This window comes from Schlesneria paludicola DSM 18645 (genome assembly GCF_000255655.1).
GTDB classification, from domain to species: Bacteria; Planctomycetota; Planctomycetia; order Planctomycetales; family Planctomycetaceae; genus Schlesneria; species Schlesneria paludicola.
The window spans coordinates 1,223,354-1,281,024 of the sequence record NZ_JH636435.1 but is presented as its reverse complement, the minus strand read 5'-3'; the positions used below and the strand labels follow the sequence as shown (position 1 = coordinate 1,281,024).

Genomic DNA, 57,671 nt, shown 5'->3' with positions numbered 1-57,671 from the left:
TGGAACACGATCCTCGCGACGATGCTGAAGGTTCGCGAATCGTGCGGTTGGAATGCCTGAAAAGCCATTCGAATATGAAAATTCGCTCGTACCAGCATTCTGATGAATCTCAAGTCGTCGATCTTTGGCAGCGGTGCGGGTTACTGCGGCCGTGGAACGATCCATATAAGGATATCCAGCGGAAGCTGGCGATTGCTCCCGATCAGTTTTTGGTCGGTGTGGATGAGGAGAAGGTGATTGCCGCCGCGATGATTGGGTACGACGGTCATCGCGGATGGATTTACTATCTCGCGGTTTCGCCAGATGTGCAGCGGCAAGGCTTGGGACGCGTCCTGATGGACGAGGCAGAGCGACGTTTGCGTGTTTTGGGCTGTCCCAAGATCAATTTGCAGGTTCGTACCTCAAACACGCAGGTGATCGACTTCTACCGCAGTCTGGGATTTGTTGAGGATGCGGTGCTGAGTTTTGGGAAGCGGTTGGAGCGCGACGAGCCTGACGCCCAGTGACAGGCTCGATTGGCTGCGACGTGGATCACTTGGGTTCCAGTGATGGACCGTCTGCGATCGTGTAATCCAGTGGATCGATTGTGACCTCACGGATTCGACCATTCCGTTCGACGCGGATGGCATAGGGACCAGGCTCGTTAAGGACCCGGCCACGTAGTTCTTCCGATGATGCGAGTGGTTGCCCGCCGAGTTCCATGATCACGTCGCCCGACGCGACTCCCGCTCGGTCTGCCGGGGAGTCGGAAACCACGTGTGTGACCACCACGCAGCCAGGCAATGCCGGATCGTCGATCCAGCCCGCACCCAGGCGCACGGGCGAACCCGACAGCGTTGCCGTCAATTCGATCGGTTCACGCACGCCTGGTCGCTCGACGACGATGGCCACCGGGTTGCGAACCACTTGAATCGCGGTTTTGAATTGTTCGAAGGTTCCGCGTTTCCAGGGGCCCAGCCTGATGACTCGATCGCCAATTCGTAAACCCGCCTGCGCCGCAGCAGAATCAGGGCTGATCTGAGAAATCTCGACGATGTCCTGTTTCGCCTGTTGGGTGTTCCAGTTGACGCCCAATCGCACCGGTGGATTGACCAACGCGACCGGCGTCATCCATTTGGGTGGCGACTCGCCCGGGGCCTCGGTACGGAACTTCGGAAATTCGGGTCGACTGGCGGCGTCGAGTACGACGCGATACACAAACTCGGTGAGGTGCTGCAGTCCTTCCAGATTGATCTTTTCAGGGTCGTCGCTGGGGCGGTGGTAATCGTGGTGCTTATCTGTATCAAGGTGAACAATCGGAATTCCCGCGCTGTAGAACGGATAGTGATCGCTGTCGGCAATCACGCGTGGCTGGTAAGCGAGAAATAGCTCGTTGGTGACATTGTGTGATGCCAGCAAGGCGCGTAGTCCCGGGGCGGATCTCCAGCCTGCAGTGACGATTTTTCCTTCGCGCAGACGTCCCAGCATGTCAATGTTGAAGGCGAATCGGACGTCCTGAAGTGGGACCGTCGGGTGTGCGACCCAGTGTTTCGATCCCAGCAAACCTGCCTCTTCGCCATCCCAGAATGCAAACAAAATTGATCGCGCGGGAGTCGTATCGAGTGATGAGAACGCCTTAATCAGTTGCAGCAGGGCCGAGGTGCCGCTCGCATTGTCATCGGCGCCATTGTGGATTTGACCGATCGGCCCCTGGCTGTTGGTCGCATTGCCATACCCGACGTGATCATAGTGCGCGCCGATGACGATGACCTCGCGTTTTAGACGCTCGTCGGACCCTGGAAGAAGCACTAAGAGGTTGTGGTATTCACGTCCGAATTCCTGAACTTGCTCGATCGGTAGCTTAGATTGTCCGCGAATTGCTTTGAGTTCGGATCGTAAGTACGCCAGTGCTGCGTGGCCACCGCGTGAGCCGGCTTCACGGCCTTCAAGTGCGTCGCTGGCCAACGTCGAGACGTGTCGCTTCAGGTCGCCGCGATTGATCATCGACAGGCCGCGTCGAAGTGATGAGGCGTCGTCCGCAGAGACGCTCCATCGCGATTCGGAACTGAACACCAAAAGAAGCACGCATGTTGTTCTGGCAATGGAGCCGCAACTCTTCACATCGGTCCTCTCTGCTTCCAGTCTTTTTGAACATCTCGCCGAGTTCGGGTGACCATCAGGGATCTGATGATGCGTGCATTCTTCTGATATCCACAAAAATTGGAATCGGACTATCCGCAATCATTGTTCGCGTACACGTGGATTGTGGCGATTGGTGCGTAGGACTTCGGTATCCGTGTTCCTGCTTCGGTCGTTCCTGAACCCCCGCATTGGGAATTCGTGCGTTGATTCTGCTGACCAGCAAGGTGACTTGAGATTTCTCGGCGCGCAATGGATCCGGCGAGGCGTTACCAAGCGGGACAGCCTGTTGAAGTGAGGGGGGCAGGCACTTTGGCGCTCAAGATGTCATGTCGGTTTTTAATCTGGCCGGTGCCAGTCCCCCCTACTTCATCAGGCTGGGGAGCTTGGTACCGAGGAAATCCAAACCACAAACGGCGTTATTTCAAAGGCGGGAGCTTGGGAATGGGGGCGAATGAGGGCCTTGAGGAAATGGAAGTGAAAAATTTGCGCCAGAATTGGATAAAAATTTCGTGATTGCTTCGAATTCTGCGATTGTCGTGCTGCGAGAGGGTATGTCGCTAACGTCTTAGTGGCACTTTTTGCCGGAGTTGGTGTTGACGCGATCTTCCTTTTCTGAAAAAAGACGCCTCGATCTCGCAGTCGCGTTCGCGGCTTTTTCCTATCGGTAATGAGGCAACTCCGGTGTCTAATGTACTTCTGAGCGTGTTCGCGCTGATGATCAGCGGCCTGCCAGAAAGCGACGAGGTTCGCCCAGAGCCGCGTCTGGCTGTTTCTGCCGTTTTTCAAAATGAATCTGACATTCCCGTCGTTCCGTTGGTCGAACGGCCGCGTTGGTTGGCGGCGTCGACGGCGGATACACGGATCATTCGCGGGCAGACACCCGGCACTTACCAGACGCCGCCAATGAACGCGCCGGGTGGATATGATCCATTCCAAACCGGTGTGGACCCTGTCATGCCGTATCTCAACGAGAATCCTTCCCCCATTGTTTCGGGGATCAACGGGCCCCAGCCACAGCGTCTGGGCTTCACGCCGTTTTTTGACATGACTGTCATTCTGCCGTCGACGGCCAAGTCGCCCGGCAGTGGCCATTTGTCTGTCCAAGAGTATGACGGGGCGCTGCGGCATGTTTCGATGTTGGGGCCCGATTGGGTCTTTACCAACACGGCTCAGGGCGGTGTCCGCCTGTGGGATGGCCCCAATACTCCGAGCCTGCCTGGTTCGGTCTACCGTGCGGGTTGGGACTTTATGCTGTCGTCCCCCCAATTCGGAGCGTGGAGTCTGCAGGCCGATTTTAATCCGTCGATCAACTCTGACTTCCAGGAAAGCATTGGTCGGGAAGCGTTTAACTTGGACGGTAATATCACGGCCTTTTATCAAGTGTCACGTCAGTTGATGCTGGTTTTGGGGGTTCAATACTGGGATCGCGTCGACAACATCATCATCCCCAATGCCGGGGTGGTCTGGAATCCAACGGATCGACTTGAGTTACGTTTGCTGTTTCCCAAGTCACGTGCAAGCTATTTCCTGGGCAATTTTGGGAATGCGGCGCACTGGCTTTATGCGACTGGCGAATATCATGTCGAGTCGTATCAAATCGGGGTGCCAGGTGTGAGTGGCCGCGAGCAGGTTCAAATGAGTGACTGGCGTGTTGCGCTGGGGTTGCGAAGTGACCATGTGTGGTATGACAAATACGTCGAAGTCGGTTACGTCTTCGGTCGCGAAGTTCAGTATTTGCGGTCGCAGCCTGATTTTAATCTCGGTGACGGTATCATGATTCGCGCCGGCGTGCGGTTCTAGTGGCACAGCCACTCTGTCCCAGGACTTCTCTCCCAAGTTCCTGTGACCCCGCCGGGGTGGAATCAAGCTGAGATGAAGGGCACGTGATGGCTCGGTGGCCTGATAATTGGAAATCGAATCTGATCGGATTTCTGATTGTCTTTGTACTGTTTCCGGTACTGTGCCTGTTCGCATGGTGGTGGCTGAGCTGATCTGCGGCTTGGTCGGCGGATCACGCCGTTCGTGGTGACTTGAGTCTCGATTCGAGCGTTACCGCAAAAACTTTGTGAAATGCTGGCTTACGCTTTGCATCGCCACGACCGACTGCTATTCTACGGGGCCCGGGACCTTCACTATTTCCCGGCTCAATCGATCGCGAGAATTGATGCGACAATGACTGTCGCTCTTAAATTTAAGAGAGGTTTTAAGTTATGGCGAAGAATACCCGCAAAGTGAACAAGGCCAACCACGGTACCCGTCCTGCCAGCTCGAAGGCTCGCAAGGCTCGTCGACGCAAGTTGGGCGTCTGATTCGACGTGAGCTGGGCAAAAGCTGAGTCACGGGTTGATTCAAACATTCCCCTGTGAATCTGCGCTCGGTGTTATCGAAATTGTCGGACATGCAAATCACGAAACAAGGCGGGAGCGATCCCGCCTTGTTTCGTTTCCGCGATGCCGTTGTGGATGCAACATAGGCTCATGTCACCGCGGTGATGGCTTTGATGTTGGACGGTAGAGCGGGCTTCATCGAGTCGTTGGCGAGCCGACGCTATGTCGACTTCAGCCGATTTGTTCTCCTCACTTTTCCTCGTCATCGAGAGAGTGTGCGAGGAGCCCCCGCCACTTTCCAGCGCGTCATCGAATGAGATCGCAAAGAGGCGTCACCAAGCAGGAGCTTGGTAACGAGTAAATTTTCGACTCCGTCTTGCGCGAGTTTTTTTTGAACGCGGAAAGAGGGTTCCCTCTTGTTCAAGTTGAATCGACAATCTTCTTAACCTGCGCGGCGTTCTTCCACGGCGCCGGTTGAGGGGTGTCGCGATGGCAGGTAGATCGGTTTCACACCGCGTTTCTCGAACAATTGTGCGTAGTGCAAATGGCTTGTGAAAACGAGTAGTTGCTGGCCGTCGCTGGTGAAGTCGAGCAGTGTTTCGACGGCGGCGTCCGAGCGATCGACGTCGAAGTTCACGGTGACGTCGTCTAGAACCATTGGCAGATCGACGTTGTTCTTGGCAAACGCTTTGACCATCGCCAGGCGGATCGAGAGAAACAATTGCTCACGCGTTCCGCCGCTGAGGCGCTCGGCGGGCTGCGAATCGTTCTTGTTGTCATCGACGAACAGTTGTTTCCGGCCGAGCGGCGTCCAGAGGTGGTGATACTTGCCGAGCGTGAGTTTTTGCAAGAATGGAATGGCGGCGGCGAGCATTTCGGGTTGGTTTGCCTGTTCGAACTGGGCCGCGACATCCTGGATGGCATCTTCCGCGAGCGATGCAGAGAACCAGGTGTGCCACGCCGTCTTCAAGTCGTGTTCAACGTTGGCGAGCTCGCGCCTGACGCGTGTGCCACGGCGATCGTTCTCAAGTTGCTTCAGTTCCTGCTTGATCGTGCCGAGTTGTTCGAATGTTTGCTGGAGCAGATGTTCGAGTTCTTCGTGTTCACGATTGAATTGCTTCACAAGTCCGGCAGCGTCTTTCGGGTTGTAACGCAGCAGGTCGTCTTCGACGAACGAGATGTCCGGCTGTGAACTGACGATTTGTTCCAGTTCGCGGGTGGTCAATTCGAGTAGCGATTCGACCTGGTTACGACGTTCCATCAGCTCAAGACGATGATCCAGTTGCGACCGCTGCGAGACGCCGGCGAGAGTCAGCAAGTGCAGGTGTTCTTTGCGCAGTCCATCCATTTTCCGCATCCATTCTGCGGCTTCGCGGCGGTGCAGTACAGACTGTTTGCGAAGCTGTTTGCGTTCGTTCAGCAGTTCGCGCGCGGTACGCAATTCCTGTTCCCACAGGTCAACGACTTCCGAGGGAGTTTGATAGTTGAGTTTTGGTCGGTGCATTCGATGTCCGAGGCTCTCGACCTGGTTGCGGAACCGATCGAAGGAGAGGCGGACGTCGCGCGACTGTTCAAGCAGCGCCAGGTGCTTTCGCCGTCGGTCGCGCGCCGCGATGACGCGCTTCCAGTGTGCAAATGCCGTTTCGACATCGACGGTTTCGTCAAAGCCGAGGTGCGCGAGCATCTGGCACCAGTTTTTGCGTGCGTTTCCAAGCTCCCGCTGTTGCAGTTGAAGCTGGCCTCGATAGGCACTCAAGCGTCGGCGTATCTGCAGCACATCCACAAATTCTCGCTGCACGCGTTCCAGATTGGCCGTCCTTCTCGCGGATTCGGCGAGCAAGTCGCCACTGGCGAGATCATCGGCGGTCAAGTTTTGGCCCCACCATTCACGCATCCCGGTCTGATCGATGTACGCCTGGACTTGTGAAAGGATCGTCCAGCGGTCGGATTCGAAATTTCGTCGTTGTTCACGTAGGCGTGCCACCTGCTCCTGCAGGTTGCGTTCGAAGTGGTTTCGAAACGCCCAAGCCGTTCCGCCGGCAAAGACCGAGAGCAGGATGAAGATCAAACCGACCAGCCATCCGGTGTAAACGGCGGCATAGATCCCCGCGATGCACAGTCCAAATCCGGCGATGGTGAACCAAGCGAGAATTCCGAAGATCCAGTCTGGAATTCCATTCCGATCGTTGAGTCGTTCGAGTTGTTCGTCAATTCCGATAGTTTGTTGTTCGAGCTGTGATGCGCGTGAGTGCCAGCGTCCCAGTTCGACCAATTGGCCAAGCCGTTCTTGGGCGATCTTGATCGATTCATTCAGTGATTCGACGGGAACACCTTGAGACTGCAGCTCGGTTCGCAATGACAGTTCGGTGTCGCGAATCTTGATGTTCGCTTTGCGATAGCGGCGTTGCATCCGTCGTGTCTTGGTATGCACCGCTTGGTACGACCGCGCCGCCTGTACGAATCGTGCATGCGATTCGGGTGAGTCCTGCACAGAGTCCAGTCGTGACAGCGACCACTGCGGCCCCAGCGCGACCAGGTGGTCGTTCAATTCGTGCTGCACGGCATTGGCTTGGCGATCGAGTTCGTAAACACGCGGCTCGATATCCTTCGTGAGCGCCCGTTGTTCGACGACGATCTGCACGGCGCCCGAGAATCGGCGAATCTCGGGATCGATTCGAATCGACGCCAATCGGTGGTTAATGTGCGAGATTTCCGACAGCAGCACCTCGCGGGCTTGTGTGGCCGAGTCGATGTCGCGTTCAAGCCGTTCGATGCGCGCCACGCCGTCCGAAGGGAAATCACTGAAGTCGGGCAGCGTATTCAGTTCACGTCGGAATTCGCGGCAGCGCGCCCAGGGAGGGTGGACTTTCTCGAGATGGCTGAAGCCGCGGAGGTTGGATTGCAGTTCTCCCTGGCGTGCACGTTGCTTGATGATCCGATCATCGAGTTCCGTTTTCTTCCGCAGCAGATCACGGTAGCGGTCGCGCTGTCGGGTGACGCTCGCGGATTGACGCAGCAGCTCTTCATGTCGCTTCATCAACGCGGGAATCAGCGCGTGCCCGCTGTTTGAAAGCAGGTGGTGCAGTTCACCATTCGCGCGGTTGGGCAGTTCCATCAAGACGCGGCCCTGGGGACCAAGAGTCATGCCGTAGAGATGGTTACCGACTTGATCGGCAGTCAGCGTGGCAAACTGTTGAAGTTCGGGCAGTCCGACGGCGAAGACGGACTCGAAGAGTTTTTCGTCAGTGGAGGCGAGTAGTTCTTCCATGAAAGTCGTCGTCGACTCGCCCGAGGGCACGCCGTTGACGGAAAGGACGCCCGGATCTTCGCCGTAGCCAGAGCGTCGAATCTCGAACTCGCGGCCGCGATGTTCGACGCGCAGAAGGCCCGACTGTGATTCTCGACGTGACTTCTTCTTATTAGGAAGCAGTTGATCGTCGGGCGGGAAACCGTACAGGACGCCACGGATAAACCTGAGCAGGGTCGTCTTGCCGGCTTCGTTCGGGCCGTAAAAGACCGTCAACCCCTCCCGGTTCAGTGGTTGCCGGTAGTTTTGCCAGACGCCGAATCGTTCGATCTCAATCCCGGTGATCCGCATCGGGATGTCCCTCCTTGCTGCACAACGCCGCTCGTCGATGATGCATAGATCGCGGGCACCGTCGTTCACGGTGCTCCGAATCAACCTTGTTGCCGTTACTTATTTCTTCCCGATCGTTGCGAACCACTTCCAGCCGAGTTGTTGCGCACGTTCTGTGACCTGCTGTGGCTGAAGCGATTCACTCCATTGTTCCCAACGTCCCGAATTCACAAGATCACCGACACGTGCCTCGGCAATCCATTTCGCAAAATCGGCCTGTTTTGAAGGGGCTCGACGTTCCAGTGCCAGCAGATATTCGGTGAGGACTTCTCGGTGGGCGGGCTCGATCAACGTCAAGTCAGGCTCGAGCGCACTCACTCGATGCACATACCGCAGACCATCGGGTTGATCGCTGAGCTCTGTGAGTGCTTCTCCCAGCTCCTTTGCCGCGGTGTCCGACTCCCAGCCGTTGGCTTCGCCCGATGTTCGGTCAAGTTTCCAGTCGATGATCCGGACCAGTTCGCCGTGGAAATTGGGCAAACGCTCCAATTGGCCGAGCATCCGTTCGAGCAGTGCTTCGCGATCTTTGACATGGTCGATTGGCTGAACGATTGTTTCCCAGCGAACCGGTGCCACGGGAATTTTCGTCAGTTTCGTTTTTCGTGCCGAATCCACTTCCAACAGTGTTACGCCGCGTGCTCCGGTTTCCGAGCGATCGAGTCCCTGTGGTGCGGACTGCATATGAGCGTGTCCGTCGGTTAATGGCAGAGAATCGGCGTTCGTTCCCTCGTGGCAAACGACCCAGTCGAGTGCGGCGAAGCGGTTCTGCTTTGATTTGCGAGCATCCTTTGGTCCGCCGGCCGAGCCTGACAACAGCATCCCGACGACGAAGGGGCGATTGCCTTTCGACGTGGTACGGCCGCCCAGAATGTTCGCGAGTTCCTCGGGTTCGATCGAGGTCGTGGCCGTTACGGGGAAGAGTGTTGCGAGCAGGTGACCGTGGCTCGTCAGGTCGACCGGTGGATCGGTGACATCGGTGAAAAGCGTGACGTTGTCGGGCAATCGAGGTAGATCAAGCCACGCGGCGTCCGGATCCATTTCGCCCGGAGTGATAAAGACGGGAATATTGTGATCGGCGAGTCGTGAGAACCCCTCGCGCATCGCGACTTCTGCGGCGAGGCTGGCGAAGCTGGCGTCGAATGTGTTGCCCGTGATCAAGACGCCATCGACGTCTTTTTCAATTGCGATCGTGACGATCCGTTCAAACGCGGTCAGCGTGGCCGCGTCAAGAATGTCGCGAATCTCGTCGTTTTGGAGGCCCGCTCCGCGGAGAGGGCAGTCCAGTTGAAGGTTTGCAGCATGGAGCAAACGAAACGACTTCGCAGACATCGCGGCATCCCTTCCGATAAGTCTAAGATCCAGTCTCGATCCGAACCATTCCCTCAATGATGGTTGCGTGCCTTTGGCATCGGCAGGAACGGCCGGATTTCAGTCCGTACGACCGCACCGTCCCTGCGCGGATCACCTGGAGTGTACTGTCAGTACATCTTTCGGAAAACCCCGAAAGGCCCCAAATCAGCGGCTTCGACGGTAAATCGAACATCGAACCCATGGTTCGACGAGGCTTCGATCATTGGGCTCACTCTTCGGTGGGTGTGGGCTCTACTGCTGGCAACTCTTCGAATGCGGCTGGTTTCTCTTCTAAGTAGTGCAGGTACAGCGATTCGACTTTGGCGCGAGCCCAAGGGGTTCGCCGCAGGAAGTGCAGGCTTGATTTGAGGCTCGGATGGTATGTGAAGCAGCGAACCGGGATCGATTGGCTCAGAGTTTCCCAGCCATACTGTTCGACGAGTTGTTCGAGCATGGCGGCGAGTGTGACGCCGTGTAGCGGATTCTTTGGGTGTGGGGGAGTCATGTCTTCGGTCCAGATTGCTTGCGATCGAGCTGCCAAGTCTGCTGAATCCTAAACGACTCGACAAAACGCTGCAATTTGTTCGGGTCGCTGAACGAAACTCTACCAGAAATGCGGATTGAACCGCCGATACTGATTCTATCGCTCGCGGACTCGGATGCGGCTGAATTGCGAAGGGAGTCGGTTATGAACCGCCGTTTGTTTCTCTATGAAGTGGTTGGTTCTGGATTCGCCTTGGCGTCGCTGGCTGGGGCGGTACTCGCGGATCTCCCTCGTATGGCCACCACGGCAGCAGCCAAGGTGAAGTGGCAGCCGAACTTGAAAACGGCTCAGAAGCTGGCGGTTCAGCATGATAAGCCGATCATGATCGTGTTCGGGGCGACGTGGTGTGGGCCGTGCCGCCGCTTCGACAACGAAACACTCGGCGATAAGCAGACCGTGGCGATGATCGAGAGCGAGTTCATTCCCGTGCATCTCGATTTTGATAAAGATCGCAAGATCGCTCAAATTCTTGAAGTTGAACGTGTTCCGTCGATTATTGTGCTCACGCCAGACGCCGATTTGCTGATGCGTTCCGTCGGTTTTTCCGACCCTCGCGAGTTTCAGTCCAAGCTGACAACAGCTCTCGAAAAGCGTGCCGCGGTTCAGCAGGCGCGTGCTACTGCAACAACGCGCTGATTTTCGTGCGTCACGCGACTGTCTCGGTCTTTTTGATCGAGTCGTCGCACCGAATTTCCTTTCTGGCTACCGTTGCGTTTGCGACGTGTGGTGAACGGATTCAGGCCAACTCGCTCTTTGTGCCGAGCATGGTGGGTTCGTGCCAATCTCGACGACAACGGCGCCCTCATACTCTTATTAACGTTGTTGGCTCTTTGCAGTCCAGCCGTCGAGCATTCTTGGATTAGTGGACGCACTGGCGGTAATCAGCCGGTCGGTATCACTGACATGACGTTTTGTGTATTGTGGCTCGGCGCATCGCGGCGGCGGCCGGCGCTTGGGTTGTGTTCGAAGGCACGAGCCACGAATCCGACGGCTTGCCCTTCTCAAAATCAACTGTTCAATTCTGGTGACCGTCGGTGGATTGTTGGCAGGCAATTCAATCCTGCTGTAATCAGCTTGTTGTTGAATTCAACTAGGGCCGTACTTATTGTGTGAAAGTCATGATGCGACGACGAAAAACGCGCGGGGGCAAGTGGCACTTCAAACCTGAGTTGACACGTTGATGAACTCGTCGCTCGCAGGCCCACGTGCCTGCGGGCGATGCTCGTGAATCTGTCTGGCGTGAATCTATCAGGACAGAGTGGCTGTGCCACGACGCTTGTTTTCGTCGGCCTCAAATGACAATCCCGTTCAACTCTCAAATATCTGTTGGGGGCAGCGTCGTGGAAGTCAATCTGCGGTCAATGGTTGGTAAGCTCAATGACACCTGTCGCCGCGCACTGGAAAGCGCCGCGGGGTTATGTCTCTCACGAACGAACTACACGGTTGAAGTCGAACACTGGCTGCAAAAGCTGTTGGAGATTCAGAATTCCGATCTGACGAAGATTTTCAAGCACTACAACATCGATCAAGGCCGTCTCGACGCCGCCCTGACCCGCGCCATTGACGGTTTTAAGACCGGGAATGCTCGCTCACCTGCGTTGTCTCCGTTGCTGGTGGATCTGGTTCGTGATGCCTGGATCTATGCCTCGGTCGAACAGAGCGAACCCGCAGTTCGCAGTGGCCACATCTTGCTTGCTGCGTTGACCAATTCCAAAGTCAGCCAGTCGTTTCTCACCAGCGTGCGTGAACTAGCAAGTCTGGCGCCTGATGCGCTAGCTCGTGAAATGCGAGAAGTCACGGCAGGGTCGACGGAAGACGCTCCGCTCTCTCGTCCTGCGGCGGGAACGGGTGGGCCGGAGCTGCGTCCCGGAGGTGGCAAGACTCCGGCGCTCGATCAATACACGGTCGATCTGACGGAACGATCGCGAAGCGGTGCGCTCGACAACGTTTCAGGTCGCGATTCCGAGATTCGCCAATTGATCGACATTCTGATGCGGCGTCGGCAAAACAATCCGATTCTGACAGGTGAGGCGGGGGTTGGAAAAACGGCTGTCGTGGAAGGGTTTGCACAACGAATCGCCGCGGGCGACGTTCCTCCACCCCTTCAAAACGTGGCCGTTCGCGTGCTCGATCTGGGGCTGTTGCAAGCGGGGGCTGGCGTTAAAGGGGAATTCGAAAATCGCTTGAAGTCGGTCATTCAAGAAGTCAAGGCGTCGGCCCAACCCATCATTCTATTTATCGACGAAGCACACACCCTGATCGGTGCGGGTGGACAGGCCGGGCAGAACGATGCCGCGAATCTGCTGAAGCCGGCGCTTGCGCGGGGTGAGCTTCGGACGATCTGTGCGACGACCTGGTCCGAGTACAAACAGTACTTCGAGAAAGATGCGGCGCTCACACGACGATTCCAGGTCGTGAAGGTCGAAGAGCCTTCCGAGCATCAGGCCGAGATCATGTTGCATGGTCTCGTGAATATGCTCGAGAACCATCATAATTTGCGAATTCTGGACGAAGCGATTGCCGGGGCCGTCCGGTTGTCGCACCGTTACATCACGGGACGGCAGCTTCCCGACAAAGCCGTCAGTCTGCTCGATACGGCGGCGGCCCGTGTCGCCGTAGGTCACTCGGCGATTCCGGCACCGATTGAGGATCTGAAGCGGCAGATTGAACAAATCACCTTGAAGGTGGATGTTCTGACGCGTGAAGCGGCCGCTGGCGCGAACCATGCTGTGAGAATCGGTGAATTGACCGAACAGCGGACGAACGCTCAGGCGGAACTGGTCGAACTCGAAAAACGCTGGTCAACCGAACGGGATTGTGTCACCAAGATCTGTGAAATTCGCGATCGCCTTTCAGGGCAGTCGTCGACCAAGAAAAAGGATGATCAACCGAAGGTCGCCCCCCCTGCTCCACCGACCGAAGCGGAAGCGACAAAGCTGCGCGAAGAGCTCAATGTCCTGCAGGCAGAGCTGAAGCAGATTCAGGGGGAACTTCCGCTGGTTCAACCCTGCGTCAACTTCCAGGCTGTGGCTGAAGTGGTTTCGGGATGGACGGGGATTCCCGTTGGAAAAATGCTGACGGACGAAATTCGAATGGTGTCGACCTTGCATGAGCGGATGACCGAACGTGTTATCGGTCAGAATCATGCTTTGCACTCCATCAGCCGTCGCATCCAGACGGCCCGCGCGAATCTGACTGACCCACGCCGCCCGATTGGCGTGTTCTTGCTGGTCGGGCCGAGCGGCGTCGGAAAGACCGAAACCGCGATGACGCTCGCAGAGATGCTGTACGGTGGTGAAAAGAACATGGTCGTCATCAATATGACCGAGTTCCAGCAGTCGCACACGACTTCTTCATTAATCGGGTCGGCACCAGGGCTTGTCGGCTATGGAAAAGGGGGCAAGCTCACCGAAGCCGTCCGACGTCGGCCCTATTGTGTCGTGCTGCTGGATGAGATCGAGAAAGCCCACGACGATGTGCTGGAATTGTTCTATCAGGTCTTTGATAAAGGTGTGCTGGAAGACGCCGAGGGACGCGAGATCGACTTCAAAAACACGATCATCCTGTGCACTTCGAATGTGGGATCTGATCTGATTCAGTCGCTCTGTGCTGATCCCGAAACGCGACCTGATCCCGAGAAGCTGGGCGAGCAGTTACGGCCCAAGCTGTTGGAACGCTTCAAGCCGGCATTCCTTGGGCGTATGACTGTGGTGCCGTACTATTCGCTGGGCGATGAAGTCTTGCGAAACATTATCGATTTGCAGCTCAAGCGAATTGGGCAGCGATTGATTGAAAACCATCGCGCGAAGCTTGTGTTCACGTCCGAAGTTGTCGACCGAATCCTCGGCCGCTGCCGGGAAACGGAAACGGGGGCCCGAAATGTTGACCACATTTTGACCGGGACCGTGTTGCCAGACATTTCCCGCGAATTGCTCGCTCGAATGGCCGAGGAAAAAGCGATCTCGCAAGTCGAAATCCAGCTCAGCGATACGGGTGGTTTCAATTATCGATTCGATTAGTCGCTGGTGATCGTCCGTGTGGATGCTGACACGAATACTCGCTTCGTCCTAGCCGTCTGTTGAAGTAACGGGGACTGGCTCCGGCCAGATATTGAAAACGCCATGACATCGTGAACGCCAATGTGCCTGCCCCCTTACTTCAACAGACTGCTGGGCATGTTCATCTGCGTCTCGGCAGTTTTGTATAGGATTCGGCCACGAATGAATTGTCCTGGCCTAGTCTTCGGTTTGTCTGATTCTGTCGGAAATCGTTGGCGAGCGAGTGTCGTCGTGATTTGTTCAGGTTCGTCGAGTACGGCATGTCCGACGTTGCTCATGCCGTGTCGCCAGAGTTTGCTTTGGGACGCGGTACTCTTGTTCAGAGCGATCCTAAATCAAGGGGCGTGAAGAATTCCGGCAAGAATCACGCAACAGTCGGGCGATTGACGCGATAATCAGGTCGGGGATGTGGTTGGATCGCAACACGAAATTCGTGGTGATGTTTCGCGAACGTCCCGATTTCAACTTCAGATATCCGATTTCGAGCTAAGACGAGGGTGCGAAGATGTCCGCTAAGTATACAGACAAGAATCGCCTCCTCAGCTTCAAAGCCGATGGAAAAACCGACTTCCTGTTTCCGACAAAGTTCTCTGCGACCGAGCTAATGTCCGGCCTGTTCTCGGTTCGAGTCGAACTGATGGTCGATGTGGAGAAGGCGGATCAGGTTCAAGGCGATCAATTGCTCGGCAAACGTATGACACTGAAAGCGTCTCTAGGTCGCGATTATGACAAGGGCCCCTATCGCTATTTTGACGGAGTCTGCAGCCGGTTCGCCTCTGTGGAAAAGGATGATCGATTCGCACACTTTGAAGTGGAGCTTGTTCCCTGGATGTGGCTGCTGACCAAGCGGTCTGATTTCCGCATCTATCAGGACCTGAATATTCCCGACATCCTCGATTCGGTCTTCGGGGATTTGCAGAAAGACTTCTCAGACTTCAAGTACGAAATCCGTGCCAATCGAGGGCAGTACAAGAAGATCGATTACTGTGTTCAATTTCGCGAATCGCAATTCAGTTTTGTCTCGCGTCTGATGGAACAAGATGGGATTTACTACTACTTCGAGCACACCGACTCCGGGCACAAGTTGATTATTGACGATTCGCCGACGGCAGGTGGAGATGTGCCGAATCAGGCGGAAGTGTCGTACATCAAAGAAAGCGGTCCGGGTGAGTTTAAAGACGACAACATCACGACCTGGCGTGAAGATCGTGTCATCCATTCCGGTAAGTTCTCGGTACGTGACTACCACAGTCAGCTCGCCCAAAACAAAATCGAGATCTCGGGTGTCGCGGCCAAGACGAGTATCGCCAAAAACGACAAATTAGAGGTCTACAACTGGCAGGGCGGTTCGGCACTGCGTTACAACAAGACTGATCAGCGGCTGGACGAAGTGAACTCTGTCGGTTCCACATTGACGAACATTCGCGCGCAGCAATCGGAAGTCACGCATCATACGTTTTCGGGAACGGGCTGTTGCCGCGGTTTTGTTCCCGGTTATCGCTTCAGTCTCAAGCACGCTTCGGGCAAAAAGTACCTGCTTGTCGAAATTCAGCATCAGGGCGTTCAGGACCCGAGCTATGAAACCGGCCAAGACGAGCAGGTTCCTTACACGAACGCGTTTACCAGCATCTCGTCTGACCTGCAGTTTCGCCCTCAACGTGTCACACCAAAGCCCGTTGTTGAAGGGCTGGAGTCGGCAAAGGTCGTAGGTAAATCGGGTGAAGAAATCTGGATCGACAAGTACGGTCGCGTGCGTGTCCAATTCTTCTGGGATCGCAAGGGAGAGAGCAACGAAAAGAGCACCTGCTGGGTGCGCGTCGCACAATTGTCTGCCGGGAAACGCTGGGGAGCTTCATTCTGGCCGCGCGTCGGTCAGGAAGTTCTCGTGGCGTTCGTGGAAGGTGATCCCGATCAACCGGTGATTGTCGGATCTGTCTACAACAATCAGCAAATGCCGCCTTACCTTGGCGATGGTCCGGACGACAAGCACAAGGTCGATCCTGATATCAGCGGGATCAAAACCAATTCCACCAAAGGCGGCAACGGATATAACGAGCTGCGATTCTGTGATACGAAAGACAAGGAGCAAGTCTTCATCCATGCCGAAAAGGACATGGATGTCCGCGTGAAGAACGAACGCCGCGAAACGACGATTGCTGATCACGTTGTGATTGTTGGCGATCCGAGTAATTCTGAATCAGGTTCGTACAAACAACGCGTTCATCGAAATCACTCGACTTTGGTCATGAAGGATAAGTTTGAGAAAGTCGAAGGAAACGTCCATATTGCGGTTGGAGAAGGAAGCAATTCTGATGGCGGCAAGTATCAGCATTCCGTCGAGAAGGACAGCCTTGAATATGTCGGTGGCAACAAGCACGTCGCCGTAAAGGGGAGTCGCAGTGAATCTGTGACTGGACAGTACTCTCTGACTTTGGGGCAACTGGACGCGAAGATTGATCAAGGCGCCGCGCTCGAGGCGACAACATCGCTACACTTGAAGGCGATGACGATTGTGATTGAGGCAGATCTACAACTGTCGCTCAAAGTCGGGGGGAATTTTGTCGACCTTTCCCCTGCGGGCGTGGCAATTAACGGGATGCCGATGGTTATGATCAATAGCGGCGGGGCCGCTGGCGCGGGGCCGGGAGCTCAACCTGCAACTGCTGAGGCGGCCGACGGTTTAAAGACGCCACCAGACAGCTATTTTCATAAAGCGGATGATTCCAAGACGGGAACCAAATCGTGCGATTAGTTTGGCCGAGCCAGGTGTCTTACGGAGGATCTTAGCAGCCTGTTGAAGTCAGGGGGCAGACACCTTGGCATGCACGGTGTCATGGCGTTTTTTAATCTGATCGGAGCCAGTCGTCGCTACTTCAACTGGCTGCTAGAGTCGGTCGACCGTCAGGTGGATCATGTTTTCAACTTAAGAGTCGACGTTATGCCCGAGTCTCAGCTTCGCATGGAAGTCGTTAGCGGTTCATTGAAGGGCCAATCGGCAATTCTGCATGATCATGGTTCAATGATCGTCGGGCGGTTGCCTGAATGTGGGATCTCGGTCTCGCAGGATATGACCGTCTCACGGCAACATTTTCGTGTTGAATATGACGCTCCTGTCTGCACGTTGACACATTTGAGTCAGACCGGTGAAACTCTGGTCAATGGTTCTTCGGTCACGAGCGCAGAATTGCGTGCGGGCGACGAAATTGCCTTTGGAGCAGGAAATACGATTCGGGTCTTTGTCGACTATGGACGCGATCCGATCGCCGCACCCACCGCGCCGCATTCGTCCGACTCATCCCGCTCTCCTGCCGCGAACGGCTTTACGGCACTGAAGGCAAGTTGTGGTTGGAACATGTACGAAAGTGTGGCGGATCGGCCTGGCTTTCGTGAACTTCTGCAGATTCTTGATCGCAATCAGCGCATCGGTGCCATTATCGATTTCCGTCGGATCGAGCAACCTGTACCTGATGACCTCGTTGATGCGGCGTACCTATTCCCCTGGATTCAAGCGCCGATGCGGGATCAAATGTCGCCGATTTTGATTTCAATCCCTGACAATCCGGCCGTTTTGGAAATGATCGGCGATCATGTTGGAAAGGATGGCGTCGTCTGCTTCGGTTCATCGTTCAAGCGAACGGATGTGATTGAACATTGGAAGACCGCAATCGGTGTCGTCAACGACCAGCCTGGGACGGCGATGACAGCTTACCACTGGCCCAGTCTTCTCAACGCGATTCTCACCTGTCAGCTTCCCGAAAATGTCGGTTCGTTTTTGGGCGGGTTCAATTGGATATTTATCGAATCGCCCAAGTCGCCAGGTCAGTGGCGACTATTTGCCAAGGACGATCTGGCGCCGGAGCTGACAAAAGCCGGGTTGGTCGCAATGCTCGCCCCTGTCAAAACGAAGTAATCACACAAGGTTCGCAGGAGTTTGATCATGCCCCCCGCAGCTCGAATCATGGATATGCATGTCTGCCCCATGCAGACCCCCGCTGTGGTTCCGATTCCGCATGTCGGTGGACCAATCTCGGTAGGCTATCCGATGGCCATGATTGAGTTCATGCCTGCCGCGCGCGTCGGTGACATGCTGGTCTGCGTGGGGCCGCCGGATGTCATTGCCATGGGGTCGTTCACCGTGATGATCGGAGGGCAACCTGCCGCTCGGATGGGAGATATGACCGTTCATGGCGGATCGATTGTGATGGGAAGCCCGACGGTGCAAATTGGGTAATCGGAATGGTTAGGCGGATTGCAGATGAGAATCTGCTCCATCCAAAATTCTGCCCCAGCCGTCAGATTCGCATGGAGCGGATTTTGGACGTTCGTTCAGGTAACATCGCATTGCGAATGCCTGTGAATGACGTCCCGAAGGACATGATCAACTATCGCCCCGCAAAGAATCGAACATGAGCCGCGGCAAACCACCCACACGTGACTGGCGAGCTCAACCACCGACACAGTCCGTCTACGCACGTGAATGGCGAAGTGGCGGAAAAGGAACGGCCTCACAATTCTCTCGCAAGTTCAAATTGCGGATGGTCGGGCTGTCGCTGGTGGCCCTGCTCGCGCTAATCGTGGTGCTATTTCTCGTGCCGTTTACGGGATCGCTTCCCAAGAGCCAAATTGTCACTTACGGAATCAGTGCTTATGACGCGCCGGTTCCCGTCAATCCGTTTGCCGAGCAAGATGGCAACGCGTTCGGTGAATTGAGTGAGGTCAATTCCAAATACTTCTTTCCCCTTCGCAAGGGGGATTTGAATGCGACTCAGATCCTTGAGTCCTGGAGGAAAGAGTGTAGCTCGGATGACATTGCACGACAGCATCTGATTGTGTTTTGCACCGTTCATGCCATTGTGCAATCGACGGGTGAAGTGAAACTGATGGCGATTGATGCCACACCCGAAACACGGGACCGGATGGTCCCCCTGCAGGATTTGATTGCCATCCTGCAACAAAGCAAGGCCAAGCGTGTTTTGCTACTACTCGATACCGCACGATTGGAATCGAACTGGCGATTGGGGATTCTATGCAACGATGTGGCGGAACTGATTGCCAGCCAGTGGCCGGCACAAAGTCGTGATCGTCTGCAATCGAAGTCGGATAAGGTTGACCGGGAGCCAGCCAAAGGCGAGAAGCTGACGATTCTGCTCGCGGCGGGCCCGGGGCAACGAAGCTGGGCCAAGGGTGGCGAGTCGTCGTTTGCCAGGGTCGTCATTGATGGTCTGGCGGGCGAGGCGGATGGCTGGATCGAGGACGATGGTCGTGCTCAACTTGGTGGCATTCGCAACAAACGCGTCAGTCTGCTGGAGTTGACTGCCTACTCACGCAAGCGGATTGAGGAGTTCAGTCACCAGCGATACGGGGTGCTACAGACGATTCAGTTACTTGGGAGTGTTTCGGATTTCGATATCGCAGGCCTGACCGAAGCTTCAAAGGCTATTGCGAATGCAACGGCCCTGGCAAAAACCAAAGATAAAAAGAAGGCCGCGCTGGCCGCAGCAAACGAGGCCGTCCAGGCGACCGAAGAAAAAGCCAAGACATCGGAACAGGTGGAAATCACCTGGGATGAGAAGAGCGAAAAGCAATTCGAACAGTTGTGGATCGAACGGGACGCGTGGCGTGACGAGAGAGGAACGGAGCGTCCCATCGCGAGGCGACGTGCGCCACTCCTATGGCGCCGCTTCCAGGCGACGTTGGCCCGGGCCGATTCGCTGAAACAAGGAGGTCAGCAACGGCATGCCCTTGGTGCACTCGACGCCGCGGCGGCGGCAGCCAAACGACTCAATGAACAGTCGTCGGCGGTGGCAGGTTTGAACTGGCAGAAATCAGAAGTCCAACTTCTGTCGCGGTGGGGATTCGCATTTGAATTCAGTCGACCATCGGATCTGGCGATCGCAGCGGCCGGGAAATCGCTACAGGCAGATCCGGCCGCAGGAAATACTGAGAAGCCCAATTCTTCTGAGGGAGAGACCGTCTCTGCTGCGAGTCCGACCGAAATTGATCCGATCGCGGCCCGGCTTTGGCTTGTTCAGGAACTACAGCGTGATCCGATGACCGAGAAAGACCTGACGCGGTTGCGTCAATTGGTCGAACGGTTGCCGGCGACTCCTGATGCGCTGCTATTGCGAGACGTGCTGGCACTCAAGGCGAACGAGATCACGATGGTCGCGAATGAGCTGTTGCCACAGTTCTTCGCAAATTGGGATCAACTTCGTCGTCTGGCGGTTCGATTTCCGGAAGCCTGGCCGATGACGGAAGGTGACGTTCGCGCGGGCGTCCGTGCTCAGCATGCGGCGGAACGCTGGTTGTTTGCCCCGGGCTTGACGCGTCCCGACGTGAAGGTCTGGCTTCAAAAGGCCACGGAAGCGATCAGTCGGGCTGAAGAATCGGCTATTCGATACGGAGAGGCCGTTGGCATCTGGAGCGATCTGCTGTCAGAGTTGCCTGCAATTGCAGAATGGGTGGCGGCGCGTGCCAACGACGATGGGAAGCGTGACCTATCCTGGTTGGTTCTTTGGGCGCGTGATGCTCAAGAGACGGGGGCTTGGGATTTGGCGGCACTGTTAAAATCTTGGCCCGAACGCCCCTACGATCCGAAAGACGTGGAGCGGAAACTGCTGTCCCTTTTCATTGATGCACAGCGACTGAAAGCTGCGCTGTTCGCGCCGGCAGGAGAGACACTGACATCAGAAGAATTCAATAAACTGGTTCGCGACGCCAGGACGAATCGAGCGGATTTCTGGCAAGACGTGCAGTCAAAGCATTCGCGTGCCGAGATCGCCAATTCCACGACCGCGCAGTGGCGTGAATCTTACCGATTGCTTGAGCAAGGGTGGATTCCTTTCCCGGTTCGTGACCGCCAGAAAGAATTCCAGGCGAAGCTTGATGACGCCTTTGTTGCGGTTCGAGACAAATCAAAAGCAAATCCCACGATCGGTGAATTATTGCCAACCCCGTCGACGACAACAGGGCCGGTCTGGCAGGGATTTTGGGCGGTAAATTCGATGCAGCTCTTATCGGAGCCAACGGCCGACTGCGTGGAACTTTGCAAGACCTGGGGCCGCTTAGTGATGGCATCGCCGCTGCCTGGACTGACTCCAAGTCACCCCGACGTGTCCGCAGCGACCTTGCGGCAGGCGCGTGCCGGGCTAGGAGACTTGATCCGTGAGCAATGGACACGGTTGCCCACTCTAAAGCAGGATCTGCCATCGATCTACCTGATCGCAGCCAAGGCGAATCCGTTTCGTGAACCGGAGCGTGATCAAGACCCAGACGATTTCATTCGCAACGAGCGTCAACGCCAATTTGCCGCCTGGTTGGACTTGTTCGCGGATCAGTGGCGTGGTCACGCCGATGACACGATCCGTCCGAATGCGACGAAATACTTCGAATTGGCTCGCGATGCCGCAAACCTGTCTCGCGCCCTTGATCGTCGCCGTGATGCCAATGATTTGGTTACCAAACCCAAAACTCCCGTCTCGCCGCGTCTTCCACTGCTCAGTCATTTGGCGTTCGATGCGAACCGGCAGAGCCGCCTGGAACTACCGGCCGTTGCATCGGTTGCCGGGGACAAGAGTCCGAATATTGTTCTTGCCGGAAGCGGAGTCCGACTTGTTGAAGGGAAGCAATCGTCGACGCTGGAGAAAGGGCTGACGCGCCCCATGCAGCCCGATGCGCCCAGTGCGTTTTCACTCAGTTTGAACACGTCGGTCGACGTGCCGCAGCAATTGCTGGTCGTGTTGGCTGATCCTATCGACAACTACCCTTACGACTTTCGCCTTGTCCAACTGAATCCGCCTTTCGACGAAAAGCAGTGGAAGATTGAGTTCACAGAGGCAAAATCGAAAAACGCTCTGGAATGGGAGCCGCTCGCTCGTTCAATCGGGGTGAAGGCATTCTTGTGTCCATCAACCAATGTCGGACTACGGGCGGAACTCGTCCGATCTGACAAGGATCTGACGACGGCGGCCAAGATCAAGGTCTTTCGTTTGCTTGATTCGACGCGGACACCTGAACGTGAGGTCCTGATCGAAAACATCGATCTTCCCCTGAAGCCTGGGCAAGTCAGGACCCCATTGGCATTTGATTTTCCTGAACCACCCAAAGATAAGCCCCCTGGCAACGACGCAACTTCGGCTGGATTGAATGTTGATATTGGATTTGGGCTTGTGTTTCAGATCGTTCCAGAGGGCCAGCACCCGCTGGAATATGTGATTCGGCCGACGTTCTATTCCGCGCTGAATTTCATCAATGAGCCCAAGCCCGTGATTGAGGATGACCGATTGACGTTGTTCATTCAACGTCCCGCAGTTGTCAAAGAGGGGTTGCTTCCGAAGTCGATCGGCGTCGAACTGCATGTTCCAGAGGTGTTCCTGGAATCATTGACTGGGTATACGCTGAAAGGCGCGGTTCAGGCCGGTCAGTCGGCGACGCTGGCGTTTTCGCTGCCGAAGAATTGGAGCGACCTGGCTCGCGATCACCAATTGGAATTATCGCTCGACGTTGCAGGGCTGCCACATGCCTATGTCTGGCGGATTGAGTCATCGGGACTTGTTGTCCCGATCTCTGGAAATCCCCCGCATCTGGGCGTTCGGTTTCGAATGCCTCCGCCCGAAGGAAAAGATCCACCGCGGCTCAAGCCGATTCTCAAAAAGGGCAAAGATCCCTTGGACCTGTTACTGCAATTGAACGCTGCAGAATTGGACCGCTACGAGGCCGTTGACGGCTGGACTGTCAAGTACACCGTCAGTCGTGAAACACCGACAGGATTCGAGAAAACACCCTTAGGAAAATCTTGGCCGATCTTTTCTTCGCTACAACGGCGCGTCGTTCTCGATAGCGTTCAGACGGGGGTTTGGAACGTTCGCACTGATGCAGCCGACTATACTCATCTCATTCCCGAATCCGAACTAAGCGGTTCGTTCGGTCGGTATCAGATTCGTGCGGAAGTGGGGCAGGCAGACGAATCGAATCCGCTGACGGTCGTAACGCAGCGATTCGCCATTGATGATGAACGCGAGCCAGAGGTCAAGTTCACCTGGGCCGCAGCCGGTCCGAAGTGGATGGACCAGGATCTCGCCTTCCAGATCGAAGCCACCGATCTGGAATCGGGGATCGACCGAGTCTCGTATGGATTTGACCTGAATGGCGATGAAACGTTTCAGGAAGTGAAAGAAATGATTGGGGAAGCTCGTTTAAGTAAGCTGGGGGGAATCGAGCTGAACGATCCAACCATCAAGAGGAAATTCACGATCCCCAAGTCGAAGCTGCCGAGTTTTGCCAAGGACAAACAAGAAGAAACAAAATACCTGATGGTTCGCGTGCAGAACGGGTTGGGCGGAGTCAAATCTTGGGCCGAGCCCATTCCGTTTCAGCGACCGAAGAAGCCGTCGGTTCCGGTGAAAGAACCCACGGGGAATCTTGTGGTCAGGCTCAAGATCAATCGGGGAGCCGAGTCGACAATTCAAATCAAAGGTCCCGATACGAAAACGGAAAAGACAAAAAACAACAGCGTGACGTTTTCCAATCTGAAACCGGGTCGCTATGAAATCAAAGTGAACGTGAATTATGCCGTCGTCGGGGTAAAAGAGTCGGGATCGGAAACAATCGATGTCAAAGTCGATGAAACCGTGTCTGCAGATGTGACCTTGTCGACTGTCAAATAGCGTTCACAACGTGTGTCTTGCAGCGGTGTGATCTTTCCCGTCGGAGCGGTTGATGATTGAGTCGTTGTTTTCGAAGATTTCTACTGCGCTCAACGCTTGGCATCGAATTGTCTTTGCCATCTTGCGTTGGATGGGTTTGCTCGTCGGCATTTTTCCGAAAGCGGGCCGAGTGCCGCCCGCCGTGTATGTGGTGATTCATTACGGGTTGATTCTCCTGATCACCGGATTTCTTGCCTACAACAGCACGGCATGGATCAAAGAATCCGATGTGGATTGGCCCTGGCCAGTTCCCCGGTTCTATGTGGGGATTCAGTTCCTGCTGGTCTATTTGTTCATTCGCTTGCTGATCGCAGGCGTGCAACTTTTTCTCACGCGAGATCTGTCCGAGTTTGAAGATGTTCAACGTGCATGGGAATCGGGATTGGATGCCCTGGCTCGAGAGGGTTTCGACCTTCAATGGCTGCCGATCTTTTTGGTGAACGGCGCGACGCCTGAACAACAGAAAAGCCTGTTCGAAGGTTCGCGAATGACCTGGAAGGTCAATGGCAACTCCGATGACCCACGCTCGAATGCCCTGACGTTTCATGCCAGTGACGAAGCGCTCTTTATTTGCTTGAACGATGTTGGTGCGATGTCGCGGCAACTGAAGAAGGTGCCTTCCCGCGGCGGGAACGCCGCGACTGCTGCCCGGACCGGACCCGCCATCGCGTCAACAATGCGTCCAGATCAACTTCGTTCCGCGGTGGAACAAACGCGACGTCCCGATCAATTGCAAAATGCCGGTGGTCAAACCTTGCCTCCGAACGCCCTTGCGGCGGCAGCGGGCGCCACGATGCGTGCGCCTGCAGCCCAATACGGTGCCACGATGCGGCCAGGCGAGATTGCGGGGATGGCATCTCAAACCGTCGCACCGGTGTCGGTTTCAATGCTTTCTGTCCTCGAAAAGCTGAGCAAGGACGAGTTGCGTCAGAATCATCGGCGACTCGAATTTGTGTGCCAGTTGCTGACTGAGGAACGCGGGAGCTACTGTCCGTTGAACGGACTCCTGCAACTGATTCCCCTGCGATGGACTGAAAGCGCTGCTCACGAGCCGTTGATGGCCGCAGCGGCCGCAGACATTCAAACGTTGCACAACGGATTGCATCTGCAGTTTCCTGTCGTTTGCGTCCATGCTGGATTGGAAGACGTGACGGGTCTCTCGGAGTTCATAGAACGCGGCAAAGAAATCGATTCACGTTTTCGAGATTCTCGCGCGGGGTCGCGTTATCCTGCCGGTCTGGCCGTCGATCACAAGTCGTCCGAATGGGTTGTGGAGCGTGGTCTGATCTGGTTCCGTGACTGGGTCTATGCCGAGTTTGCCAAAAATCTGGCCAGCTCGAAGAATCGTCAGCTCTACCAGTTTCTGTGCTCGCTCTCGCTACGGCGCGAGCGACTTGTCCGCGAACTTCAGACCGTTATCGGTGACATTAACCTGCGGCAACCTGTTCGGTTGACCGGTTGCTACTTCGCCGCGACAGGCGCTGAGCCTGCGAAGCAGGCGTTCGTGCATGGTGTGATGCAGCGACTGATGAGTGAGCAAAATGACGTTGCGTGGCTGCCGGAGTGGCGCTCGCGCGATCGTCGCTGCCTGCTGCTGACGTCACTGGTTTCCCTCGTCACATTGGCGGTCTTGGCTGCCGACGTGTACCTCGTCTGGCAGATTTGGCAATTGGCACCCTCCGTCTTAAGTTCTTAAGGAGAACTCCGTAATATGCCGCCCGAATCAGGTCCTTCATGGCGCGGCTCTGCCCCCAAACCGGCTCCTGGGAATGCGCGCTCATGGCGGCGACCGGGAAACGCTCCTGTCACCACCTGGAATCTCAAGTCGGGTTGGCTGAAAGGTTTCTTCAGCCTGATGTCCGTGCTGGCGGCGTTCGTGGCGATTTGCCTTTTCATCTATCTGATCTTCGTTCCGGGCTGCAATCAGGTGGATTATAGCGTGCTGGCACCGGCACCTTACACCGATCCGGCGATGCCTCCTCAGCCGTTTGCCCAGCAAGATGCAGAGGCGTTTCGAGGAACATTCCGTGCGGAATCGTTGTCGACGGCGTTTGAATCAAAAGTTGCCGCGACAAACGCGAAACCGGCCAGGCGGAAATCCGCTTCATCGCGATCGACCCGCGTTTTGTACATCACCGCGCTCGCAGGCCAAGACGGCAACGGTGATGTCGTCCTTTATCGCGAAGGATCGGGACCAGACAGTATCGATTTGGGCGCCTCATCACCCAATGGGTGCGTCCCTTTGGATCAGGTCCGCGAAGCATTGGCGGCACTACCCGCAGAGCAGAAAAAAGTGTTGGTCATTGATGTCGCCAGTGGTCCGATCGACTGGCGATGGGGGCAATTCGCGAGGCCGCCGATGGGTTCTTCAGCGGACCAAGAGGCTTCAAATCCGGCCATCGACAAGCTGATTTCTGACGTCAAAAATCTGGCCGTCATTACCTCGGGGGCTCCTGGAGAGCCGAGTTGGGCGAGTCCCATTTTGAAGCAATCGGTGTTCGCCCACTTTCTTTGTCGCGCTCTTGCGGGGGATGCAGATGGATGTGTGGCCAATCGGCGAAAAGATGGAAAAGTCACACTGGATGAACTGCATCAGTTTCTATTGACCCGCACAAACCATTGGGTACAGCAGAATCGGGATCCACGGGGACAGCACCCGCAGATGCGCCTGTCGGTTGGATCGAGTGACAATTTCTTGAACACCGTGCTGTCGACGAAAAAACTTGCGCCACAAACAGCGCCCTCGGCGGCCAACGATGAACCGGCCCGCGAGAAATTGAAAGAGCTGTGGATCAAGCGTGACAAATGGGAAGCCGAAGACGCCGCGCAGTGGCACCCTGTCGCTTGGCGGCAGCTTTTAGAGCATCTACGACGTGCAGAACGATGGTGGCTGGCCGGGCAGCCGGAAGAGATGGACCAGCATTTGATCGCGGCAAAGCGCGCTGACGATAGCCTGACCGAACGCGATCGCACACGCGACCGTTCTCTGATGTCCGGCTTCACACTATCGCGACGTGCCGAATCCAAAATGTTCTCGTACGGCGATCTGGATGTTCCCGAGGACCATCTCAAACGAATTCTGGAAAGTGAGCTTGCGCCAACGGACTTGCCCAAATCCGATGTGGACGAGGCGGTTAAACTTCGAAAACTGGCGGAACAACAGTCGTGGCACAGCTATCGATCACGGCTTTGGACTGGTTCGATCCTTGATGAGGCGGATGCGTCGCGTCGTGCTGCGGAAGATCTGCTATTTGTGGGCGGAAAGTTATCGATCGACTCGGCGGCCGATCAACGCAAGAAGTCCCTTGCCAAGTTCGATGAGCACAAGAAACTCGTGATCGATGTGTCGGACCTGGTGCGCCTTCAAAATCGGCTGCTTGCCGAATTGCCTGAATTGGCGTTTTGGGCGTCACAGCGAATTCCCGAAGAAATGATCTCGAAACCGGGGCAAGATGCCCATCGATTTCAGGTGCAGAATTCTGAACGATTTCGTGTGATTCAAAAGTACGCTCAGTTGATTTCGTCGAATCGGTCGAGTCCACCTGACTCGCTTAAGCAAGAGAGCGAACTGGCAGAGTTTCTGAAAGATGGCGACGACCTGCAGGCCGTCGAGGTTCGGTTGCTTCTTGCATTCGAGCAGTTGCGTCGTCTTTCGTCGCTTATTGACCGGGAGAAAGAGAAGTCACCGCAGGCATTCGCGGCCACAGACGCCTGGCGCACCGAACGTGACGCGGTTGTCATTTCGCTGAATGAGACCCGGAAGCTAAAAGATCAATTGACGCTGCACGCCAAAACGTTGATTGGGGCTCCGAATTTGGGTGCGGGTGATTCAAAAGGCGGGCAAGGACAAACTCAATATTACCGCTGGTTACAAATTCGGAATGCCCTGCAGTGGTCAGGTCTTTTGGCCGAGGCGCGCGGTGGTTTGCTGGCCGCGCTCGAAGAGAGCGACCGAACCCGCTACCTGGATTCGCAGAAGACTCCGATTGAGCAATCGACGGAATGGAACGGCGAGAATTGGACCGGTGTCGATGGCTGTTGGCAGGCGCTTTGGGCACTTCAGGTGTTGTCGCTGGATCCATCCTACGTTGGAATGAACCAGCGCTGGGTGGACTGGGCCGAGGCGTGCCTGGTCAGCAAGAACCAGAGTGCTGAACTGGCGAAACTTGGCCGGGAGGTGCGTAGCGAATTCCGGGAACGAGCGAAAAATCGGGCGCTGCCGCCGGTCAAAGATTCGGATCAACTCAAGTCTGATCAAGTCCCCGATGCCTTGAATGGATTACTCGCTGCTGAACGATCGGCGCGAACCATGCATGGCTACGATGCGGTGTCGTTCAAGCTCGATAACGATCCGGTCGCGAAAGTTCAGGCATTCGATCAGGGGGCCATGTGTTTGCGGCAGGCAGAAAGATATCTCGAAGATTTCTGGGGCAATTCGAATGGCGTCGAACGCTGGTTTGTCCTGGCGGCCACTCAGGCGATGCGAGCGGCCGCGCATCAGGAAGAAACACTGGGAATTCGCGCCATGCGGATGGAGCGGGAACGCGTCAGTCGCGGCCTCGAAGAGAAAAAACTGGCCACTCTCAAGATCGCTCCTTTTAGTCCGGGTGTCGATTTAAGCCTTGTCGAGAAGGCCGTACACAGCTTCACTGTGACCATTGATGATCATGTTTCCGCGGGGACTGCGGCCCTATGGATGGACGAGAATGCCATTTCCGCAGAGCAGATTCTCGAGTTCCTTCCGCTAGGGCGGCGCGCGGTCACTCGTACGGGAATGTCGCACGAATTTACGATTCATCGCAATCGGCCGATTCCCACGGCGAATTGCGAAGCGATCAGTGTCATGCCGCGCCTGCTTTATCGGGGGCAGTTTTGGAATCGTCAGGATGGCTGGCTGAGCGTTAATCCATGCCCACCTCAGTCGATCGACCGCGAGTACCAATCACCTTCGGACAAGGGCGCGATCCTGGTGCAAGGCGCCGATCGACGCGACACAATTTTCATCATTGACTGCTCGCTGAGTATGCGTGACGAGATTGTGAAGGGGCAGCCGCTGCGTCGGTTTGATGTGGCCCGCAAGGCACTTTCAGATACCTTGAAGGTTCTTCGCGATGCATCGACGGAGCGCAACGAGAAAGAGCCTCATGTGATTGGGTTGATGGCGTATGGACATCGTGCGAAAGCCAAAAATCGCGATCCCAATCTGACAGAAACAAATCAGAACTGGCGGCAGCCGATTCCGGATGAAGTGAAAGACAATTGGCGAAATGATTTTGAAATTCTGGTGCCACCCAGCCCTTTGATTGGAAACCAATTCCGGCGGATGAATGCCTACGTCGACCCCGATCAACCATTTGACGGCGTACAAACATTGGAACCCTACGGTGAAACGCCGTTGCTCGGTTCCGTTCGGGCTGCGTCAGAGTACTTGATCGCACAAAAACGAGGTGGTGTCGTCGTGGCGATTTGTGATGGGGCGTACAACGACGAACGTACGAATGGAGCGCGATACAGGGCTCTTGAAGATCTCTATCGGGGACATCCGGAACTGGCGCTCCATCTGGTTGCGTTCGACCTCGACAAGCTTGCCGAGATTGAAACGCTGACGAAGCTCGCAGAAAAGACCGGGGGAAAGTTCCATCAAGCGCCGACCGCAGCCAAACTGGCTCAGATCATTGATCGCGTGATGAAGCCGCGTCCGTTTTCGGTCGTGCGCGCTGCCGAGCCGCCATTGAATATTGAGTCGCCCCTGGGGCGTGCGGTTGATGACTTGGCGGCGGACACGTATCAGGTTCAGTTTCCCGGGGTTCCTTCGTTCACCGCGAAAATTTCAGGTGGAGAACGACTGGAGTTTGATCTGCAGATTTCCAATCGGTTGCTCAAGCACCATCGCCCCGTTCCCAAACTGTCGCGACGGATCAAGGGGACGCGTGAGCCTGCGGAGAACGAGCCAAGTCGATTTGGCTACTTGAAGGCGGACTATAACGACACGACAAAGCGGGCTCTGTTCGAATTCTCACTGGATCGTGGAAATGATCCAATCGGTATGGTTGATCGGCCGGCGGAAATCCAGATTACGATTTCGCCCATGCGATCAACTCGTCAGTTTTCGGGTTCCTGGAAGCTGTCGCCGCAACAGTCTGTTCCAGTCTGGCAAGTGGAACTGAGAGACTGGCCCAAAGATGCCAAACCCGAAGTCCAGGCATTCTGGAAAATGAATCGTACGGAGCCCGACGAAAAAGTATCGGCCGCGATGCTGTTGAAAGATCCGCAGTCGGTGACACTCGACGACTGGCCGAATCGGTCTCTCAATATTACGGCCGAGCGCAAGGGCGGAAAATTGCTGGTGAAGCTGCAGGGGACTGATAAGTCCAACCCAATCCGCGTCGCGGATGTTCGTGTGGAAGTGGGAGAACTCTCAAGAATTGAATCGCAGTTCAGCCCGAAGAGCTACGATTGGACGAGTACATTTTATGAATCGGGGCAGCAGATCATCTACGCGTTTGATGTGAGCGAACGGTTTGATCCCGACCGATTCCACGTCGCTTTAACTTCACCCACCAGACTAAAGCGTGACGCGGTTGAAATCCAATCGCCACTCGAAATCGAAAAATGGGATAGTGAACAGTAACGCAATCGCGGACCTCGCGATCTATTCCGATCGATCGTCATAGGAACGCAGTTTTACGGAGGCGAGAGTCGTCTGGAACTGTCTCGTGTTAAGCCAAGTGTTCCAGCCCAATCTTGCACCGATGCCGCTTTTTTCGCCGCATCTTAGCTTGGGGATTTCCGAGGTTCGTAATTGAAGGTCGAGATCAAAATCGAGATGTTGTCCAGCGTACATTCGCGAGATCTGAACGAGCGGTCGGTGCGCCGCCCCGATCGGCAAAAGCGAACAGAACTGTTCATAGTCCAAGGGGCCGATTTGCAGCCGAAACTTTCCTTGGGCTTCCCAGACCTTCTTGCCCGCAACCGTTTCCTGGCCCAGTTTCGTGTTCCAACCTCGTTGCAGACGTGTACGATCGTCGTTTTCCAGTTGCAGCCAACGCCCGGACAGCGGCCGTACCTTCACGGACCAGGCAAAGTGATCTGACAGAATGGACTCAAGACCGCACGCCGGCCGATGGCGATGGGACAGCAGTCCGGCGTAGAAACGCCACGTTTGGTCCGGCACTTCGGTTCGAGGTTCCAGTCGATCACGTTCAGGCAGCGAATAGCGTGTCGCAGGACTGCCGAGTCCCGCCAGGCTGAGCAGGATCTGGCCGATTGGATCCAGTTTGGGTCGCTGATCCACCACGAACGAACGATGCTGTTCGCGTCCCAGTTGGACGGCGATCTGTTCTTGCTGCAGGGCTCGTTCGCTCAGAATCCAGAACTGATATTTTTCCCACGCTCGATAAAAGAGTGAAACGAGGCGGTGATTGAAGAGATCAAGAAATTCAAGAAGCGCGTGATCTTTTCGTTGCAATCGCTCAACCACGATCTCTGTGTAGTGCTGTGGCAGAGCGCTCACCGGCCCTGTCAGCCCCATGAAGGTGACGACCATCCGTGCGGGATGTGACAGATCTTTCCGCTGGTCGATATTCCTGATTTGACTGGCAGGGAACTCTAGCGACGCATACGACGAGAAACGCACCACTTCCCGGTGGGGCACGCTGTCGTGTCCAACCGGCTCAAACGACGATTGCCAGCGTTCCATCAGCCGTACGGCCTGGAAAAAATTGAACCGGTATCCCTCGGAAAGCAGCAGCGCGATCACCCCGGTGGGGTCGGATGTCTGATCCGGCGTTGCCATGCTGAGTGTGTCCTTTGCGATTGTACGGCCGATGTTGAAACGCGAACTGCCGGCTGGCGATCGATTGTGACTCGCGTCACAGAATCGTCTGATCTCCGACGCGGTACGGCCAGATTTTGAATGGCTCGGGCGCATTCTTCATACGCGTCGACAGACGCGTAAACGAATTGATCGAGGCATACAGTCCGACGAATTTATCGAGCACACTGGCCATGAGAAACGCACCGACGCCGGGATATTTTTCCGGATCAAATGTCATGTCAAGTTCAATTCCGCGGCAAAACCCGACGGCACCACCGCCAGCAATTCTCGCGGTCTTACGTCGGCTTGAGATGCTCGAGATGCCTGCAATCTGCTGCGACGTGGCGCGCGTATTGTTGTAATCATAAAGCTTCAGCAGTTCGCGCAAGGCATCGGCGCCGGACTCGCCGTCGGAAATGGAAAAATGATTGAGAGACAGATGTGAAATCAATCTCCAACGGAGTTCTCCATCAGGAATTCGGCATGGCAATGTCGGGGGGACGATTGGATCAATTCGCTTGATTGGTGCCTGGCCTTCCAGTTGAAATCCCCAGCTTTCCCCTCCCGATGTGCGAAGCTCGCCCGGAAGGTCTCGGTTGCTGCATGTAAGGGCGATACTCAAGACTTCGGCGGCAGGCCGGGATGGATTGAATCCCAGATCGACCAGCGACAGCCACATCTCGGTTCCGCGGTCATTCTTGACGGTCGACGGAGTTCGTTTCGAATGCCAGTATGTGGGGTTCAGGTCCGTCGTCCGACCGTGTCGACACGCAAAGAACGGCTGGTATTCGGTGGTGGCGCTGTTGTCGACATTCGTGCTGGTGACAGAATCGATCGAGTAGACCTCGAACGCACGCCGATGCCGGACGTCGGGGATCACGTGATATTCGGTTTGTGTTTGCGTCAGGCGGATCGGATCTGCATGGTGGCTAAACAGATTCACGATCGGCGAGCATCCCAGGCGAAGGATGTTTGGGTCAACTCGCGATTCGAGCGTGCGATCTGCTTTATTGAGCAACAGGCAAATATCGATCTTTTGTCCCGTGGCGTTCGCGACGACCGGGTGCAGGTCGGTCAGGTCGGCGAACAGGAATTTCTGAGGAAACGCAAAGTACTCGGTCAGCAACCGATAGCCGATAAACGATCGTGGATCATACGGAAGCAGCCCCTCGTCCAGCCCAAAACCGACTTCACGTATCGAATCGGCAGGAAGCATGCGGCCCGCACCGCTTCCATCTCGTAAGAAGACGCCTTCGCAGTGATTGAAGATCAGTTCATACAACTGATGAGTGGTTCGTTCATCACCATTCAAGCAGACCCGTAACTGGTCAAGGCTCAGTGATTTCCAAGGAGTGTTCCCTTCGATTCGCAGTTCCAATCGCAGCATCGCTTCGACATGGGCAAATCCCGCGGGCAAGCGGATGCCCGATCCGAAGGGCGCAGTCAAGTACGTTGTCGTGAGTTCGAGGGGCCAAAGTGTCACCGGATAGGTCGTGCGGAAACGACACGGGATCCCCTGCACATCTCGGGAGATCAAACGGCTCTGGCGTGGAATCGTGAAGCCGTCAGTCAGCTTGCCTTGGCTGGGATCGAGCAGAAATTGCGCAATCGAGAGCGACGGAATCGGATTCAAATAGTGGGGATAGAGCAGGCCGAGCAGCGAATCGGTCAGTTCCGGGAATTCGTCTTCCATCTTTAGCCGCACACGAGCGGTCAGGAAAGCGAATGATTCGATCAGCCGTTCGACGTGCGGATCGGCAGATTCTCGTGCCTCATTGCCAAGATCCAGCCGGTCTGCAATTTTCGGGCGATCACGAGAAAACTCGGCCGCCATTCGTCGGATATAATAAAGCTCGTGTTCGTAGAACTCTTCCAGTCGATCACGCATGGTCTAATTGTTCCGGCGAATTCGATTGATCATCGGCACGATCCGGCCGTTGGAAGGCTCAACTTGGACGAACCTCGCAGGTTCCCGACGACGCCTCGACAGTAGTATCGAACGTGACATGCTCGAGAATTGGATCGACCGAGAGCATGGCATGGATTGTCAAATGCATGTTCCGGTCGTATTCAAACTCAGGTTTTCGTACTTCGACTCGGACGTTCCTCAGTCGCGGTTCAAAGTCACGGATGGCACGTTCCACGGTCAAACGGACTCGCTCGTTATACTCCATTCCGCCGCCGATCACCCCCGTGAAATCCGGCAAGCCATAGGACAGGCTGGAAACCGACAATTCGCACGGCTGGTTCAAAAGGTCGTAACGACCGTGACGGGTGTTGAGCAAGAATTCCAGATCACGACGGACATGCTCTCGCAGTTCTTCCAATCGATAACTGCCGCGCCAAAGTGGATCGCTCGTCCGTTCCGGATCTTCATCGATCAGGCGATCGAGAAGTGACGGAAGCAACGGCTGCTGGGGATTGACGGGCGGCATTTCACGAATCACTTTCCGGAAAACGGACTTCATCCTGACAATATCAGGACATCCGGGACGGGGAAAGCGGAAACCCCCTTGGCGGCCAATTCAAGTCCGAGTCACAGGCACCTTGGCATTCACGATGTCAGGGTGTCCTATGAACCGGGCGCAGCCTGTCTTCGTTATTTCAACAGGCCGCCAAATCTCTACATTGCGGCCGCTTCTGATGGGGATTTGGCCCTTCGCAGGGAGCTCAATCAGTTCGAGAGTTCTCGAAATGTCGCATTGTGGCCGTCAACGGTTGCCTGTGCACCGTGAATATCATTGACCGAAGTGAATCCAAATCGAGCCACCTGTCCCGATTTGGGCCAGAAGACGAACACTCCTAAACCACGGGAAAACCAGTAGCCGTTGTCGTCGGGGCGCGAGCCAAAGGCCAAGTGTGGAAGTGCGGCCCGGGATCGAACGACGATTCCGTTTGAGCGAAATTCGTAGGTTTCTGTTGTTCCGCTGACCGTGACTTCCATGCGAATCGGCTTTGGCAGAGTCGGGTGGGGCTCGTCTGAAAAATGAACGAGCGTGAATCGCCAATCGGGTTCGTCTGTGATGTTCCACGAATCGTTCTGAAAGAACTCGCGAAAACGCGCGACGGTGTGACACGTCATCCGATGCACTTTATGCTTGGCGTCGAAACCCATATACAAGGCGCTGTGTGAGTAGCCTCGTTTGTGGGTCTTGGGATCTTCGTGAACGTACGCGATCAGATCGCCATTCTTCATGATACCCGTCGACATAATTCGTTGGCCTTGCGCCAGTTTGACCTCCAGTCCCAATGTGCGCGTATCGGGCCGTTTTCGGATCTCATGCACGAGTTCCCCAACGCCCGGCTGATTGATTTTGACGCCCCCGGCGGTCAGGCAACGTGAGACGTAATGGGCGCAGTCGACCAAACCATCGTGCTCGCCCGGCATTCGATAGAACGGAACAATATCGAATTTACCCTGAAGTTCAGAAGGCTTTGCTGGGGCGATAATTTCTTCGCCAAGCGGATTGCTGCGAATGAAGCAACCGCGTTCTTTGCCGTCAACGAGCCGATTCTGATTGTCGATATCAGGAATGATGACGGCTTTCCAACCGCTGCCTGGAAGTTTGCCCTGGGCCTTCAGCCGATTTCGCTCGGTTTCGACATTCACCTGCCCTTTGATGTATGAGAGCAAAATGTGGTCGTCACACGGCGTGAACCAATGTTCTTCGGCATACTTCACGACGGCCGCTCGGTTCAGGGGCATTGGTGATGCTTTCTGGAAAGGACTCATACAGGTTGCGAGCGCGAACCCTGTACTTTGAGGTGGTCGGCCGTGTCATTCGCCTTCGATCGAAGGTCGCGCCGACGTCAACGTATCCTGATCGCGCACTCTTATCGCGATTCGTTCGTCATTCAGATCACGATGAGAAATCGTGGCGGTGGCTCGTGAAATGCGTGTGAAACGCATGGTCCAATTGTGCTGGCATCCGCGGTTGCCCGTGTGTCCCGGTGTCCCGTTCGGCTGCAAAACGTCTTGCGATACGCGCGCAGTTCCTGTGCGCGTCATCAACGAAGTTCAGTCGTCGCCAACGACAATAAAGGCTAGCTAAACGTGACATCTTTCAGGTCGAGCGGAGTCGGATCTGCCTCGCCCGCGACGAACTGTTTGCGTCCCGTGCCGCGGAACACACCTGTTCCGCCATCGTGAAACTCGGTGCCATGTCCCAATTGCAGATTCGCATTGGATTCACGGAAGCTATCGACATAGAGCACGGGTGTGAATCCGCGCTGCGTGACGCCGTTCTTCAACACGATCTGACACGGCGCGGAATAAAGATCCTGAGGGCGAATTGGATTGGGAACGACCACTTGTAGATGTGCTATTTGATCAAATGGAACCCAGAAGTAATCCCGTCCCTGAGTGAACTCGAAAACCGATCGCGTGATGTCATCGGCATCGGCAAAATCGTCAAACGCGACGTTGTTCAGTTCGCCCGGTAGTTCCAGGCGCTCCTCTTCGGCGGCATCGAGCAGCGATTTCGCATCGGTCATTTGATTCGCACGCATGCGGTCGAGGGCCTGGAGATATTTTTCAATGCGCGCTGGTGGATCGACGAGAAACCGAGGTCGAAGTCCTTCGGACATGACGTGGCGGCGAGAGGTTTCCGCGGCCAGCACATTGACATAGGCCGGCGCTTCGGAGAGGGCCACCTGATTTCCAATGACATCGAGCTGCTTGCGAGCCCGTTCAAGGTCGCCGCCAAAGCATAACAGTGAAAATAGCAATGTCCGCCGTGACAAGTCGCCGGGTTGATCTTTCACTTCCTCAACCGCGGCTGAGATTGCTTCTCCGAGCCGTCCAGCCTGAAACAATTCGGCAGCATTCAAGATTGCCTCGCTTTCGCTGATTAGTTGAGTCATCGCGATCAAGGTGTGGCGACAGTTCGCCGCCTGCTGAAGTCAGGAGGGGAAGGCACCTTGGTCTTCACGATGTCATCGCGTTGATTTGAATCTGAGCGGAGTTCGTCCCCGTGATTTCAACACGTCGATCAATGGATTGGCATTCAACCGTTGCGATGCGGATTGAATTCGGGATTGCTGACACGAACGTATCGCACATCTTTATCGTGTCCAGATTCTTCGAGGGTCGACGATTCGGCATTCGAAGGGCATGGGCAGGATTCAAGCTTGTCCTGATCGCGCGGCATGAGCTGAGCCGCTGATTGTGATGGAGATTTTCGGGATCATCCCGCCAATGAATCTCCGGCGGTGAGACCAAAACTCCTCTCAAGCCCAGTCCAGAACATGAGAGGAGGATTTGGATTGTTAACAACATCAGTCCGAGGCACCTGTCACGATGTTCCAGTTGACTGGAACTTCGCCGCCCTTGGTTCCGTCGTCTTTCTGGCCGGTGTAGGTTACGGTCACTTTTCGGAAGGACAGAGAAACGCTTTCCATTCCGTGCTGATCGCCACCGCAGGAAGGGTTCCAGCTGGTGACGAACACCCCTTCCATTTCCATCTTGTAGTATTCAAGTGGTTCACCACCGGTGGACAGGCGAAGGACGAGGGTGGCCTTTTCGAAGTGAGTTCCGTTCATGGTCTTCAAGAAGAACTCGGGGCTGGCGTTGTCGATTCGTTTGACGATCGACAGATCGTGGGTATCACCCTTTGCCGTACCCGCACCGCCACCGAAGTGGACCGACGAGGCATTTGCGGCACCCCACGAGATGCTCAGAACGTCGATCCAGCCTTCTTTGCCCTTGATCTTCGATTCGCCCGTAATTCCTTCGACTTCCAGCAGGATATCAGCGGCCATGATTCGTCACTCCTCATTGATTGGAACGTGTTTGTTACTGCGTTGGTCGACAGTTAACTGTCGCACCTGCCACAACAATTCTCTGATTACCTGGATGAATGTTTCCTGGATTCCGTCTTCTTTTTTGAAGACATGCCAGGAAAGTTGAAAACCAGCGAGATCTTCGCAGCAAATCGTTCAGGCGACTCTCCAATGAAACCATTGGAGAGTCGCCTGAAATGGGAAACTAACCTGTTATTACTGTGGACTTTGTGCCGGTTCCGCCTTCGAAATGCTGATTATTTGTTGCGAGATTCCGGTAGCTTTGCGACAAGCGACAGTCCGACACTGAGTTCTTCCATCTGGAAATGTGGACGAAGGAAGGCGACGGCTTCGTAGCATCCTGGACGGGCGGGGTCTTCCCGAACGTCGATACGGGCTTCGCGCAGTGGTTTCTTGGCCTTATCCGAGGGGCCGGCAATTTCCGGCTTGGCCAGGGTGTAGTTGTTGATCCAGTTGTTCAGCCAGACTTCGCAGTCTTTTCGTTCCATGAACGAGCCGATTTTGTCACGGGCGATCGCCTTGAGATAGTGGGCAAACCGAGAAACACATAGCAGGTACTGCAGTGCCGTCGACAATCTCGCGTTCGCATTGGCTTCGGGCGTATTGTATTTCTTCGCTTTTTGACACGACTGCGCACCGAAAAAGGCGGCGTAGTCCGTGTTCTTGCAATGCAGCAAAGGAATGAATCCCAGGTCGCTTAATTCCTTCTCGCGCCGGTCGCCGATGGCCACTTCGACGGGGCATTTCATGGCCACGTCACCGTCGTCGGTTTCGAACGTGTGCACCGGCAGCCCTTGAACCAATCCGCCGCCTTCGACCCCGCGGATTGTTGCGAGCCAGCCGTACTTCGAGAATGATTCCGTCAGGCGAGTGCCCAACGCGTAGGCGGCGTTGCCCCACAGATACTTCTTGTGATCGCGACCGTCGACATCTTCCTCGAAGTCAAACGCGTCCACGGGCACGGTTTCCTTGCCGTAGGGAAGGCGCATCAAGGTATGAGGCATGGTCAGGCCGACATAGCGCGAATCATCGGATTCACGGAACGACTTCCATTTTGCGTACTGCACGCTGTCGAAAATCTTCGCCAGGTCGCGTGGCTTACCGATATCAGTAAAGGTTTCCAAGCCGAACATCTGCGGCGATGCTGCTGACAGAAACGGTGCATGGGCCGCGGCGGCAACTTCCGCGATGCGCTCCAGCAGTGACGTATCCTGGGGATGACGCCCGAATTCATAGTCGCCAATCAGGCAACCGAATGGATGTCCGCCGAAGACGTCGTACTCTTCACCGTAGACTTTCTTGAACAACGCGCTCATGTCAAATTCGGCGGCCTGTTCAAGATCTTTCAGCAGATCTTTCTTCGAGACGTTCAGAACCTTGATCTTCAGGTCCGTACTGGTTTCGGTTTGCATGACCAGGTAATGCAGACCGCGCCAACTGCCTTCGAGCTTCTGAAAATCTTCGTGATGCATCACTTGATTCAGTTGATCGGAGATCTTTTTGTCGATTACTGCCATCCAGGCGTTGATCGATCGTTGTGCGTCTTTGCCGACGACCATTCCTGGCTGCAACTGTGTCTGAACGAATTTCTCGATCAGCGACACCGCCTGACTTTTTTCATCAGCGTCTGCAGGGCGAATCCCGACATTCAAGATCTGGTCGAGGACGCTTGCCGATTCCGTGGTCTGAGCGGCGGGCGAGGACGCGGCTTGTTGTTCATTCGACATGAAAAGTACCCCTTCTTGGATTTGACTCCGAGGACGAATCGGTCTGTGTTCGATGTTTGAGATCTGGATTGTTTGTGTCCGCAATGGCATCCGTACGATCTGAGCGCCGATAGACGTGACAGATGGGGCGACGGTTTCGATGGTCAAATCAGACCTGAAAAGTCATTACGCCTGCGGAGGTTCGGTCGGGCCCGTCCCGAGTTCCTTTGCGAGCGAATCGCGCAGTTCGCTGTTCTCGAGCACTTGCTTCAACAAGTCGTCGAGCTTGTCGTTTCCTTCGAGCCGTGAAGAGAGATTCTTCAATGCTTCGCGTTGTTCGAGCAGCGCACGCAGCGCCGGAATCTGCTTCGCCACGTTCTCTGGAGTGAAGTCCTCCATCTTGTTGAACTTCAGCTCGACGTTCAGTTGCTGATCTGCTTTGCCTGTCAACGTATCGTTGACCGAATACGCCAGACGCGGCGCCATGTCCTTTGACGCCATGACTCCGTCAAAGCTATCGCGATCGATATTAATGAACTTTCGATCTTTGAGTGGAACGGCTTTTTTATTTGGATCGGGCTTACCCGAAAAGTCACCCAAAACTCCCATGACGAAGGGAAGTTCTTTCATTTCCATCGCATTACCGACGTAAACTTCGTAACGAATTTGCACGCGCGGCGGACGAACTCGGTCAAGCTTCTTTTGCAAACTCTCTTTAGCCACGATGACCACTCCTCAATAGATTCCGTGAAAACGATCCCCAGACAATTTCCACCGATGGTTCGGACCGGCGCGATCCGGAACAGGACAGGCAACATGTCAATTCGATTCGGTGGAATGTGAATGACAAGTGAGCAAACGCTTGATAAAGGCATTCGGCAGAATTCGAACGTACGAGTCGCTCGATCAGCGATCAGTGCTTCCTAGTGAACTTGATTGTGGCGTGCCACTATAGCGTGATTATTAACCCGTTGGCTACGGCCGAAGACTTCGGCCGAGAGACATGGATTGATCCGTGTCTCTTATTTGGTCGGCCCCGAAACGATGCCCAGCGTCTCGGAGATCTGTTTGACCAACTTATCGTCTTTGACTAGTTCTCCTAGAACTTCTTCAAACGGCATTCCCGCCCAACGGATCGCACGGCGTACCAGGTAAGCGACGGGACTGTGGGGTTCGGTCTTGCTGAAGAAATCCGCTGCTTCTTCCAGGCGAGACATGGCGTCGGCTCGGGAGCTGATGCGACCACGATTGACTTCTGGATGACCAGTTGGGGCTGCCACAATTTCTTCCTCCACAGAGGTTTCCGTGGAACTGACGGCCGAAGTATCGGCTGGCAATCCACCGCGGCGTTTGAGCACATCGATGACGAACCCACGGATTTCTCCGATCGAATCTCGCACTTTCCCCCAACTGGGTGAAAGATCGGCGCCGAGTTTGCCATCAAGTATAGGTGACAGCGTGTCGATTTCTGCGAGGCACGCATCAATGTCGTTCAGTAACGTCTGGTAGAACGTGAGCGGGGCAGTTTCGACGGCCGCATCGAATGTCTGCCGGTTCTTTTCGGCGTCGGCAACACGGCGCTTGTAGACATCGTCTTTCTCGCCCGAGGCTTGCGGCGGAGCGCGTCGCTGATGCCACAGATTCCAGTTAATCAACGGTTCGTCGGAGCGCGGCGACGCTGATGTCAGCGAAATCTCACGCAGGAGTGCAGGAAGTTTTGCCCCACCATCGGTTTGAGTCAGCCAAAGCAGCGGCGCGGCCCGATTGGCGAAGTCCTCCTCATCCGGCTGGGGATAGAGTCCATCCCAGAACTTATCGACGAATCCGCGAATCAATCGTAGGCCATCGCGCAGCCCTGCAAAGCTTGATGTTCGTAGCAGTGCCTCGGTCAACCAACCTGCGATGAGCAAATCTTTGGTTCGTTTTGCGAGGAGCTGCGTCGAAAGAGCAATCAACCCGCCCCAGTCAGGTTCCTTGTCGCCGCTCGGGTCCAGGGGATCCTTTCGCGACTTCCTCATCTGTTTGAGTTCGTCAAACTGGGGATCCCACTGTAAGCTTTCCCCACAAGGACTTTCAGGCGAAATCGGCGAGAGCAGCAGCTCAAAGTCCAGAAGGGGCTTAGAAGTCGACATAATGCTCCCACTCGTGATCGTTCGACACCACGTTGAAATGACAGTGAAAACGGCGACTTTGCTAAAAACGGACAGGTCCGTGAAGCATAGCGATCCGCTGTCCGAAAATTCAACGCATGAGTAAGTTGAAATCGTTTGGCGTGCTTGGTTTGCGTATTTCTTGTTGGTGTTTACGGATCGTCGTCATCGTCGTTTGGCGTGTCGCCAAAATTCGCTTGTTTCATGTGACGCGCCATTTGTTCCAAGGCCCGCGCATGCATTCGGCTCGCCCAGCTCTTACTGATCTTTAGCTGATCGGCCGCTTCCTGAAGTGTCCGATCTTCATAGTAAACGGCACGGACGAGTGCGGCTGCGTCGGCGGGAAGACGTCCGATGGCATCGGCCAACTGAAGATGAGTTTCACGTTGGACCATTCCCGCCCAGGGCGCTTTTGCAGATTTATCGACGACATCTGCGGTCCGTCCCTCACCATCCGCAGCGGCCAAATAGGAAATTGCCAAGGCACCCGCGGTTCGAGTGAACCACGATGCTTCCTGCGCGATCGATTCACTTGGTGGTGTCGTGCCGGAATTGGTTTGAATCACCGAATCGGCCGTTTGTTCAAATTTGAACTCGGCATCGCGCGATGAACGACACCAGTTCAGTTTATTAACCCCGTCAAAGATCGCTCCGCGAATCCGATAGTAGGCGTATGTCGAAAACTTCGTTCCCTGGGCGGGGTCAAAGTCACGCGCAGCCTGCATCAATCCGACCTGGCCATAGCCAATCAGATCGTCGAGTTCGACCCATGATGGCGTACGAGATCGAATCTGTTGCGCGAGAAAACGCACCAGTCCCTGACATTCTTCGACCAGCCGATCTTTGGAGACGGAACTGTCTGACATTATTCCACCACGGAAAGACGCGCCCAAAGCGAGCGAAGCCGTTCTTGCGATTCTGGGTTTTCGTATAACGTGCGCGCGACCCGTTCCGCAACTGCCGCGAATTGTTCTGCGGATTGCCCGCTGTTTTTGAGCTGACTTGAAAGCGTCGCCCGAACCAGTTCGATCACCACGGGATCAAACTGGAATTCCGCACCTCGAAGGCGACGTGCCACTTTGAGCAGCACTTTCCATTCGGCAATCGAGACTCCCTGCTCCGAAGCGTCGAGCGCGGCAGTCTGCTGCAATACCGCCTCAAAAACGCGTCGTGGAGTCGAGTCCCCAGGTCGGACGTTTGGTGGCTGATTGCCCTCGTTTTCAGCCGACGGATTCGGTTGAGGTACCATATCACTGTTCCGGAAATTGTTGCGTGATCTTGCTGGAAGTGTTCCATGTCTCAAGGCAAGAACTCGGCAGTACAAACGTTCGATGAAGTCTTTGGACCGCTGATCAGCGGTCATTCCAACGCACCCGCTCCAAACGGGGCGTCTTGCAAGACCTGAAGTCGATCTACGGATTCAAGCTGTTCGCGGAAGATCTTTTTCGCGCGTTGATATTGTTCGTCGATGCTTGCCGACAGTTGACTGACTTTTCGAACTTGTGGCAGCGTCTGTTCAAGTGCTGTGCTGAGCTTCGTCTGATCGGGCTGCTTCCCTTGCCCTTTCCAGTTTCGAACGAGGATCCCCAAATTGGGCGCCTTCGGCCAGATATCACTTTCACTCAAATTGTTCGTATTTTGCGTTAGATCCATGAAGACGATGTGAGCACCGTACGAGTTCGTCAGATTGGACTCCAGGATTCGTCCAGTCATCGCGCGATCGGAGGGCAACTGCGTCTCAGATGTGATGAACGAGAAGTCATCCGATGAGACTTCAATTTTTCCTTCAAAGTAGACCATCACGATCGCCTGCGAACCACCTTTCGAGGCATTTTTCGCGAAGTTGCCGTTCATCGTTCGAACGAGTTTCAACATTCGGTGCTGTGCCGTCGAAGGGTTGACATTCGTTGCATCGAACACGTGAATCTGCGAAAACGCATCGGATTCCCAGATTTCCTGAGTGCCGTCGACTTTGGTCTTCGGTGTGGCCTTCAAGAACCGCTGAGCCCCCTGTCTCGATCCCTCTTGATCACCTGTTCCCAACAGGACCAGATAAAGTTCCTGACGACGCTCGGGCTTCTCACAATCAATTGTCAGGGTATTGGTGCAGCCAATCTCCGAGGCGACATGGCCTTCTTCCCCATAGACCTGGACTTTGATCGAATTCGTCAGCATGCTGAGCGTCAAATCGGTTCCAAACTTTCCGATCGTGGGGTTCTCGCGATCCACGACAACGTCAACCGTCGGCAATTTGAAGCTATTGACCCAGATTCGGGCCTTCAGTGGCTGATTCGGATCGAGTCGCTCCTTCGATTTGATTCGCCCCAATAGGTTGACCCTTGACTTCGAAGCACGTTTGGCGAAGTGACCGGTTCCATTATTTCCGATTTGCGGACGCTGATCGTCAACACTGATGATCTCGACAGTGGCCGCCGGTGCGACGTAGGACACTCGCAGAATTTGTTTGGCGCTGAATCCTCCGCTGTTGAAAGCGATCAACTCAATGTCGTTGACCCCTTCCCATAGATCCAGAGGGATGGTCGCGTTTGATCCATCGACCGGAACTGCGTCCGAGGAGATGGTCGTTTCCGTCCCGCGATTCTTGAGTTGAATGGTTGTCGGAACCGTTGAGGTGACCTGGTACTGAATCTCGAATCGCTTGGAACTGACGATCGACGCGGCTTCAGTTGAGACTGGCCCGACGATCTTGAGGATCGGTGGCTTTGCCGATTGCTTTTCGATCGTCACCTTGTGAATACCCGGCTCGATGACTGTACCCTCATCGTTCGTTGCCATGATTTTCAGCGAATGCACGCCTTCCGCGAGGCCGATTTGTTCGGCGCGCAGAACATACTCGTCTTTCGAGTCTGCGACGGGGGCAAAAGCCGCGGGAACTTCGTCTCGATCATCGACGACAATCCGTGTGTTGCGAAGCGGAATGGCAGAACGGATCCGACAAGAGAGGTCTAGCGGCATCTCGACCAGCTTGTCTGCGGCGACGATTTCGACAATCTCAGGGGGGCGGCGGAATTCGAGGTCGACATTTTGCTGGTGCGGCTGCCGCGTCCATTCGTTGTCGACGCGCAGTGAAATCACGTTCTTCCCACCGGCAAGCGGCAGCTTGGCTTTGAGAAGATGTTGTCCCGCTTGTGTGCAATCGATTTGAATCATCTCATTGGCAACTGGGACATCATTCACGCGAAGCGTGACACGATAGGGCTGGTCGAGCGGTGCCTCTAACTTCGCGGAAATCGTTGCGACTTGTTCATGGAATCCTTGGACATAGACGCGTGGTCTCGCGTCCGCCGAAGGGGGAAGTTCGCGAATGACGGCGACTGTTGGTGTCAGTGCTGCAATGCGTGGTGCCGGTGGCTCGTAGACCAGAGTCAACCGTTTTTCGTCTTGCTCAGCCGCGATTGCCGACTGAATGACGACCGCCTGTCGCCCAGGCTGCAAAGTGATCGTCTCGTCAAATTTGAAATCTCGTCCTGAACCGGCCGTAAACCCAGTCAGGTCGCGTTTCGTTTCACCGACGACCAGCGTCGCGCGTCCAATAAGGGCCTGTCCAATAATCTGACCGCGAATTCGAACGCGTGGCAGTTGGCTTTGATAAATATCGTGCTCGGCCGTCAGCGCTTTGGGCTCACCGTTTTCCGACAGTACCGTGACCTCATCAATGGCAATGCGTGGAGCCATCGGGGGTGTTGCGCGTCTTACAAAGGTCGGAACGCGCGCCGTTTCCGCGGCGACCACATCTTCTGGGGCAGTGGCATTCCAAGTGACGAGTTCCAATCGATTTTCGCCAGGGTCAACTTCGATCTTTTTCTCGATGACCAAAGGTTCGTTTGTTTCCCAGTTCTGGACGATTTCCGGTTCGGCTTCGCCGGGCCTCTGAAGCAACAATTGGACCCGGACGGGCTCTGTGGAAGGAATCACCTTTGCTTTTACCATCACCTCGGCAGGCTCGAATTCACGTCGCCATTTGGGATTGGGCTCCCACTCAATCTTGGGAGGTGCAGGATGGAAATGGGCTCTCTCGACGGCGGTCACTTCTTTGTTCGAAGTCTTCAATCGGACCGTCAGGCGGTGCAAGCCTCGTTGCCAGTGAACGTGAGACAGGTCGGCCGACCACTCCGATGCCCCCTCAACTCGGGTCAGCGAAATTGAGTCTGCGTCGTCCAGAATGACCGTCAGGCTTTGGATCAGGCGATCGGCCACCCCCGATACGTCGGCAATCACGCGCATATCGCTTGCTTCGATCTGTGCCACGTCGTCGTAGTCCGTGCTGAGCGGAGTGCCGTCGTTCCGCCGCAGCCAGATCGAGACTTTGGGATCTTCCTGGATGACAGGTGCCGGCGGCAGCTTTTGGTGTTCGAAAAGTGTTTTCAACAGGTCGCGTCGGTAGAACGCATCACGGTACTCGCCGATCGCGGCGAACTTTGCGGGATGCAAAGGTTCACCCGTGTTGAAGTGCCAACCCAGCCAATGATCGACGCGGTCACCTCGCGTGTCGAAATTTCCAAGCGGACTCCAGCCGATCCATTCCCAGTCTTGATTCTTTTCGCCGGGAACAACAAAGAGTGTGAAGAGCGGTTTTGATTCGTCGATCGCCTGCCCCACGCTTACGGCGATCGGGTGCATGGCATCCTTACGGCGAACGGTGAATTCAACCGTATCACCCGGGCGTCGCTCGAGCACGTACTTGTAGAAGTCTTTGGCGGTTTCGATCTCGGCGACTTCGCCGTTGTTGGTCGCCGAAACCAGTTCGTCACCACGTTGCAGGGCCGAACCGAGAGGGGCATTTGTCACAAACAACTTGCGGTCGATTTTGTGAACCGTCACACCGGGCAACCGGCCATGCTTGCCCAGATTTCGTTCCGCAAGATCGGTCGTGGTCCAGACGCAGACCGTTCGATCGCTTCCGACCGTGACGAGCATGCGGCCATCTTCCGAGAAGGACAGCGAGCGAATGCGTTCGGTGTGGCCGACACACCACCTCAAAGTTTCACCTGTTTCCCCATTGAACAATTGCAGCAGCGGCTGCCCGCGCACATGTGAGGCGACCGCCACGAGCGGGATCGGGCAATGCGGTGTGGGCGGACAAAATGCATATCCTGTCGCGGTATGATTATCGATTAAATCGAGCTCAATCGGCGGCAGGTCTGCACGCTTGATCGAGAGTTTTCCGGGCACGGTGGCGTCGGCCGTCCAGCCCGGCATTGTTGTAATTGCAGGAAGCCACATTTCGGTGGAGGGTTCGATCCGACGCTGATTGATGTCGAAGACGAGTGCATCTTTGGGAAAATGCCCCGCTTGATCACGGCGGACTGTGGTCAGGCCGAGTCCCCAGGCATCGCCCGAGCGGACAAACATGGCTTCTTGAAAGGCGAGGCCGACGCTCCCCAGCGTCTGTTGCGGCACGTTTCGACCGCGAAGTAGATCTTCGACCTGATAGAGTTCAATTTCGTTTCGCTGATTCCCCGAGACCGCGAGTCGTTTTCCATCGGCCGAAGCGGCAATCGCCGGTTGGCGGACTTCACCGCGCCAGGGCAGTTCGACCTCTTTAACCAATTCGATTGGTGATTTGGCCGACGTGATGAGTAGTCGATACTCGCCTCCACCGTTCTCAAGGTAACGAGTGACGACAAAGGCGACCCTCGTCGGCTGCCCGTTCGTTCCAGGAATTAACGTGGCTGCACTTGGTAGATTTTGATTCTTGCCATTGACCGAATCGACCCGTGCCGACTCAAATTGTTGACGTGTAATGGATGCCAAGCGGCCGGTTTCGCTGCGTGGCATGGTCCAAACACCCATCTCGGCGTGCGCACCCGTCAATAGCTTGTCGAATGCGTTTGTGACAGGGACCACCGTCAGAATGTTCGGATTGGATCTTGCGCTGGCGACTTGTCCTGTTTCGACATCCCAGACGCGAAATTGATCGTCGCCCCAGGCGAGTGCCACTCGAGCTTGATTCAGATTTTTTCCGCTACTCCAAGCTGTCAGACCAGGGCGAAATCCTTTCAAACTCGGCAATGGTCCCCAGGTTTTCCCATCCAATGCGGGCACCGCACCCAGGCTGGCGACCTCGTTTCCGGTTGAAATGTCCCAGCACCGCACACGGCATTGCGTTTCGCCCGAGCCTTCGGCATGTTCTTCCGCGACCGAGATCAGTTGTGGTGCGTCAAAGGGACTGTTCTGTACGAAGGTCAATGCTTGAACCGGTCCACGATGGCCCCTCAACAGTCTTGTCTCACGCGTTTTCGTGTTGAACACATAGATCATGCCATTGTCGAGTTGCGAGATTTGGCTGATGTTACTGGCGGGCAAGACCCATCCGTATGTCCGTTCGCCGGGAACTTCCCTCGGTTGCCCCTGTCCAGCGGCAGCGAGCCAAACACCATTGGTCGAGAGTGCCAATCCGTTCAATTCACCGAAAGGGCCGGCACCGGTGGGAACTCGAAGGGTCGCTCCCGAACTGTAGGCATAGTGATCTTTTTGCAGGTTCCAGACCTGAACGGCCTTATCCCAGCCGGTGGCGTACAAATGCTGACCATCGGGGCTAAACGCCAGACCACTGACATAACTTCGTGGTCCATTTGTCTCGAGGCGAAGAACGGGCGAAGTGTCTCCTGGAGGAAGGACGGAATCCTGAGCCGGGGCGCAATTTCCGAGGTACGTCCACAGATGGAGGGCGATTAGTAAACTGAATAATACTCGTGACATGCGTTCGCTCCTTTCTGTGTGGTATTGGCCAGTATGCGGTCAGTTTGATGTTTGTCAACAAGAGGGAATGCTTTCGACGATCGACGGTACTCCGTGATCTCATCTCTGTTTTCTGGTGGTCGAGTAAAAAGTTGCTAGCAAACCTCACGGTTTTCCCAGATCACGCGAACTTGTGATCGGCTTTGAATTGAATACGGTCGCAATCCGCCTGGAGGTGACCCAATTTCGAACGCGAATCGCGTTCGTGATTAAGGCGGGATGTCTTTCGTGTGCGTGCGGGGTTGTTGTCCTGAAAAGGTACTGAACGCCGCATGTTTTTGCAGGTGGCCGATGTCATTCCATTGCGGTTTTGGTTCGCAGGGCGGGCCGTCAGTTTCTCTGACGTTTCAGGGGTATTCCGGCAGCCTTCGCCGAAACCATTGCACGAAAAGCCGCAGCAGATCGCGTCCGTACCACGATCGTTAAATTGGACCGATAAAAACGTGTTTGCGACCCGCTTAATCAAAACGATTTACGCAGTTGGAGTAATCACTACGTCGCGCCGGGTCGAACACGGAGAAATGCGGGTGAGTCAAGATGGTGCGACGGAGAATTAAAATCCGTTCGAGAGTGCTCAAAACTACCGAAATTGAAAATGCGATCTTTTCCAAAGGCACCCGTAGGATGCAATCATGGTCTTCGAGAACTTCCGGCGCCGCCGGTTTCTGCAGATTTCTGCAACGACGCTGAATGCCCTCGTGATTGTTGGTGGTGCAGTCCACGCTGGGGCGCCCATTCCACCAGCACCGGCGTTCACTAGTCCGGATATTAAACCCACCTTCGCCGACTGGTTGACGGCCCGGCCCATCGCACTAGCGAAAAAGATCCGGCTCACCGACCCACTGCTGAAGCCACCGTTCGCGGCGGCTCCACCCGACTCGCTCAAGGGCATGGCTGCCGGAATCCGCGCGGTGCAATTGGACGTTCCCAATCGTGTGAAAGCGGTTCAGTACCTGGGCACATTGGATTGCGTAACGTATCCTCAAGCTCAGGATATGTTGATCGCAACAATGCTCGAAGATCCCTCAGAGATTGTTCGCTACGAAGCCGTGATGGCGTTACGCAACATGCTGACGCGTGGCTGTTGCAATATGAACACGGTCTGTGAGTGCGAAACGTGCGCGAATCGCAAGCAGATTGTTCGCGAGACCGAACGTCATGCCAAGAAAGGCGAACGCCTGCTGATCAAGGAAGCGAAGGGGCCCGCCAAGAAGGAAGCGAAGAAAGCCTATCGTGATCGCGAATCAGAAGAGCAGCGATATGACTGCTGCCGTGGATGCTCCAACGAGAAGGTCATGAAAGCCCTGGCAAAAGTCGCGTCAGAAAAGGACGACGAATGCTGCTGGGTGGAACCATCGGAACGAGTGCGCGACGCCGCGAGAGACGCGATGTGCCTCTTCAAAAACTACTCCGACGGTTACATGCTTCCTGAAGGTGCTCTGGAACCAATTCCCTCGACTGATGAATCAGGGATGGATGGCGAAGTCGAGCCTTCGAATGAAGGCGAAGTGGCACCGGAAAAGAAGCAGGATGACGTTGAAGCGAAGCCTGACGCATCCGCGTCAACGTCTGCGCCAAGGCCGAAGTCAAGAGCGAAACAAGTGGCTCCGAATTCGGCTGCGTTGAAAACCGTTGCCGCACCGGTCGTGCCGCAATCCGTTCCCGCCAAGGCGAGACCCACGACCGTCCAGAATGTTCCAGTTCAGCCTCAATCTGTGCTCGCACAGTCCGTTGCGGTTCCCGTCGCGGCCGTGCAGGCCGAACCCGAATTTCCCGAATTGAATGAACACGTTTCGCCGATCGCCGAGTATCCAGTCGTCCCGGGCCTGAAAGGGCGCTGCATCGTTGGCTTGAAGATGCGACAAGTTCTACCCGTTGATCCACGCTTTTCGTCCGTCTACGAAGAGCGAACCTACTACTTCTCGAGTGCAGAGGCGAAGGCCGCGTTTGATCAGGCACCCAGACAGTTCGCGCTAGCCTACGGCGGCCTCGACCCTGTCAGCTGGCTGTCAAACCACAAGATGGTGGATGGCGAGGTGCTTCGAGAATTCGAAGGTCAATTCTTCCTCTTCGAGAACAAAGACAACTGGGAAACTTTCAAGGGTAATCCCGCTCGATATGTCTTGCGAAGCAGCGAGCCGAAGTTGAATACCGTCGCCGGAACTCGATAGTCGCTCCAGGTAATACATGGATGGAATGCGAACGCAGTCCACAATCACTGCGTCGATGAATGGATGATGATCGTCGAACGTTTCAAGGAAGAGCGTTCGAAGTGATGGGCCCCTTAAGAGTTTCGTCTGTACGCGGATCTCTTTTGGTTGAATTTCTGCTGGACCATTTTGGGCATGGTCGTTGGGGCTGCTCTCAAATTTATTCACCGACATTTGCGTGATTTGCGTTCGCAATGGAAGGAACGATATCGATGAAGGCATTTCGAGTAACTGGTTTTTCCAAAGTTTTACCCTTGGCGATTGTCGCCGGGATGATTGGTGATTATTCCAGTGCAATAGCGGGATCGAAGTTGCGTTCGACAACGCTTCGTACGTCTGGCGCAACAGTGCGTGTGGAATCGCAGGAAGACATTCGGAGTGACGTCAAACAAGTTGCCATGGCGACATCGGCGGCAAATGATGACGACGTCTTCGATCGCCAACTGTCACCTGCGTCAGCACAAATCGCGACACAGTGTGCGCCGAGTGCACCGAACTGCACAAATCTCTTGAACCCGAATTCCGGCATCGTAGACCCAAATTCAGGGAATATGGGACCAGCCACGGATCTGTCGCCTGTCAGCCCGCAAGCGATTCCGGCGGCACCGCAAACTCTGTCCGATCCCAATTCCGTCTTCTCACCACAACAGCAATCTCAGCTGCCCCCGCCTGTGACCCCGCTCGCTGCTGGTCAGGGAGCGTCTACGGCGATGAGCTACGTGCCTGCATTCATGGGTGACTACTTTGGTGGTCTGCCAACGATGATGACGGCAAATGGCAGTTCATTGGGCTTCCTGAATGCTGCCGGATCTGCCGTGGTCACGAATGGCAACTCGGCTGGCATTATGAAACTTGCAGAAAACACCAGCCCTTTGCCACGCGACCGCGTGTTCCTCAGCTATAACTACTTCTCCAACGTTCAGTTGGTTCCGGGCGGAATGGCCGTCAATCGGATCACGCCTGGTATCGAAAAGACGTTCTTCAACGGGAATGCTTCGGTTGAAGTGCGCGTCCCCATGGCTGTGTCATTGAATTCGACGACGACGCTCGATGGATCAGGAATGCCATCGTACGACACCAATCAATACGAACTCGGCAACCTGACGACATTCTTCAAAGCGCTGTTGTACAAAGACGAGCAATTCGCGTTGTCGACGGGCGTCGGTTTCTCGGCGCCAACCGCGAACGACGGTCGGATCGCAGATAGTCAGGGAAACACGCTGGGATTGATTCGCAATCAAGCCTGGCATGTGTTGCCATTCGCTGGTGCAGTCTATACCCCGAACGATCGTTGGTATGCACAATCCTTGCTCCAATTGGATATCGCCGCCAACGGCAATTCCGTTGCGACGTCGAATGGCGGTACCCTTGAAAAGAACGGGTCTCTCAACGATCCAACGTACATTTTTGGAAGTGTTGGGACGGGTTACTGGATCTATACCGCGCCTGATCCAACAGCTCGTTTGTCTCGAGTCTCATTCATTTCGGAACTGCATTTTAATTCGACACTTCAGCACACCGACGTCGTCTATGGTGCCGAAGTGAATACTGGCACTTATCAGAGCCAAATTCAGAACTTCAGCGGCGTCATCGGATCGAACATCATGTTTGATCAGAATAAGTCACTCCTTCTTGGATACGTCGTGCCGATCGGTGGAGGCACCGATCAAGCGTTCTCAGGTGAATTCCGAGTACTCTTCAACTGGTACTTCGGTGGAGTCAACCGAGCCAGTCGGGTCCAGTTCTGATCGATCTGTCGATTCAGTGACGACGAATGTTAATGCCATGATGCCGTTCCGGATGAAATCCCGAACGGCATCATGGCTTGATAGGGTCGTACGATCGTGAAAATAATGTCGCCCGCTCGCGAAATCGTTGGGGGGATCGACGGCAGATCATGAGTTTCAGCCCTCCGCAGGGGGCTTCACATTTGAATCACCACATCGAGTGTTTCGATCTACCGAATCCACGCGTGACGGCCGCGAGTCGAATCGGTCGAAAGCATTTTTACCGCTATTGTTGTGACCGAAACTTCAAAAAGATCGCCAGCAACACCACGAATGCAACCACAACGACGAATAGGCATGCTGTCATCGTTTGCAGCCAGATTCCGCCTGTTAACGGCTCGACCCCGCCAGAAATTGGTTCACCTGCGAGTTCCGTCGATGTCGGTTTGCGGATCAATCGCGAGAATTCCGCGGCCCAGTTCTGACGGGCCTCCGCGGACGAGGCTGCCCCGCCGGGCATGGGCAAGTGCAGATGTTCGCGAAAGGCTTCGCCGATATCTCCTTCAAATCCCAACACCAGGCAGAGGTACCAGGTTTCGATCACGTCAGACGAGCTGACTCGAGCCCCGCGTTCGCCGTATTCGTAGAAACGCCAAGCGCGATTCTTCTCACCAAAGTAATCGAACTCGAGCGTCATGCTTTTCCATTCGGCATCGGCGATTGTCAGAACTTCATCGATCCAGTAGATCAATGCGCGCCGGATAAGCTCAAAATCTTCCAGTCGTTGTCCCGGACGGTTGCTGGCCATCGCCGTGAGCGCGTCGAGATCCATGCGAATCAGTGTTTTTTCTTCGACCAGGTCTGGTCGCTCGTGCCGCTCGATTCGATCCACCAGATCAAGGACGGCATCGAAGATGCGATTGACGGGTTGCGCGAATTCAGGGGTCATGACTCAGCCTGTTGATGAACTCGGGCGAGCCATGGCTCGTTGGTTCGTGGGGAAGAATACCGTCGCGAAGTCCTTGGCCCTTATTGTCGCGGTGATCAACTGCGATCACGGCGACTGTGGTTTGGCGTAGAGCGCGAACGACAGCGCGACCAGACTTCCCTGATCCGTTCGAATCTGGACGGTCTGTTCGCCATCAATGTCACCCATCACCTGGCGTTCATTGAACCGAATGGCCAGATTGAGCGTCCGTTCAACAGCCTGCCACGCTTCCGAACCACGGTCGAGTTTCCAGTAGGTCCAGCCGGTCCCTGGAAAATCTCGTGGTGCTGCGGCTTCGGGCCGGGCTTTGACACCTCCGCGGCCGCCACGATAGATGTTTTCCACGAGGTCGCTGCTTCCCAGCTTGAGGTCCAGGCGATCGGTCAGCAGTTTATCGACGTCATTAAACGACAGCTTGGATTCAACACCCATGTAGAACGTCCAGCCGGGGGAGAGCCATTCGCGTTCGAGTCGGACCTGCATTTGCAGCCCCGCCCCGACAAATGGCCGTTTGACGTAGGCTTGGGCTGGCGCACCGCCGTCCAGATCCAATAGCTTGCGGATTGCGCGGAAGCAATTTCCCAGATCATCGTGGTCATAGACGGGAACGTTCGGCATCCGGCGATCGGGTAGAAAAATCGAAATCTGTCCGACTGTCCGGCACATTTCCAGATAGGCCGTCAGCGGATGAATGCCGCGGACGGCCGGCAGATTCTGTAGGTAGCCGAGTGCAACGTTCAACGAATGCAGCTTGAAGATCCGCTCAAGGTCCTCACGATGCCCGCTCTCAAACGCGACGCCTCGATCAAGCATCTGACGAGCCAGAATGTCTGCGAGACTACTCAGTTGATCCGCCGCGTTTCCGATGATCCGTTCCTGCAAATACGTCCACGCGTCGCAGGCCAAGAGAGGGGGAATGTAATCAGGGTCGATTTCGGGCGGTGCTTCAGCGGTTGATCCCAATCGCAACCGCATCAACGGGAGTGTTTCGTATCCAGATAGCTCTTCGTCGCCCAGCAGGATTTTGGCGTTCAGCCACCGGACGTCTGTGACGACTGGATTGCCCGCCTGGTTTTCGTCTTCGACATCTTGGGATTCGACCGTGTAGCGCGTGATGACGTCAGCAGAGGGGGCGTCTGCGTTTCGACGTCCCAATTGCAGCCGGGGAACGGCGACGTGCACCATTAAACGTTCTTGCGAATTGCGAAACGCGGTGCGAGGAATTTCTAACGGGGCGAGAATCGAATCTTCGGGGAATCGAAGAAACGTGTGATCACGGAGGCGAATATGCAGTGTGCTGAGTGAGACGCGCCAGTTCGACAACGCGTCGTGATCGATTTCGATCTTCCGAATTCCGTATGCGTATCCCACATGCCACTGCTGAGCCAGCGCCATTTCCTCACGCAGCCGCCGTTCGGCAAGCTGAAAGTGATGCGGGCTGATGAACAGCCCTTCGGACCAGTGGACGGCATGATTTGTCATAGTGATGGACGAAAGAATCCCAAAGGTTCAAATGCGACTTCGAGTTACGATGTCACTGTTCACGAATGGATGGTCATCATTCTGTTAGTGTTTTGCAAGCGATGTTCGCCGTCGCAGTCGAACGTCCATTGATGGGGGCGTGTTACTCCGAGCGGCGTGCCTGTTTCTGAGTCGTATCCCTGCGATGCTTGGGCCAGGACATTACCGAGATCGGAACCGCTCGTCGTGAGATGTCGGTTCAGCGAGTTACAACGGGACTTTCCCATTGATTCTGACGTGACGCCAGACCCTCAGTGGCGGGGTCGTCCAAAGCGGCGAAATACCGATGGGTGCCGTCATTTTGCCAGCAGTTTGGCGATCAAGAACTCCGTGGCATTGGCGTATTGATCCGACTTGGAATATCCGGGGATCAAGAGATGGCATTCATGTCCAACCGTATCGGATTTCTCCTTCATCTTAACTCCATAGACGGGATGGTGAATTCCATGTCCGGCGTCCTTGGATGGTAGAGTCATGTCGTCCCGATAGGTCATAAACAACGGGGGATCTTGTCCATCAACATGGTTATAGGGCGAGAATTCGAAATAAAGAGCTCGGTGCTTGTCATAGTTCTCAAGTGCCTTTTCAATCGAAGTCTCGCCGACGGCGAAGTTGATCATTCGGTGTTTCAAGACATTCGGCCCCAGCCAATCTTCGATAACTTTTGGATCGATCGATACCTGGCCGACACCGGCGGCCGCGGCGCAGACTCGAGTGGATTCTCGCAAGACAGGATCAGTGGCCTTCGGATCCGCGAGATCATCATGTAGCAGCAGCCACATTGATGTACATGCGCCGGCGCTTCCCCCGCTGACGGCGATATGTTTTGAATCGATGTTCCATTCGGCGGCCTTTGAACGAAGAAACTGAATCGCGCGTGCCGCATCATGGACCGGAGCGGGCAACGGATTGGCGGGAGTCAAGCGGTAGTTGATCGAGGCGCACGAGATGCCTTGTTTCAAATACGGCGCGTATTGGGATGTCTTTTGTTTCTTGTCACCACCGACCCATCCTCCGCCGTGAATGTGGATAAATAATGGTCGCGGCCCCTCGCCTTCCGCCTGCCAGAAGTCGAGCACGTTTCGCTCGAAAGGGCCATAGGCGACATCCGCGTGAGTCGGGGGCAACTCGGGGACCTCGTCCTGGGCATACACGAAGCCGGCCGTCAACGAGAACACAAGTGTGAGCGCGAGTTTCATGGTGTGCTCCTTCAATGTGGTATTCAGCTGCAAGAATGTTTTGAATGCCAATTGGCCCCTGGACCAGTTTTCATTCTCGTTCGAAAAATGGAAACAGTTGTTTCAATTCCATCGGGGTTGGCTTGCGTCCGTACTCGCAAAGTTCGAAGGCTTCGGTGTACAGGATCTTTTTTCCTTTCTCGTCGCCGTAAAGCTCGGTCAGTAGGCTGCGGAACCGGTCGGACTCGCGTGAATGACGATCATGCCAGCGTTGTTTCAGCCAGGCTTTGCGTCCAGCGACATCGGCGGCCGGAGGAACTGTCCGCACGAATTCTTCACTGCCGCTCGCCCCGCCCTCGTAGACCTGAGACTCCAGTTCATGAATCGCATCGATCTTGAGATCAAAGACATCATCAATTGAGACTGCGATATCGGGCCGGAATGGATATGGCTTTTGAAACGAGTCGCTCGAGTAAAGAAAGACCGGATTTTTTTTGAGTGGCGGCGTATCAGGGCAGAAGAACGGAACGGTGACCATAAAGGCCGCGTCTTGAACGAGGATGCCGACGTAACGGTGATCCGGGTGATAGTCCCAAGGGCGATGAGCAATCACGATATCGGCTTTCCATTCGCGAATGATCTTCGTGATCAATCGCCGATTTGCGAGTGTTGGTTCAAGCTCTCCATCGTGCAGATCGAGTACCTGCGACGTCACCCCCAGCTTTGAGGCGACCGCGGCCGCCTCGGCGGTCCGCCGCTGCGCCAAAGGGCCGCCCGCTATCTGCCAGTGTCCAATGTCTCCGTTCGTGACGGAGCAGAGCTTCACCTGATGTCCGAGTTTTGCCCATTTGGCCGCCGTTCCTCCGGCCTTGAATTCGGCGTCATCGGGATGTGCTCCAAACACGACAATTCTCAGCTTGCCGTCTTCCGATTGGACAGGCTCTGCCGCCGCAGTGTCCGACGCCTGTCCTGCGACGAGGCAGAGCAGCAGGCACGCGAAACTGGCATGAATGGACCAAGGGCGAAGCTCGACCATGCTATGTTCTCCAAAGGAATCCATCGAGAGGTCGCCAGCATAACGCGTGACTTGATACGGAACGAGTGTCTGGAGCCACGCCGAACAATATTGGGAGAAGCAGGAATCAATGTGGAATTCCCGCCCAAGTGGTTCCGCAATGACAGACGCGCGAATTTTGACAATCACTCGTTCTCGGTGTTGTGAGCGAGGAAACGGACTTGATCAGAATTCGCTGACGATCTCACCGCCGTTGCGGCAACGCAAGGCGCGATGGGTTGTGATTTCGATCCCATCGGCGAGGAAGCGGACAGATCCATCGCCCAGCAGTATTGATGGCTACCATAGATTTCATCCCGAGATGGACGCGTTGAAAGCTGTCTGGGACCAAGGTGATCGGGCGATCGTACAGAACGTTGGGTATCCGAATCCCGATCTGTTACACTTTCGTTCGACGGAGATTTGGGAAACTGGGGCCGGCGCGCATTAGAAACTGACGCGCGGCTGGATTAGACGGTATTTCGACCACGAGTGTCGTGGCGATTCCTCCCCGCTGCTGGGGCTTTAGTTGGTCGAGCGAATGGCTCAGACGTTTGCGGGTGAGAGACCCCGTTGCGTCACGATGTCAAATCCTGAACTGTTTCAATTTCACAGTGGACCGGATGGGATGGCGGACCTGGCTCAAATTCACGAGCACAACCCGGGCGAGAACTCCGCATTGGATTTCTTGCAACGTACGGGGAATGACGTACTGGCCGCATCGATGCAGATTGCCGAAGCGGTGAAGACACAAAAGACGAGTGTCGACTACTTGCCTTTCCATTTCCCTCAATCGTTGAAACTTGTCGCTCAAATGATTGCCGCGGAAGTACCGACTCGTGTTTACTACGTGGCGCTGGGCTTCGATCATCACGCGACGCAGAGGGTGAGACTGCGGCGTTGCTGCAGGAACTGAGTGAAGGGCTCGCGAGTTTTCTTCAGGATCTGAAACAGATGGGGCAATTGCACCGAACGATGGTCATGACATTTTCAGAGTTTGGCCGGCGCGTGGCGGA

36 protein-coding genes (2 of these 36 running past the window's edge) are annotated in these 57,671 nt (G+C 55.3%); 16 read left to right on the top strand and 20 right to left on the bottom strand.

From position 1 onward, the window contains the following. Both OSO_RS0122770 and OSO_RS0122765 read left to right on the top strand, forming a co-directional pair. On the top strand, window positions 1-60 hold the final stretch of the coding sequence (locus tag OSO_RS0122770) for a sugar phosphate isomerase/epimerase family protein (RefSeq protein WP_010585407.1). It extends 969 nt beyond the left edge of the window; 60 of the gene's 1,029 nt are visible here — the last part of the coding sequence; its start codon lies beyond the left edge, outside the window; it ends in the stop codon at window positions 58-60. A gap of 14 nt (window positions 61-74) precedes the next feature. Beyond that, entirely contained in the window at window positions 75-506 is a 432-nt protein-coding gene (locus OSO_RS0122765; RefSeq protein WP_010585406.1) for a GNAT family acetyltransferase, read from the top strand. Between the two features lie 25 nt (window positions 507-531). Here OSO_RS0122765 and OSO_RS0122760 read toward each other — a convergent pair whose 3' ends face one another. After that, window positions 532-2,064: a M28 family peptidase gene (locus OSO_RS0122760; RefSeq protein WP_010585405.1), complete on the bottom strand. Its 1,533-nt coding sequence runs from the start codon at window positions 2,062-2,064 to the stop codon at window positions 532-534. Window positions 2,065-2,802: 738 nt separating this feature from the next. On the opposite strand from OSO_RS0122760, the gene OSO_RS0122755 reads away from it, so the two are divergent. After that, complete coding sequence (locus OSO_RS0122755) at window positions 2,803-3,921, top strand: hypothetical protein (protein ID WP_010585404.1); 1,119 nt, start codon at window positions 2,803-2,805, stop codon at window positions 3,919-3,921. A gap of 410 nt (window positions 3,922-4,331) precedes the next feature. Further along, the gene (locus OSO_RS52685; RefSeq protein ID WP_390511066.1) at window positions 4,332-4,430 is read left to right on the top strand and encodes a 50S ribosomal protein bL37; all 99 of its coding nucleotides are present in this window, start codon (window positions 4,332-4,334) and stop codon (window positions 4,428-4,430) included. Between the two features lie 460 nt (window positions 4,431-4,890). Here OSO_RS52685 and OSO_RS0122740 read toward each other — a convergent pair whose 3' ends face one another. The 3 genes from OSO_RS0122740 to OSO_RS44715 all read right to left on the bottom strand — a co-directional run bounded on the left by OSO_RS0122740 (window position 4,891) and on the right by OSO_RS44715 (window position 9,940). Then, entirely contained in the window at window positions 4,891-8,046 is a 3,156-nt protein-coding gene (locus OSO_RS0122740; RefSeq protein WP_010585403.1) for an AAA family ATPase, read from the bottom strand. A 99-nt stretch (window positions 8,047-8,145) separates the two neighbouring features. Beyond that, window positions 8,146-9,414 carry a metallophosphoesterase family protein gene (locus tag OSO_RS0122735; RefSeq protein ID WP_010585402.1) on the bottom strand — a complete coding sequence of 423 codons (1,269 nt, stop codon included), beginning with the start codon at window positions 9,412-9,414 and terminating at the stop codon, window positions 8,146-8,148. Between the two features lie 250 nt (window positions 9,415-9,664). Continuing rightward, window positions 9,665-9,940 carry a VF530 family protein gene (locus tag OSO_RS44715; RefSeq protein ID WP_050986247.1) on the bottom strand — a complete coding sequence of 92 codons (276 nt, stop codon included), beginning with the start codon at window positions 9,938-9,940 and terminating at the stop codon, window positions 9,665-9,667. 183 nt (window positions 9,941-10,123) lie between these two features. Between OSO_RS44715 and OSO_RS0122725 the strand changes: the two genes are divergently transcribed. The 8 genes from OSO_RS0122725 to OSO_RS0122675 all read left to right on the top strand — a co-directional run bounded on the left by OSO_RS0122725 (window position 10,124) and on the right by OSO_RS0122675 (window position 30,372). Next, window positions 10,124-10,615: a thioredoxin family protein gene (locus OSO_RS0122725; RefSeq protein WP_157605399.1), complete on the top strand. Its 492-nt coding sequence runs from the start codon at window positions 10,124-10,126 to the stop codon at window positions 10,613-10,615. 725 nt (window positions 10,616-11,340) lie between these two features. Continuing rightward, complete coding sequence (tssH, locus tag OSO_RS0122720) at window positions 11,341-13,998, top strand: type VI secretion system ATPase TssH (protein WP_010585399.1); 2,658 nt, start codon at window positions 11,341-11,343, stop codon at window positions 13,996-13,998. 544 nt (window positions 13,999-14,542) lie between these two features. Beyond that, window positions 14,543-16,789: a type VI secretion system Vgr family protein gene (locus tag OSO_RS44710; RefSeq protein WP_010585397.1), complete on the top strand. Its 2,247-nt coding sequence runs from the start codon at window positions 14,543-14,545 to the stop codon at window positions 16,787-16,789. An 81-nt stretch (window positions 16,790-16,870) separates the two neighbouring features. Continuing rightward, window positions 16,871-17,947 carry an FHA domain-containing protein gene (locus OSO_RS0122700; RefSeq protein WP_157605397.1) on the top strand — a complete coding sequence of 359 codons (1,077 nt, stop codon included), beginning with the start codon at window positions 16,871-16,873 and terminating at the stop codon, window positions 17,945-17,947. A gap of 27 nt (window positions 17,948-17,974) precedes the next feature. Beyond that, on the top strand, window positions 17,975-18,268 hold the full coding sequence (locus tag OSO_RS0122695; RefSeq protein WP_010585395.1) for a PAAR domain-containing contractile injection system baseplate protein: 294 nt from the start codon (window positions 17,975-17,977) through the stop codon (window positions 18,266-18,268). A 175-nt stretch (window positions 18,269-18,443) separates the two neighbouring features. Then, a complete protein-coding gene (locus OSO_RS0122685) occupies window positions 18,444-23,702 on the top strand; it encodes a carboxypeptidase-like regulatory domain-containing protein (RefSeq protein WP_010585394.1) in 5,259 nt (1,752 codons plus the stop codon). A 52-nt stretch (window positions 23,703-23,754) separates the two neighbouring features. Next, window positions 23,755-25,437 carry a type VI secretion protein IcmF/TssM N-terminal domain-containing protein gene (locus tag OSO_RS0122680; protein ID WP_010585393.1) on the top strand — a complete coding sequence of 561 codons (1,683 nt, stop codon included), beginning with the start codon at window positions 23,755-23,757 and terminating at the stop codon, window positions 25,435-25,437. A gap of 15 nt (window positions 25,438-25,452) precedes the next feature. After that, a complete protein-coding gene (locus tag OSO_RS0122675) occupies window positions 25,453-30,372 on the top strand; it encodes a VWA domain-containing protein (protein ID WP_010585392.1) in 4,920 nt (1,639 codons plus the stop codon). Window positions 30,373-30,393: 21 nt separating this feature from the next. On the opposite strand, the gene tssG is transcribed toward OSO_RS0122675, so the two are convergent. The 12 genes from tssG to OSO_RS0122605 form a co-directional block, all read right to left on the bottom strand. Next, on the bottom strand, window positions 30,394-31,536 hold the full coding sequence (gene tssG / locus OSO_RS0122670) for a type VI secretion system baseplate subunit TssG (RefSeq protein WP_010585391.1): 1,143 nt from the start codon (window positions 31,534-31,536) through the stop codon (window positions 30,394-30,396). Window positions 31,537-31,612: 76 nt separating this feature from the next. Then, a complete protein-coding gene (gene tssF, locus OSO_RS0122665; RefSeq protein WP_010585390.1) occupies window positions 31,613-33,445 on the bottom strand; it encodes a type VI secretion system baseplate subunit TssF in 1,833 nt (610 codons plus the stop codon). 58 nt (window positions 33,446-33,503) lie between these two features. Further along, complete coding sequence (gene tssE, locus OSO_RS0122660) at window positions 33,504-34,025, bottom strand: type VI secretion system baseplate subunit TssE (RefSeq protein WP_010585389.1); 522 nt, start codon at window positions 34,023-34,025, stop codon at window positions 33,504-33,506. 206 nt (window positions 34,026-34,231) lie between these two features. Beyond that, a complete protein-coding gene (locus OSO_RS0122655) occupies window positions 34,232-35,263 on the bottom strand; it encodes a hypothetical protein (protein ID WP_010585388.1) in 1,032 nt (343 codons plus the stop codon). 338 nt (window positions 35,264-35,601) lie between these two features. Further along, entirely contained in the window at window positions 35,602-36,387 is a 786-nt protein-coding gene (locus OSO_RS0122645) for a type VI secretion system accessory protein TagJ (RefSeq protein WP_157605396.1), read from the bottom strand. 447 nt (window positions 36,388-36,834) lie between these two features. Then, window positions 36,835-37,317: an Hcp family type VI secretion system effector gene (locus OSO_RS0122635; RefSeq protein WP_010585384.1), complete on the bottom strand. Its 483-nt coding sequence runs from the start codon at window positions 37,315-37,317 to the stop codon at window positions 36,835-36,837. 278 nt (window positions 37,318-37,595) lie between these two features. Then, on the bottom strand, window positions 37,596-39,086 hold the full coding sequence (gene tssC / locus OSO_RS0122630; protein WP_010585383.1) for a type VI secretion system contractile sheath large subunit: 1,491 nt from the start codon (window positions 39,084-39,086) through the stop codon (window positions 37,596-37,598). Window positions 39,087-39,251: 165 nt separating this feature from the next. Then, the gene (gene tssB, locus OSO_RS0122625; protein ID WP_157605667.1) at window positions 39,252-39,791 is read right to left on the bottom strand and encodes a type VI secretion system contractile sheath small subunit; all 540 of its coding nucleotides are present in this window, start codon (window positions 39,789-39,791) and stop codon (window positions 39,252-39,254) included. A 296-nt stretch (window positions 39,792-40,087) separates the two neighbouring features. Then, window positions 40,088-41,197 (bottom strand): type VI secretion system protein TssA, encoded by a 1,110-nt coding sequence (gene tssA, locus OSO_RS0122620; RefSeq protein ID WP_010585381.1) that lies wholly within the window; start codon window positions 41,195-41,197, stop codon window positions 40,088-40,090. Window positions 41,198-41,367: 170 nt separating this feature from the next. Then, the gene (locus tag OSO_RS48435; protein WP_010585380.1) at window positions 41,368-42,081 is read right to left on the bottom strand and encodes a sigma-70 family RNA polymerase sigma factor; all 714 of its coding nucleotides are present in this window, start codon (window positions 42,079-42,081) and stop codon (window positions 41,368-41,370) included. Then, the gene (locus OSO_RS0122610; protein ID WP_157605395.1) at window positions 42,081-42,464 is read right to left on the bottom strand and encodes a hypothetical protein; all 384 of its coding nucleotides are present in this window, start codon (window positions 42,462-42,464) and stop codon (window positions 42,081-42,083) included. The genes OSO_RS48435 and OSO_RS0122610 overlap by 1 nt, the downstream gene beginning before the upstream one ends. Before the next feature lie 110 nt (window positions 42,465-42,574). After that, window positions 42,575-47,938 (bottom strand): WD40 repeat domain-containing protein, encoded by a 5,364-nt coding sequence (locus tag OSO_RS0122605; RefSeq protein ID WP_010585378.1) that lies wholly within the window; start codon window positions 47,936-47,938, stop codon window positions 42,575-42,577. Between the two features lie 671 nt (window positions 47,939-48,609). Here OSO_RS0122605 and OSO_RS0122595 point away from each other — a divergent pair. Further along, a complete protein-coding gene (locus tag OSO_RS0122595; protein ID WP_010585376.1) occupies window positions 48,610-50,148 on the top strand; it encodes a hypothetical protein in 1,539 nt (512 codons plus the stop codon). Between the two features lie 251 nt (window positions 50,149-50,399). Then, complete coding sequence (locus tag OSO_RS0122590; RefSeq protein WP_010585375.1) at window positions 50,400-51,935, top strand: hypothetical protein; 1,536 nt, start codon at window positions 50,400-50,402, stop codon at window positions 51,933-51,935. Window positions 51,936-52,200: 265 nt separating this feature from the next. Here OSO_RS0122590 and OSO_RS0122585 read toward each other — a convergent pair whose 3' ends face one another. From OSO_RS0122585 to OSO_RS0122560, 4 genes are all read right to left on the bottom strand, one after another. Further along, a complete protein-coding gene (locus OSO_RS0122585) occupies window positions 52,201-52,863 on the bottom strand; it encodes a DotU family type IV/VI secretion system protein (RefSeq protein ID WP_010585374.1) in 663 nt (220 codons plus the stop codon). 105 nt (window positions 52,864-52,968) lie between these two features. Then, a complete protein-coding gene (tssK, locus tag OSO_RS0122575; protein WP_010585373.1) occupies window positions 52,969-54,384 on the bottom strand; it encodes a type VI secretion system baseplate subunit TssK in 1,416 nt (471 codons plus the stop codon). Between the two features lie 335 nt (window positions 54,385-54,719). Continuing rightward, a complete protein-coding gene (locus OSO_RS0122565) occupies window positions 54,720-55,622 on the bottom strand; it encodes an alpha/beta hydrolase (protein ID WP_040593060.1) in 903 nt (300 codons plus the stop codon). Window positions 55,623-55,692: 70 nt separating this feature from the next. Then, window positions 55,693-56,637, bottom strand: a complete 945-nt coding sequence (locus OSO_RS0122560) for a PIG-L deacetylase family protein (RefSeq protein ID WP_010585371.1) — start codon at window positions 56,635-56,637, stop codon at window positions 55,693-55,695. Between the two features lie 601 nt (window positions 56,638-57,238). On the opposite strand from OSO_RS0122560, the gene OSO_RS50920 reads away from it, so the two are divergent. Together OSO_RS50920 and OSO_RS52680 are read left to right on the top strand one after the other, a co-directional pair. Then, on the top strand, window positions 57,239-57,571 hold the full coding sequence (locus tag OSO_RS50920) for a DUF1501 domain-containing protein (protein WP_029247344.1): 333 nt from the start codon (window positions 57,239-57,241) through the stop codon (window positions 57,569-57,571). After that, window positions 57,556-57,671 carry the 5' portion of a DUF1501 domain-containing protein gene (locus OSO_RS52680; RefSeq protein ID WP_029247343.1) on the top strand. The gene runs 253 nt beyond the window's last position, so only the first 116 of its 369 coding nucleotides appear in the window; the start codon lies at window positions 57,556-57,558; its stop codon lies beyond the right edge, outside the window. The genes OSO_RS50920 and OSO_RS52680 overlap by 16 nt, the downstream gene beginning before the upstream one ends.

Excerpts from the sequence above, each read along its gene's own strand:
- OSO_RS48435 (WP_010585380.1), bottom strand. The coding sequence starts at position 42,081 with ATGTCAGACAGTTCCGTCTCCAAAGATCGGCTGGTCGAAGAATGTCAG.
- OSO_RS0122700 (WP_157605397.1), top strand. The coding sequence starts at position 16,871 with ATGGCGTTTTTTAATCTGATCGGAGCCAGTCGTCGCTACTTCAACTGG.
- tssE (WP_010585389.1), bottom strand. The coding sequence starts at position 34,025 with ATGAAGTCCGTTTTCCGGAAAGTGATTCGTGAAATGCCGCCCGTCAAT.
- tssH (WP_010585399.1), top strand. The coding sequence starts at position 11,341 with ATGGTTGGTAAGCTCAATGACACCTGTCGCCGCGCACTGGAAAGCGCC.
- tssA (WP_010585381.1), bottom strand. The coding sequence starts at position 41,197 with ATGTCGACTTCTAAGCCCCTTCTGGACTTTGAGCTGCTGCTCTCGCCG.
- OSO_RS0122735 (WP_010585402.1), bottom strand. The coding sequence starts at position 9,414 with ATGTCTGCGAAGTCGTTTCGTTTGCTCCATGCTGCAAACCTTCAACTG.
- tssF (WP_010585390.1), bottom strand. The coding sequence starts at position 33,445 with ATGCGTGATCGACTGGAAGAGTTCTACGAACACGAGCTTTATTATATC.
- OSO_RS0122635 (WP_010585384.1), bottom strand. The coding sequence starts at position 37,317 with ATGGCCGCTGATATCCTGCTGGAAGTCGAAGGAATTACGGGCGAATCG.
- OSO_RS0122695 (WP_010585395.1), top strand. The coding sequence starts at position 17,975 with ATGCCCCCCGCAGCTCGAATCATGGATATGCATGTCTGCCCCATGCAG.
- OSO_RS0122655 (WP_010585388.1), bottom strand. The coding sequence starts at position 35,263 with ATGCCCCTGAACCGAGCGGCCGTCGTGAAGTATGCCGAAGAACATTGG.
- OSO_RS0122565 (WP_040593060.1), bottom strand. The coding sequence starts at position 55,622 with ATGAAACTCGCGCTCACACTTGTGTTCTCGTTGACGGCCGGCTTCGTG.
- OSO_RS0122740 (WP_010585403.1), bottom strand. The coding sequence starts at position 8,046 with ATGCGGATCACCGGGATTGAGATCGAACGATTCGGCGTCTGGCAAAAC.
- OSO_RS0122610 (WP_157605395.1), bottom strand. The coding sequence starts at position 42,464 with ATGGTACCTCAACCGAATCCGTCGGCTGAAAACGAGGGCAATCAGCCA.
- OSO_RS0122675 (WP_010585392.1), top strand. The coding sequence starts at position 25,453 with ATGCCGCCCGAATCAGGTCCTTCATGGCGCGGCTCTGCCCCCAAACCG.
- tssC (WP_010585383.1), bottom strand. The coding sequence starts at position 39,086 with ATGTCGAATGAACAACAAGCCGCGTCCTCGCCCGCCGCTCAGACCACG.
- OSO_RS0122605 (WP_010585378.1), bottom strand. The coding sequence starts at position 47,938 with ATGTCACGAGTATTATTCAGTTTACTAATCGCCCTCCATCTGTGGACG.
- OSO_RS0122585 (WP_010585374.1), bottom strand. The coding sequence starts at position 52,863 with ATGACCCCTGAATTCGCGCAACCCGTCAATCGCATCTTCGATGCCGTC.
- OSO_RS44710 (WP_010585397.1), top strand. The coding sequence starts at position 14,543 with ATGTCCGCTAAGTATACAGACAAGAATCGCCTCCTCAGCTTCAAAGCC.
- OSO_RS50920 (WP_029247344.1), top strand. The coding sequence starts at position 57,239 with ATGTCAAATCCTGAACTGTTTCAATTTCACAGTGGACCGGATGGGATG.
- OSO_RS44715 (WP_050986247.1), bottom strand. The coding sequence starts at position 9,940 with ATGACTCCCCCACACCCAAAGAATCCGCTACACGGCGTCACACTCGCC.
- OSO_RS52685 (WP_390511066.1), top strand. The coding sequence starts at position 4,332 with ATGGCGAAGAATACCCGCAAAGTGAACAAGGCCAACCACGGTACCCGT.
- OSO_RS0122595 (WP_010585376.1), top strand. The coding sequence starts at position 48,610 with ATGGTCTTCGAGAACTTCCGGCGCCGCCGGTTTCTGCAGATTTCTGCA.
- OSO_RS0122685 (WP_010585394.1), top strand. The coding sequence starts at position 18,444 with ATGAGCCGCGGCAAACCACCCACACGTGACTGGCGAGCTCAACCACCG.
- OSO_RS0122560 (WP_010585371.1), bottom strand. The coding sequence starts at position 56,637 with ATGGTCGAGCTTCGCCCTTGGTCCATTCATGCCAGTTTCGCGTGCCTG.
- tssK (WP_010585373.1), bottom strand. The coding sequence starts at position 54,384 with ATGACAAATCATGCCGTCCACTGGTCCGAAGGGCTGTTCATCAGCCCG.
- OSO_RS0122680 (WP_010585393.1), top strand. The coding sequence starts at position 23,755 with ATGATTGAGTCGTTGTTTTCGAAGATTTCTACTGCGCTCAACGCTTGG.
- tssG (WP_010585391.1), bottom strand. The coding sequence starts at position 31,536 with ATGGCAACGCCGGATCAGACATCCGACCCCACCGGGGTGATCGCGCTG.
- OSO_RS0122590 (WP_010585375.1), top strand. The coding sequence starts at position 50,400 with ATGAAGGCATTTCGAGTAACTGGTTTTTCCAAAGTTTTACCCTTGGCG.
- OSO_RS0122765 (WP_010585406.1), top strand. The coding sequence starts at position 75 with ATGAAAATTCGCTCGTACCAGCATTCTGATGAATCTCAAGTCGTCGAT.
- OSO_RS0122725 (WP_157605399.1), top strand. The coding sequence starts at position 10,124 with ATGAACCGCCGTTTGTTTCTCTATGAAGTGGTTGGTTCTGGATTCGCC.